Raw genomic sequence first — 56,505 nt, forward strand, 5'->3', positions numbered from 1 at the left:
AAATCGCGCAAGTACACGTCGATGCCGCTGAGCCGATAGTACATGTCAGCAACGATGGCAGCGATGATGACGACGTTGACCGCATGGAGAAGGGGCACGCTTCTCCAGCGGAACAAGAGTCGCTCAACTTGCCCTTTGACCCAAAGCAATGCCGCAATCGAGACGACGCACAAGAGCAGCGACAGCGCCAGTGCGGCCATCGTTTCGCCCCCTTCCCTCTTTTCTCCTGCGCCCGCCGCATGATGCCGCCTGCAAACATTTTCCGTCGATGAACCGCCGCCAGACCGCATACACTAACGACAACGACGGTTCAAGGAGGGAAAACGATGGGCAAAAAACACCGCAACCGCATTAACGGGCAGAAAAAGAACAACCATATTCCAAAAGAAGCATTGATCGCTGAAGATGAGGCGCATGCCAAAGAATATTCCGCCGCCGGCGGCCGGAAAAACGGTCCGGGCCATCACGACAATCCAGAATCGTGACAAACCGCAGAAACCCTTGTGCGATACAAGGGTTTCTATCGCGGTTCCGACGGCTCGGATTCGTCCCAAGCAAGCGTGACGACTTTTGTATATTCCCCGCGTTCAATTTCCTCTTTTGTCGCTCTTTCATTCAGCTCCTCATCGTCGTCGATGCCCGGGGCCACCGTCGGCATGTCGCGCCGCCGTTCGTCATGTTCCATCAAGTCCGCCCCCTTTCCTTTCTTATCCGTTCCCGAAACAAGGGGGCTTTATTCATATTATATCATCTCTAGCTCTTGCTGGCGACTATATTTTTGAATATTCGGTCAACTTTTGGTGATTTGGCGTGTCGATTCCTTCAGCAAACGAGCACTCCTTTTGTCGAAACGATCGCGGTCTTCTGGCAAAAGTCCACAAATGATGCAAAGGAGAGACAACCTGATGCCGACTCGCCCGTTCGCTTGGCTGCGCCATCCGCTTCAGTATGCCTACCGCTCCTTTTTGTACCGCCATCCGGTCCGCTTCGCCGATGACGGCCTGCTTCGCCGGATGGCCGCCCGCACAACTGTCCCGACTGACGGACCGCTCAGCGCGGAAGAAAAGGGCATTGTTGCCGCCATTCGCCGGAAAACAGCGGAATATAACCGCAACAACGTGACGCGCACCGCCGCCTACTTAGCGTTTTTTGAGCGCCATCGGGAAATTCATTGGGCGTTTTTAGCCCATCTCGTCTCGCGCAACGGCGGTTGGAACATGACTGATTTGCGCGGCGGCCTTCTTCCGTTTTTGCTGCCGGAACAAATCATTGCACCCCTTTTTTTTGTTTTTGGAGCGCGCCAATGCCCTCATTTTTCATGATGCCTATCCGCAGCTTCTGCTGTACGAAGAAAGCAAACGGAGGGAGACGCCGCTGTTTCATTTGTTGTCGGCGCTAGCGGTGTCTTCGTTTATGAAGCCGATGTGGGAACATTTTTGGGAAACGGGGAATGCCGCGCTTCTTACGGTTGCTCTGATCATCAACGAGCAGCAGTACATCCAGCTTCGCGTCATCGAACATCCGTTTTTCCGCACCCGCGTGCTGTCAAGCTGGCCGTTTATTGTCGAGCAATGGCTCGGGTTCAACGATGTGCTCATCCCATATGCCAAAGGCCGCCGCGTAGCGCTTGCCGGAACGACCGTGCGCGATTTCGCCGACGTCCACCACCGCATCCATATCGGCAAAACGCTGTACAGTCTGCTGCTGTTTGACGCCCGGCTGTTTCGCGGCGCCTGCCGCTTTGCCCGCTGCGTCCCCCACAGCGGCTCACGCGCCGACTTCTGGCCGCAATCGTTCGCTGAAACGCCTGATGGGCACCGCTTTTACAGCCCCCGCCTTGAGGAAGCTTGGCCGGATCTTGCGCACCCGTTCCACGATCATCGCGATTGGTTCACCGATGAGGCGATCATGCAGGCGCTTGAAACGCTCCCGCTTCCGGCCTCGGGCGACATGACCAGCCGCTACGAGCGGCATTTGGTCATGATGAAAACAGCCGCCATCGCGGCGGCCAAATCAACTTCATCATAAAACGACGAGGACTACTCCCCATCGATGTCAATCTCTTCATCGATGATGCATTTTTCAAGCAAATAGTCAAACGTAATATCCGCGAGCTCCTCAAGCTCCTCTTGCGTTGGCACAAAGCCGCGGCGGATGAGTTCTTGGTAAAAAAACTCAGCGATTTCTTCCGTATCGATAATCACTTCAATTTCCTTCACCGCATCTCGCCCCCTTTGTAATGTTGTATGTCGCCGCCTTCCGTTTTATGTCAAAAATCATGTTGTACTATTTTTCAGTCTCGCCCATACATATGTACCAACAAAACAAAAAACACGGAGGCGGACAAAATGGACAAATTCACTGCGATCGATAAAATGATGGAAACAGTTGTCAATGGATTGGGTGCGATCGTCATTTTCGCCGGCATTCCTTATTTTCTTTTTATTCTTTATCAATTTCTATCTTGGTGATTGGCGATTGTCCGCAAACGTTTTACAACTGTTTCCATCATCCGTTGGTACTGTTCATCGCCGAACCATTCATATAACGCTTTATAATCGTTGTACATGTCAAGGAGCTCGTCGACCGACGGCCCTTTCTCTCCGCTGTCGGCCGGCGGCAATAAAAGCGACGCTTTCACCGGCGCGGCGATGACAATATCTTGCACGAGCGTGACGGACATCTCCTCTCCGTCGGCAAGCGGAATGATGTCTTCCAAATGGACTTCAATCTCCCAACCATCCGTCAGCCGTTTCAATTCGTAAATCGTCTCTTCCCATCCTTCCCCGTAGTAGCGGTAAATTTCTGTCCGCACCCCGACGATTTTGAACAAATGGCCGCCATAATCGCGGACGCGGACAATTTCGCCGAGAAAAAACGGCAACTCAATTTCAATCTCTTCCGCGATCCATAAATCACCCACAAACTCAGACAATAAAATGAGCGCTTGCTCGGCAAACAAGCTATGGCCATGGTTGATTTCGTATAAAAACACACCGTCAATCTGCTGAATATCGGTGATCGTTCCGACCGTTCCGTACAATGTATTGACGACGATGTCGCCGACGGAAAATTTCGGGCGTTTCGGCGCGCTCATTGGCATCTCCACCCTTTGGAACAAATAGTTAGTATAGTATATGCATGCAGAGAAGGGTGGACACCTGCAACCGCGCGGAAAAAAGCTATTTGAAAGCGCTCCCAATTTATGAAATGGGAACGCTCCCTTAGTTACGCTTCATGCAAAAATTGCTCCCATAGCTCATCAAACACAACCATACTTTCCAAATAGTCACCGTTAAGCTCCAAATAGCCGCTCAGTTCTTCATAGTCCGTCGACCCTTTTGGAAAGCTGTGGTCTTCATACGCTCCGTTCGCAAACCGGACGACCGGATCTTCCTGGTGTCCATGGCGGAAGCGCAGCAAGTAACGGTAGAATGACTTTGCCATGTCCCCCATCCTCTTCCTTTCCTTTTGTTGCTATTATAATGAGCTTTTGGCTGTTTGTGAAGCCTTTTTTCGCAGCTTGTATTCCCATCGTACGCGTCGGGTTGGCTTTTCATGCCAAAAAAGCGCGTCGAACGGCGCAATAGGGGTTCAATCCGCTTTTCTCGTCAGAGCATAGGCAGGCCAAGTCCACCGTCTTATCATGCGCTCCGCTTCTCGCCAAGGCTTGCGATGCGCCATCGTGGCGTCCCATCTGAAACCGCATGGCGCCTCCCATGCCTCCCGCTTCGCTAGGTCTTGTCCTCGGTGAGCGCACATACAAAAAGCCGCCATCTTCCGGCGGCATCGTTCATGATACGACTCCGGCTTGCGGAACCGGGGCAAATTCGATTTCAAACCCAAGATCCTCAAGCATTTGATAATCGGCTGACTTTTCTTGCCCGGCGGTCGTCAAATAGTCGCCGACAAAAATCGAGTTGGCGGCATACAGGCCAAGCGGCTGAAGTGAGCGCAAATTCACTTCTCGCCCGCCGGCGATGCGGATTTCTTTGGTTGGATTCATATAGCGAAAAAGGGCCAGCACCTTCAAACAGTAACGCGGGTTTAATTCGTTCGTGCCAGCCAGCGGCGTGCCGTCGATCGCATGCAAAAAGTTGACTGGAATGGAATCGGCGTCAAGCGCCCGCAAACTGCGCGCCATATCGACGACATCCCGCTTCGTTTCTTTCATGCCGATGATGACGCCGGAACAAGGCGAAAGACCAGCTTCTTTCACCGTTTCCACCGTCCGTACCCGATCGTCGTATGTATGGGACGTCGTAATGTTCGGATGGTGCTGCTTCGATGTGTTGATGTTATGATTGTAGCGATCCACCCCCGCCTCTTTCAGCCGCGCCGCCTGCTCCGGCTTTAAGATCCCAAGGCAGGCGCACACTTTCAGCCCGAACCGCTCTTTAATTTCCTTGACCGCGGACACAACGGTGTCGATCTCTTTATCGCTCGGCCCCCGGCCGCTGGCGACGATGCAGTACGTCCCAATGCGCAAACGGTGTGCTTCTTCCGCGCCGCGCAACAACGTCTCTTTGTCGACCATTTTATACGTTTTCACCGGCGCTGTCGATACGGCGGACTGCGAACAGTAGCCGCAGTTTTCCGGACAGAGGCCGGATTTGGCGTTGATGATCATGTTCAGCTTCACTTTGTTTCCATAATAGGCGGAGCGAATCCGGTACGCCCCTTGCAGCAAAAGGAGCAACTCCTCATCCGGACAATCCAATATCGCCAATGCTTCCTCATCGGTCAGCTCGTGGCCTCCCAACACTTGCTCGGCCAACACCAGCCAGTTTGCCATCTCTCCTCTCCCCTTTCCATATCATTACATTTATCGTAACGGACCAGCCGCATATTTGTCAACTATATTTTCATTTTAGTTTACTTTTTAATCCGTCCCCAGGCAGACAGCAAAAAAACAGGCCCCCGTTTGAAGGGGCCTGCCCTCGGTTCCTCACCTAATGCGTCAATTTCTCGACGATGTCGCGGGCGATCCAGACGCCGCAGGCGCTCGCCTGCGCAAGGCCGCGCGTAACGCCGGCGCCGTCGCCGCCGACATACAGCCCGGCGATTTCGGTTTCAAAGCGGTCGTTCAGTTTCGGACGCGCCGAATAAAACTTCGCTTCCACCCCGTAAAAGAGCGTATGCTCAGAGGCAAGCCCCGGAGTGACGTGGTTGAGCGCCTCCGTCATTTCGATCAAGCTTTTCATCGTGTTGTACGGCAAAACGAGGCCTAAATCGCCCGGCACCGCTTCTTTTAGCGTCGGTTCGATGAACCCTTCTTTGATCCGCTTTTCCGTCGATCGCCGTCCTTTTAAAATGTCGCCGTATTTTTGCACGATGATGCCGCCGTTGGACAAGGCGTTCGCCAGCCGAGAAATTTCATGGGCGTATTCGTTCGGCTTGTCAAACGGATCGGAAAACTTATGTGAAACAAGAAGGGCAAAGTTCGTGTTGTTGCTGCCGAGCTTTGGATCTTTGTACGCATGGCCGTTGGCGAGCATGATGCCGGAATGGTTTTCGACGACGACATGTCCGGACGGGTTGCTGCAAAACGTGCGCACTTGCGTCCCAACCGACGTGTTGAAAATGAATTTCCCTTCATACAGATGTTCGTTAATTTCTTGCATGACGATGTTCGATGTTTCCACGCGCACTCCGATGTCAACCTGATTGTTGATCATCCGCAAACGGCGCTTGCGCAAGATTTTGCTCAGCCAAACCGAGCCATCGCGCCCCGGAGCGATGACGACTTTTTCCGCTGTCAACGTTTCTCCGTTTTTCAGCACAACGCCTTTCACTCGAGGGCCGCTCTCCGTCCGCTCGGTCACGATATCATCCACTTCCGTTGTAAAGCGCATCGCAATCCGCTCGCGCAAATATTCAAAAATGCTTTTCAAAATTTCCAAATTTTGCTCTGTACCCAAATGGCGGACGTACGCGCGCAATAGCTTCAGCCCGGCCGCATAGGCGCGCCGCTCGATCTCTTTCACTTTATCCGTCATCGGGTCGGTGATCGATGTCGTCGCTCCGTGCTTCAAGTTGATCTCATCGACATAGCGGATGAGCTCAAGTACGGTCGAAGCCGGCAAATAGTCGGTCATCCAGCCGCCGAATTCGCTCGTGATATTGAATTTGCCGTCCGAATACGCCCCCGCTCCGCCGAATCCATTCGTGATCGAACAGGACGGCACGCAGCCGGCATAGTCTTTTTTGCCGGCCGGCGGCGGACACTTTTCAATTTTTCTTTGCAAAATCGGACAATTGCGTTTATAGATATCGTGCCCTTTATCGATTAAGAGCACGTTCGCTCCAGGGAGTTTGAGCGTCAGTTCGTAGCAAGTGAAAATGCCGGCCGGCCCGGCGCCGACCACGATCACATCGTAATGATTGTTCATGATCCATCCCCCATTTCCCATGTTCCATTCGAAAGTATACGGAACATTTGGCAGTTCGTCAAGGAAAAACACGAACTTTCTTACCGAATACAACAGAAAATGTTCGATATAATAGAGAGTTGTATAAAACCAAAAAAATTGGTATGGTGGTAGAGAATGAATAGCGGGGAGGGAAAGGGATGCGTTTTTTTGTGAAACATTTTCTAAACGGCATGCTGACGATCGTGCCAATTTTACTCGCCGTCTATGTGTGCTACAAAGTGCTCACCGTTTTGGATGGGCTGCTTGGCCAATACGTCCGTCCGTATTTGGATGGCCGCTACATTCCCGGCCTAGGCCTATTGGCGACTGTCGCGCTGATTACCGTCTGCGGTTGGCTATCGACGCAATACGTAAGCGGTCGCCTCATTCGACTGATCGACCGGTTGCTTGAAAGCATTCCCTTGATGAAAACGGTTTATTCCGTCGCCAAAGATACAATCGCTTCCTTCGTCGGGGAAAAACGATCGTTTTCGCAAGTTGTGCTCGTTACAATGCCAGAAAGCGGCTGGAAATGCCTCGGCTTCATGACAATGGATGATGTCGGCGCTTGGCACGATCCTCTCGCCGACTACGTCGCCGTCTATATCCCGCAGGCGTTTCAAGTCGCCGGGCTCACCCTGCTCGTCCCGAAAAAGCAAGTGGAAGTCGTCGACATCTCGCCGGAAGAGGCGATGAAATTCATCCTCTCCGGCGGTGTGGCCGTCCGAAAGCAAAAGCGGCTGCCCCAATGACAGGGCAGCCGTTCGCATGGCCATCCAAAACGCGCCTGGCCGTCAAAAGTATCGCTTTTTCCAAAAGATGTACGCCGTCGCCGCTGACAGTGAACCGGCGAGCGCCATCGCGATCAAAAAGGCGTACGGAGAGTGTTGGTACGGAATCGGTACATTCATGCCGTAGAAACTCGCCACCATCGTCGGCAGCGAAATGACGATCGTAATGGCCGTCAAAAACTTCATCACAATGTTTAAGTTGTTTGAGATGACCGAAGCGAACGCGTCCATCATGCCGCTTAAAATGCTGCTGTATACTTCGGCCATTTCAATCGCCTGCTTGTTTTCAATAATGACGTCCTGCAGCAAATCCTGGTCATCTTCGTACATGCGCAAATAATTGAGGCGCATGAGCCGCTCCATGACGATGTTGTTCGCCTTCAGCGACGTCATAAAATACACTAAGCTTTTTTCCATGCTGAGAAGCGAAAACAGCTCCTTGTTTTTCATCGATTGGTGCAATTCTTTTTCGATTTCGCTCGTCCGCCGATTGATTTGCTTCAAATAGCGCAAATAATACGTTGAAATCATGTACAGCATTTGCAACGCAAACCGCGTCTTCATAAACGTGTAAAAGTTTTTGATTTTGTTTTTGGAGAATTCTTCGAAAATCGGATTCTCCTGCAAACAAACCGTAATAAAACACGTGTTCGTAATGATCATGCCGATCGGAATCGTCTCGTAAATCGGGCCGTCCACTTCATCATGGGCGACAATCGGAATGTCGACGATAATGAGCACATGGTTGTCTTCCTTTTCGACGCGCGACCGCTCCTCGTCATCCAACGCGTCTTTGATCGAATCGATCGGAATGTCTAAATGGTGGGCGATGTAGCGAATTTCGTCTTCCGTCGGGGCAACGAGATTGATCCAGCAGCCATTTTCAATATGATCGATTTCGCGCATTTTGCCGTTGGCATCGGACAAATACATTTTCATCATCTGGCATCCTTCCTCCTTTTCACGCGAGGAAGGCGGCGCCTCTTCCTTTCCGTCCGGAGCCCGTTTTCGTATGATGAGCAGCCGACAAGAAAAGGAACAGGCCGCGTTCCCCGCTATATTCCGGTTCCGGTTCGTTCGGGCTTGAACTACTCATATACGAAAACGCCACTCCTTTCGAAAAAGATGTCCCTCAAGTAATGATAGCGCGGACCGGCCCGTTTGTATAGTAGGTGCCATAAAAAAAGCAGCCTACTGGCTACTTTATTCACAAAACAGCGCGATGTTCAACCATCGCCCGCTCGATTCGGCTTTTTTATTCGCTCGATGGCGTCGTGTTGAAAAAATCAGGCGCTTGTTTGTCAATTTGCCGACGGTTGGAACGGCGCGGGCGTTGCTCTTTCTTTTCGCCCATCACCCCATCCGATTCATAGCTTGGCGCAAACGGCCGCTTCTTGCTCACCGTCTTCACCCCCCCTCGCTTTTACTGTTCGCCGTCGGCCGGCATTTTACTCGAGCCAGTCAGGGCTAGTTTAATCCATTTTCCGGAAATTTTTTCGCCCTCAAATTGTCAGCCAATGTTCACACAATCGTTTTACCGGCGCCGTCCATTCACTTATAATAAACAAGTGAGGAGGGGAAGCCATGAACATCATGATTACAAAAAAAGCGTTTGATTGGTACAAGCGGGAGCTCGGGCTGAAGCCGGGCGATGCGATCCGCTTTTTTGCCCGCTACGGCGGGTGCAGCACCGTGCAAAAAGGGTTTTCGCTTGGCATGGCCAAAGACGAACTGGTCGACAAGCCGGCGGCGCAGACGACGGTTGATGGCATCACCTTTTTTATTGAAGAGAGCGACCAATGGTATTTCGATGGACGTGATTTGACTGTGGATTTGGACGAAAAAAGCAATGAGCCGGTTTTTCTCGTCCATTGAATGTCCCGCGGCGATTGAAAAAGCTAGCCTTGGCGCTCGCTTTTTCGAATAATGGCGATCGTGCAGCGGGAGATGCAGACGAGCTCCCCTTGTTCGTCCGTAATGCGCACATCCCACACCATCGTCGTCCGACCGCGGTGCAACACCGTCCCTGTCGCCGTCACCGTCCCGCGGCGAACGGCGCGGACGTGATTGGCGTTGATTTCCAATCCAACGACGTTTTCCGTGTTGGGGTCCACAAGCGCGTACGCGCCGATGCTGGCGACCGTCTCCGCTAAGGCGACTGAGGCGCCGCCATGCAGCAGCCCAGCCGGCTGGCGCGTGCGCCAGTCGACCGGCATCGTCGCGACGACGCGGCCTTCGCCAACCTCAACAATTTCGATGCCGAGCGTATCGATCAACGTATGTTTCGACATTTCCTTCACAACGGCCAAATCGATCATCATTCCTTCTTCCCCCGTTTCGTGAATCGTTCCAGTTCAAACAGCCGTCCTTCCTGCTGCAAAATGCGCGTTTGCGTCTCACCGAGCAAATCGAAATGCGGAAACTCACCGCGCCGATCGATCCACTCTTCCTTCAGCCCGTACTGCCGCCCCCAAGCGGCGAGTTTTTCGACATCGGCGCAGCCGACTTTCGTCACTGTCGTGCAATGCGGAAACCGTTCGTCGTACCAATAGTGGGTCAAAAAGGCGATTTCACCGCGCTTCACTTTCTCTTTCCATGCCGCGAGCTCATGTCGGCGGATGCCAAACGCCATCGCACCGCTCCCCTTTACCGCTTCGCCCGCTCATATGCTTCATGCCAGTCAGGAAAATATTTGCGGATCACGATCGGCCGAAACGTATCGCGCTTGACGCAAACATGCTGCGACTTTCCGGTCACCGCCACCTCGCCGTCCGGGGCGAGAATCTCGTAGCCGTATGTCACGCGGATGCCGTCATAGGCGTCAATCCATGTGCGGACAGTCGCCGTTTCCCCGTAGTGAAGCGGCTTTTTGTACGACACTTGCAAATCGACAACAGGCGAAATGATGCCTTCTTTCTCCATGTCAGCATAATGAAAGCCAAGCTGTTTGATCAATTCCGTGCGCCCGACTTCCATCCAAACTAAATAGTTCGCGTGGTAGACGACGCCCATTTGGTCTGTTTCCGCATAACGCACTTCAATTTGTTTTTCTGCCACTTTCACGTTCGTTCTCCCTCCATTTTTTACCGGGCCTTCTCTTCTATGTTACCATTCGCCCGTCGGCTCGCTCAAGCGGTAGACAAAAAAACGAAGCCGCCCCCGCATGAGGGCTGCTTCGTTTACTGGCAGCCGTGTTCCCGTGCAGCTGCTTCGTCTCGGATTTCCGCGCGCATCGCAGCGATCGCTTCTTCGCGGCGGCGGTTTTTCGCACGGATCTTCTCCTGCTCCTCCGGCGACGCAAACTGCATCGTTTCTTCGGCTTTTTCTATGTTCTCAATGGTGTTTTGCACCATTTCTTGCAGCTTTTCCACATTGTCGCTGCGGTCATCCGGTTTCGGACGCGGCATGAATGCTTCCTCCTTTGCGCGAGTTTCCGGCTATTCGCCCTTCGTTTGGATGACTTGGGCGTGCTGGCCGGACTGGTCTTGCATTTGTTTGCCCTTGTTTCCTCCTGCGGCGCGAGGCTGTGTGCCGATATGGTTCGGCACGAAATGTTTGCGGCTTCCTTTCGGATTGCTCATTGTCTTCGCCTCCTCGCCATCTAGTCTGTCCGCCCGGAGAACCGCTATGCATGGGTCATTCTGCTTTTTTGAGCATCCGCTCTTCCAGCTTTTTCTCGATTTTTTCGAGCGCTTCCCGATCGTTCAACAATTGCCGTTTGTTCTCGCTGATCAGTTCTTGGAGAGTCATTTTGCGGGATCGTCTCATCGCTTCAACCTCCCCTCACTTTTATTGTAATCTTATTCATGCCCAAAAAAGATAAAAATTATGACAACTTTTTGAAAAATAACGAACCACGAAGAAAGCGCCTTTCGCTGCAGCCATCTGCTCAACGAAAAAGCGCTGTTTCCTGCTCGAGCCGCTTCGCCGTCACCGGGCCGACAATTTTTCGCCGAATGACGCCGTTTGGATCGATAATATACGTCGTTGGAATCGTTTGGATTCGATATTGACGAAGCGCTTCGCCGCGCACATCGAGGCCGACTGGAAACACGAGCCTGTTCGCTTTCGCAAACCGCTCAGCGTTGTCCAACGTATCTTGCGTCGTCAAATGAACGGCAAGGAGCGCAACTTCGCGGCCATGCCGCTCGTAAAACTTGGCAAGCTCCGGCATTTCCTTTTTGCATGGCGGGCACCACGACGTCCAAAAGTTGAGGACGACCGCTTTGCCGCGCAGCGCCGACAACTTAACCGACTGGCCCCCAAGCGCCGGCAAGGTCAAGTCGGGAGCCGTCTGACCCACTTCCGGACCGGCTCCGTTTGCTTCATTCGGTTTGTCAGCCGCCATCACATTCCAAAGGCCATAGCCGGCGACAGCCAAGAACAAAAGAACGACTAGCCATTTCCGCACGTTGTCCCCTCCCTACCGGCGCCTCCCGCCGCTCTGTCCACGATTATAGCACATACGTTTGCCATTTGCCAACCATCGTGCTTAAAACGAAAAAACGAGGGGCGCGCCCTCATCATGATCGGATGTTTTTATGATCGTTTTTCATTTTCTCCGCTTCGACTTCTGCGTACGAAGCGAATTCGCTCCTCCATTCGTTAAAGCCGTTTTTCTTCTTCGCGTTGTTGTTTCGTTGGGCATTGGCATTGCCAAGTTTTGTCCGGCCCATGCGTCTCCTCCTCTGCTTCCGTCGGTTCACCTATAGTATCCGCCGGCGGCCAAAAAACTATGCATACAGCGGCTTCAACCGGCGGCCGAAACAATGGAAGAAAAGCGAAACAAACACTAGGTGAAAATCGTTGAAAATCAACAACGCTTCGACCTCATGCGGACCGAAAAAAGAAAACGAAAAGAAAACAACGGTTCCATCCAACAACACCGAGGCGTCGAATGATGTTTCAGCCCGAATCGGAGAAAACTAAGCATCGGATGACGGGTCACCCGTTTCAATCGGGTGGTCCGGATAGGAAATCCAGTCGCTGAAACTGCCGACGTACAGCCGAACGTTGTGATAACCAGCTTCGTGGAGCGCCAACACGTTCGGGCAGGCGGTGACGCCGGAACCACAGTAAACGATCAACGGCTGCCCACGGTCAAAATCGGCAAACCGAGCCGCCTGCTCGACAGCGCTTTTCCAGTAGCCTCCTTCCGTCACCCCGTCTTTCCAAAATCGGTGCACCGCCCCGGGAATGCGGCCGGCCCGTCGGTCGATCGGCTCCTCCAACCCGGCATACCGCTTCCACTCGCGGGAATCAATGAGCATCGCTGCACGGTCGCGAACGGCGGCTCGTACATCCTCGACCGTTGCGAGCCATGATCGGTCCGGACGCGGCTGAAACCGCCGCGGCGGCACAGCTGAAATGGCGCGCGTCACCGGATTTCCTTTTCGTTTCCATTCGCTGTAGTTGCCATCCAACACGTATGCGCGCGCATGGCCGAAATACCGGAGCAGCCACCAACAGCGCGCGGCCATGGCCCCGTTTTGGTCATCGTAGGCGATGACCGTCGTCGTGTCGTCAATGCCGGCCCGGCTAAACACATCCGCCGCTTGGGCGGCTGATGGAAGCGGATGGCGGCCTCCGTGCTCTCCGACCGGGCCCGACAAGTCGCGCTCTAAGTCCATATACACCGCTCCGGGAATATGGTCTTCCCGGTAAAGAGACGCCCCTTTAGCCGGATCGCCAAGCCAAAACCGGCAATCAACAATGCGGATGGTTTCATCGGACAAATGCGCCAACAGCCATTCGTGGGAAACGAGAGACGCCATTGTTTCTCCCCCCTCTTTCGTTTTCATCAGCCCGGCCTGCTTACAGGCCGGCAGCCGGGCAGCCAATGCCAACGCTTTGGCTGTGTGCGTTACTTCTCTTCAAGCCGGCGCACGTAGTCGCGCACCATCTCTGGCGTTACATAGCGGCGCGCCGGCACGAGGCCGCCGGCGGCCAGCTCGTTCATTTGTTTCGTCACTTCATTGATCGCCTCGACCGTAAACGGCTCACCGCGGCGGCACCGCTCGACCGCTTCGTCGATGAGCCGCTCGCGCTCGGCTTCGAGCATAGCAAATTGCTTCAAGATGGTATGCTGTTTTTGCACATGGGCAGTGATCGCGTGATGCACTTCGCTCAATTAGTCCTCGTCCTTTCCTGCTTCTTTTTCCATCAAACGCCGGACGTTCGGTTTCGGCGTCCAACAGTTGAACCGATAGTTCGGTTTCGTCGCATAGCCGAGCCGGCGGCAATACGTGTACAGACCGTCGGCTCGCTTTTCTATACGGTAGTCGATGCATGTAGCGCAAGCGTGAAACCGGTTCATCAACGCGCCTCCCCGACGCGGCCCGAAAGAAGGCCGCGAAGCGCCGCTTCGATGCGGGCGAGCGCCTCATGATCCGCCGCTTCGGCGAGCGCGGCAAGCAAGCCCTCCATATAGCTGTCGACTTGTTCCGCGAGAGCGGCCGAAAGTGCGGCGACGGCAGCCTTGTATTGTTCTGCGTACGTCGCCACAAGCCGCTCTTTTTGCTCAGCCAAATAGGCGTCGATCGGCTCGACAAGCGCCGCCTCAATTTCCTCTTTCATCCGCCGCTTTTCGTCGCGCTCAAAAAACGATTTGGCGTTTTTATACAGCGAAAGCGCCTTGGTAAACCGCACCCGGTCTACATCCCCAAGGGCGTTGGCAAACTCCGGCGCCGAAAAGGCAAACGGCTCAGGCGGCGTGAGCGCGAGCGCATCATCGAAACGACGAAGCTCATGGAATAGGCGCGAGAACTGCTCGGCCAGCTGCTTGTGCAAAAACGACTCAACACGCAAGCTCGTCGCCCGCAACTCTTGGGCCAAATCAAAGCCAACCGATGCGAGCAACTCGTCGAGGCAACGCTCAAGCGCCCGACGCGCCGGGCCTTGGTCGTCGCGGAGCACCGCCGGGTTGAACGCCTCCTTAAACACATCGTTGAGGCGGAAAAAGACGCGCTGCTTGACGTAATAGAGCAATTCGTCGACTTCCTGGCGAAGCGCCTGCCGGCCGTAGGCATCATCAATGCCAGCAAGCACGGCGTGCATCTTCGTTTTCACCGCCTCAAGCGCCTGCCGTTTCTCCGCTTTTTCCGCTTCGCTTTGCCCAGCGGCGCGCGCGAATTCCTCTGCCGCCCGCCGCGCCCGCTCAAGCTCGGCATATGCGCTCTCGACGGCGACTTCCGCCAGTTCTTCCGTTAAGAAGCGGAAGAAGTCGGTTTCAAAGGCAGACAAGCCGGAGTCCGCCAAGACGCCGCGCGGACCGGGCTCGGCCCCCGTTTTTTCCGCCAGCGCCAAGCGGCTTGAGAGCGCATAAAGGCGCGGGAAGCGGATGCCGAAGCGGGCGAGCTCTCCGTTCATATAGGAAATGACGGCCTCAAGCTCCTCTTTCGACTGGGCCAAATCAGCCGCATTGATGACGAAAAACATTTTATCAAGCGCAAACGTGTCTTTCACGCGCCCAAGCTGAAGCAAAAACTCGCGGTCTGCTTTCGAGAACGCATGGTTGTAATACGTCACAAACAACAACGCATCAGCATGCTTCATGTAATGAAACGCCACTCCCGTATGGCGGGCGTTAAGTGAATCCACCCCCGGGGTATCGACAAGCGTCACCCCTTGGCAGGTGAGCGGACAGTCGGCGTACAACACGACCTCATCTAAGAAACATGACACCGCTTCGTCAGCGACATACGTCTCGAGTTCTTCCCAACCGATGGAGACGATCTCCCCGAATCGACCGTTCATCCGCTCATAGCCGGCCGCGGCAGCTGCCAAAAAAGCCACATGCGGCTTTTGCGCCGGATGTTCGGCTCCCGATTCGGCCAGGCGGGCGCAAAGGCGGAGCGCTTCATCCCATGTATCCGCCTCATGGCCGCACTGCCGAAGCGACGATTGCACATCCGCCCAAATTTGCAGTTCGCTTTTTACCTTGACCACCGCCGTGCCGTGCGGGTGCTTGTGATCGGGCGGGGCGATTTTGCTGATGGCGGCGGTTGTCGGGTTGGGCGACGATGGCAGAAGCGGGGCGCCGAGCAAGGCGTTCGCCAGCGACGATTTGCCGGCGCTGAAGGCGCCAAACAAGGCGACGGTAAACGATCGCTCGCGAAGCCGACGCGCCTTGTCGCGCAATGGTCCAGCGAAGCGGCCAAGCAGTTCGGACCGTTCAAGCCAAGCCGCCGCCTCCTCAAGCCGCTCGGCCGCCTCTTCGCTCCGCTGTTTTCTGCCGCTTGAAAGCATCCGAGCTTCGTCCGCTCTTTCGCTCACTCCGAGGCCGGCCGCTTCCTGACCGAGCGCTTGCTCTTTGACGGAAAGATGGCTTGTTTCCGCTGGCTTGGATGCTGCTTGCGGTTTTGCCGTCTCGGCATGACGCGCTTTCCGGAAGACCGGCGGCGCCGTCAACGCGGCGAGACGGTTTTCATCAAGCGATGCAGACTCGCATGGAGCAGCGATCAGCTGCTCGAACGCACGCCGGCGCTCGTCCCGCTCGGCTCTGAGGCGGGCGAGGCGGGCGGCGAGCTCCACTTTTTCGCGCGCCGCCGAAAGCTGTCCGTTCAATGTTTCTGTTTGGGCGGCCGCCCGTTTGGCGATTTGTTCCTTCAGTTCGGCAAACAAGGCGAGCGCCGAGTCACGGTAGCGTTTTTTCAGCGCCGCCGCCACCTCATCCGTATAATTTAATAGCGCGGCGCCGCTTGATTCCGCCCCTTGTTTAACGAGGCCGGCAAGCATCGTCTCATCCCACTCCGCCGTCCATTGCTGGCACTCGCTGAACCAATCGTCATCAGCATGCCATTCTTTCCCAAACTGAACAAGGAGCTGGCGGACGTGCCATTCGATCTGCGCCGCCGCTTGCGCTTTGACGCTTTCATAAAACGCCTCAAGCCGCCGCTTGCGCTCTTGCTCCGTTTTTGTCTTCGCGAACAACAAGCCCACTTTGAAATTCGGCTGCATCGCCTGCAAGTACGCCTCAGCCCGCTCCCTCGTCTCAAACGGCATCACGTACGCGTTTTGCAGCACGCGCTCAAGCTCCGAACGGAACGCCTCCTCCGCCCGCGACGGCGCTGTTTGCCAATTGGCAAGCTCCGCCTCAAGGCGATCGAGCTCCGCGATGGCCGCCGCCTCGTCATCGGCGCCGCCAAGCGCCTCGAGGCGCGTCTCAATCGTTTGCTCAAGCGGCTCGTGCCGCGCGCGGAGATGCTCAAGATGGCCGTCCGCGATCCGTTTTAACGCCGACTCGGCGCCGCGGACGAGCCATTCCTCCTTGTCGGCAAACAACCGGCGCAAACAAGCGACAAGCTCATGCCATTCGTTGTGCGGATGTGACGGGTCTTTCAGCGACAAGAAAAACAAACGGGCCGCCTCAACTCCCCAACGCCGGAACGCCTCGGCGGCCGAGGCGCGAAATTCAGCGAACGGCAGCTCGTCGTCGCGATGTTTATCGATTTGGTTGATGATCAAATAAACGGTCTTTCCTTCATCTGTTAATTGTTTTGTAAATTGGAAGTTTAATTCCGCCTGCACATGGTTATAATCCATGACGTAAAAGACGACATCCGCCAAATGAAGCGCTGACTCCGTCGCCAGCCGGTGGGCGTCATCGGTCGAATCGATGCCCGGCGTATCGAGGATCGCGACCCCCGGCGGGATGGCGTCCGTCGTTCGGCTGATTTCAATCCATTCGATCGTCTCCCCGTCCCGGCATTGGGCGCGAATCAAGTCCGGGTCGTACGGCGGTTCATACTCGACCGGCTCATCGCGGTGGAAAAAGATGCGCACATAGTCCGGACCGGCTTTCACTTTGACGAGATTGGCGCTCGTCGGAATCGGGCTGGACGGCAGCATCGGCTCGCCGAGCAACGCGTTGATCAAACTCGATTTGCCGGCGGAAAAATGACCGCAAAACGCGACAATGAGCTCACCGGATGCCGCTTTTTCGATGAGCTGCTTCACTTTGTCCGCATGCTCCTGGTCATCCGCGGACTGAAGCTGATCGTGCATGTCGATCATTTTCGAAAGCCACAGCCGCAATGACGGCCGCTCAATCGCAATATGCCCCATGACCAAAACCCCTTTGTCTCCCTCAATGTCATTTACATTCATTTTACTGCATTTCGCCCCGTTTCCCAATAGAAAAAAAGAAAAATCCTGCCGTAACCCGACAGGATGACATAGAGAAAGAGGCAACGCCCTGCCGCCGCCCGCAGGCGAACGGCGAACAGATGCCATTATAGACGGCTCAAGGGCTGTTTTTTATTTGTCCGCTGCTTTCAGCTTGCCGCATCTTGCGGATGGCAGCCTCCCCCCTTAACCGGGGCAAAAAACGCGGCCGCTCCCGAAACGCCTCCCGGTAGTCGGTGAGCGCCGCCAGCGCTCTTTCCTCAACCGCGATGCGAATCGACAGCAAAAATGCGTTCAAAAGCGAAAAGACAAGCGCGGTGATCGGCGCTTGAAACAAAAGCGGCAACAGCGCAATCTCTAAGGCGACAACCACATAGTTCGGGTGGCGAAGCCATCGGTACGGCCCTTTTTTCACTACTTGGCCGTTTGGTACGATCAAAATTTTCGTATTCCAAAAACGGCCGAGCGACCCAATTGTCCATACGCGCAGCCCTTGCACGACAAGAAAAAGCGGAAACAAAAGCGGCCAGCGGCGCGACGGGCGCGCGCCTTTTCGAAGCGCCTCAACAGCCAACGACAAAAAGAAACCGACATGCATCAATACGATCAACGGGTAATGGCGAGCGCCGAACTCCCGCGCCCCGAGCGCTTTCACATACTGTTCGTTCCGTTTTGCAAGCCGAAGCTCAATGACGCGCATGCCGGCAACCGCCAAAAACACGAACCAAAACCGCACGATCATCCCCCCCATTGAAGCAGCACCATTTCCGCACTAAAGCCCGGGCCGAGAGCGATAAGCAGGCCGTGCCCGGACGAAAGCGGCTGCCGCATCATCTGTTCGAGCACAAAATACACGGTGGCCGACGACATGTTGCCGTAGCGGGCGAGCACGTCTCTAGCGGCTTTTGTCTGTTCCGGACCGAATCCGAACGCCTCCTCGTACGCTTCAATGACTTTCCTCCCGCCCGGGTGGGCGATGAAATAATGAATATCCCCAAGCCCTAACCCATGTTCCTGCAAAAACGACTCGACTTGCGGGCGCAGCCAAGAGCGAACGATCGCCGGAATGTCTTTTGAAAAGATGACAAACAAACCTTCGTCGCGAACATCCCAGCCCATCACGTCTTCCGAGCCGGGCATGAGCACCGAGCGGGCGGCGATGACACGCGGCGCGCCAGCTGTCGGCGCCGCTCCGTCGCCAGCCACAAGCAAGCACGCCACGCCGTCGGAAAAAAGCGACGTACCGATCACATTGCTTTTGGACCAATCATTGAGTTGAAACGTCAAACTGCAAAACTCAACGGCGATCACAAGCGCCTTGGCATTCGGAAACGCCCGGCAATAGTCGGCTGCCCGGGCGAGCCCAGCCGCCCCTCCCGCACAACCGAGCCCCCAAATCGGCACTCTTACGGCATGAGGGGAGAACGGCAATACGTTCATCAGCCGCACCTCGATGCTCGGCGTCGACAGCCCTGTCGTTGAGATGTAAAACAGCGCATCGATCTCCTCATGCAAAACAGGGCCGGACGAAGCCTTGCGCAAACAGTCATTGACCGCCTCTCGGCTGTAGCGGACGGCACGGTCGATGTACACCCCATTTTTTTCACCGAAACCGCGCGGCGCGCTGTACCAGGCAAGCGGTTGGACAAACGTGCGCGTATGAATGCCGCTGTTGTCAAACGCCTGCAGCAGCCGCTCCGCACGCGCCATTCGACCGGCGAACAGCCCGGCGACATGCTGCTTCACCTCGTCTTGGGCGGCCGTATACGGCATCCTTGCTGTGCCGACAGATAAAAGAACCGGCATACAAACACCTCGGTCTGTTCCTCTTTATTCTATTAGGATGCGCAACAAGCCAAACTATATGCAATGGAAAATATGTTTGTACACCCGTTTTTTCAGGAACAGCGAATGGATTTCTAGTTTTCGCAGCCAAAAAAAGTTATGAAAAGTTGCTGCAATCAAAAAACAGGCGCGGACAAAACCGGCCTGTTTTGGAAGGAACATGATCATCAGCGAGGATGTACAATAGGAGAGGTTCGTTATTTATCTCGCTTTTAGCGCGCGGATTTCACTTTCATGCTCGAGCAAGTGCAAAGCGAGGGATTGAAGTACGAGCTCTTGCCGCGCTTGTCCGGCAATGACTTCATTGACTTTTTGTTGCATTTCTGTGAGGGTTTGTTTCATCGCCGAAATTTCATGGAGCGTTTCTAACGTTTCCACGACAGCTTGCCGAATAAACGGCAATTCGGCAACGTCCTCTTTCGTCGCCATCGTTTGTTCCATGCGCCCAATCCGGCTGTCGAGCGCCGCAATGTCGTCTCTGTTAGCCGCCACGGTCTCTTCGAGTTGCCCGATGCGCTCATCCAGCGCTGCGACATCCTCTTTCGTTGCCATCGTCCGCTCGATAGTCCCGATGCGCCCATCCAGCGCTGCGACATCCTCTTTCGTTGCCATCGTCCGCTCGATGGTCCCGATGCGCCCATCCAGCGTTGCGACATCCTCTTTCGTTGCCATCGTCCGTTCGATGGTCCCGATGCGCTCATCCAGCGTTGCGACATCCTCTTTCGTTGCCATCGTCCGTTCGATGGTCCCGATGCGCTCATCCAGCGCTGCGACGTCTTCTCTCGTCGCTGCCACGGTCTGCTCAAGCCGCCCGATGCGATCATTCATCCGGACAACGTCTTCTCTCGTCGCTGCCACGGTCTCTTCGAGTTGCCCGACGCGTCCATTTAACCGCGCAACATCCTCTTTCGTCGCGCTCACCGTTTGTTCAAGCCGATCGATGCGATCATTCACCCGCACAACATCCTGTTTGGTCGCCATCTGATTCCGTATTTGCCGCAGCTCATCGAAAAGGCGCTCCACCCATTCATCCATTGTTTCACCCCCTTTCCTATTCGCTTTCCATTATACCATCATCCCTCCACCAGTTTCTATCATTTTCTCTGCCAATCGACACGCCAATAAAAAAGCCACCCCCATTTCCCGAGCAGTGGCCGGAAAACGAAGATGGCTATAAAAGCGATCAACACCATTATGAAATTTTTTGTTCCTGCAGCGGCAGTGCAGCCGATTTTCTTGCCTTACCGAAATGGAAGACGGCGTTTAAGATGATGGCGGTCATGCTGCCGGCGACGATGCCGCTATCGGTTAAAATGCGCAAGCCGGTCGGCAGCTCGGCAAACAAGTTCGGCACCGCCGTCACCCCAAGCCCCACGCCGACCGAGCAGGCGATGATCAGCAAGTTCTCTTGCACAGTTAGGTCAACTTGGCCTAACATTTTCACACCGTAGGCAATGACCATGCCGAACATCGCGAGCATCGCCCCGCCGACGATGAGCGGAACGACGATCGCCCCGGCGTACATGGCCAATACATGTTGGATGCCGAGCGATCCGACTTGCCACCATTTCATCTTCATCGACTCATCACCTCGTCAGCAAATTGAATGGCGCCGCCATCAAGCGATGCGATGCGGGCGAGCGACACAACGCGGAAGCCGCGCGAACGAAGCAGCCGGCCGCCGTCTTGAAACGCTTTTTCAATGACAATGCCGATGCCGACCATATCAGCCCCCGCTTGCTCGATGATCTCCACTATTCCGAGCGCCGCTTGGCCGTTGGCTAAAAAATCATCAATGATCGATAGGCTTAATCTCTTTGCTGCATCGCATTGCCTGTTCAATCGCCGGCGCTTTACATGCCAGCAAAAAGAACATTGGCGGGCTCTGCTGCCGCGAGAGAAAATGACGTCTTCATCATTTTTTCACAAACGTCACCATTTGTTCACACTTCCAGCATCGTTTTTGTGAGAAAAGTCACTGTCGCCCCAGTTTTGTACAGTTATGATAGTGTCAAAGCAGGGAAATTGGCCGTTTGGCGCACCTGCCGAATTGCTGTTATGGGGGATGAATCCAACAAAGAGGAGGGATACGGCATGGCAAAACTGATCACAGCGGCCCGGCAAACGAAAAAGGAAAAAGAGCCGGCGCTCAAAGGCACGCTGGCCTCTGTGTTTCTGCTCGGCTTTTTCATCATTTTTTCTTGGGTCAGCGTCTACTTTTTATTTTTGCACCGCCTGTAAGCGGCAAAGGAGGGAATCGGTATGCACATCCATAAGTATGAAAAAATTTGGCTTGCGTTTGGCATCGGCTGTTTGATCGTTTTTTTGACGGTCGTCGGCGTAAGTGCATTCGCCGCCGGACAGCAGCCACCGAGCCGCCTGACGACGATCGATCCAGAAAAAGTCGATTCGACCCCGCCGTTTGATCATCCGGGGCTCGTCAAAAAAGGAGACAAGGAATACGAGTTGAACATCGTCGTCGCCGCGTTTTCTTTTACACCGAATGCGATCGAAATTCCAAAAGGAGCGAAAGTGACGATCAACGTCACTTCGAAAGACGTCATCCACGGATTTGAAATCCCGGGAACGAACGTGAACATGATGGTCACACCCGGTTATGTGAACAGCTTAACAACCACGTTTGACAAACCGGGCGAATATACGATTCTTTGCAACGAGTATTGCGGCGCCGGCCACCATATGATGACGGCGCGCATAAAGGTGGTGGAGTAACATGGCACAACCGTTGGAAAAAGTCGATCGCCGCGATGCGAAACTGGCGCTTGCCCATTTGTTCGTCGCCTTTACCGCCCTCGCGCTCGGGGGGTTCGCCGGCCTATTGCAAACATTAGTCCGTTCCGGCAAGTTTGAGCTCCCGGCTGGGATCAGCTATTACACGATTTTGACGACGCATGGCGTCTTGCTTGGACTCGTGCTGACGACGTTTTTCATTATCGGCTTTCAGTTCGCCGCGGTCAGCCGTACAACCGGGGCGCTCTCAGACGGTTCGCGCCGGACCGGTTGGATCGGTTTTTGGCTGATGACAATCGGAACAGCCATGAGTGCGTTTTTCATCTTAACCGGCAAGGCATCTGTCTTATATACGTTTTACGCGCCGCTGCAAGCGCACGCCGGCTTTTACATCGGCTTGGCGCTTGTCGTCGTCGGCAGCTGGGTGAGCGGCTTTGCGATGTTCGCTCATTATGCCCGCTGGCGGAAAACGCACCGCGGTCAAGTGAGCCCGCTGCTGGCGTTCATGTCAGTGACGAATATGGTGCTATGGCTCGTCTGTTCGCTTGGCGTCGCCGCCACCGTCGTCTTCCAGCTCATTCCGTGGTCGCTTGGGCTCACGGATCGGGTGAACGTGCTCTTGAGCCGGACGCTGTTTTGGTATTTTGGGCATCCGCTCGTCTACTTCTGGCTATTGCCGGCGTATATGGTTTGGTACGCCGTCATTCCGAAAGTGATCGGCGGCAAAATGTTCTCCGATTCACTCGCACGGCTGGCGTTTATCTTGTTTTTGCTGTTTTCGATTCCGGTCGGCTTCCATCACCAATTGCTTGAGCCGGGAATTTCGCCGTTTTGGAAATACGTGCAAGTCGTCTTGACGTTCATGGTCATCATTCCGTCGCTCATGACCGCGTTCGCCATGTTTGCGACGTTTGAATCGTACGGCCGCTCGCAGGGAGCGACCGGCTTGTTCGGCTGGCTGCGGAAACTCCCGTGGAGCGACGCCCGCTTTTTCGCCCCGTTTGTCGGAATGCTGTTTTTTATTCCGGCCGGCACCGGCGGGATTATTAACGCCTCGCACCAACTCAACCAAGTCGTCCATAATACGATTTGGGTGACCGGCCACTTCCATTTAACGGTGGCAACGACTGTCGTCCTAACATTTTTTGGTGCGTCATACTGGCTCATTCCGCATTTGACCGGCCGGGTGATGACGAAGGCGATGAACCGCCTCGCCATCATTCAAACGATCGTTTGGGCCGTTGGGATGACGTTCATGTCCGGCTCGATGCATTTTGCCGGTCTGCTCGGCGCACCGCGACGCTCGGCGTTCTCAACGTACGGCAATTCGCCGCAAGCGCTTGAATGGATTCCGTACCAAATCGCGCAAGCGGTCGGCGGCACCATCTTGTTCATCGGCATTATTTTGATTCTCGTCATCGTGATCAACTTGGCCTTTTTCGCCCCGAAAGGCGAAACGGAGTTTCCGGTCGCCGAGGCAGCTGCTCCGTATGAACGGGCTGCGCTGGCGCTTGAAAACTGGAAGCTTTGGATCGGCCTCGTCGTTGCGCTCATTTTGATCGCCTATACGGTGCCGATCATCGACATCATTCAAAACGCTCCGCCGGGGTCGAAAGGATACAAATTATGGTGAAACAAGAAGGTGTCCCCAAGCGATCGGGACACCTTCCTCTTTATGTGCATAAAACCGAGACACAATAGGACTTTGTCGACAGAAAAACTAAACGAACAGCGTAAGAACGATGTTTGCACTGACGCGCCTGTTTCTATAATCGATAAAGCGCCTTATATTTTTCTTCTAAATATTGAATAAGATAATCGGCTTTCAGCGTTTCGCCCGTCGCATCGCGCACAAGTTCGAGCGGCTTTTTCATTTTTCCAAACTGGTGGATATGAACGGTCAGCCATTCACGGATCGGTGCGATGTTCCCCTCTTCAAGCAGCCCAGCTACATCCAACTCTTTTTCCATCGCTTGCTTGAATTGCGCCGCATACATATAGCCGAGCGCATACGATGGGAAATAGCCGAAGCTGCCGCCGGACCAATGGACGTCCTGCAACACGCCGACCGCATCGTTGTGCGGGCGGATGCCAAGGTATTGTTCATATTTCTCATTCCATACATCCGGCAAGTCGATCGCTTCCAGCTCCCCAGCAAACAGCTGCTTTTCGATTTCATAGCGGATGATAATATGGAGCGGATACGTCAGTTCGTCCGCTTCAATACGAATGAGCGACGGCTTCGCTTCATTGATCGCCCGGTAAAACGCATCAAGCGAAACGTCGGCGAACTGCGTGGGCGCGTATTGCTGCAGGCGCGGGTAATGCCGCTTCCAAAACGCATAGTGGCGTCCGATCATATTTTCAAAAAAGAGCGACTGCGATTCATGAATGCCCATCGACGCCCCGCTTGCAAGCGGAGTGCCGACAAGCGCCTCGGAAATGTGTTGTTCATACAGCGCATGGCCGCATTCATGGATCGTGCCAAACACCGCGGTGCGGAAGTCGCGCTCGTCGTAGCGCGTCGTAATGCGCACATCGTTCGGGTTGAGCTCGATCGCAAATGGATGGACCGTCTCATCAAGTCTCCCCTTGCCAAAATCATAGCCGAGCTCTTTAAGCAACTCAAGCAGAAAAGCGCGCTGCTTTCCTTTTGGAAACGGCGCGAACAAAAAGGACACATCCGGCTTGTCGGACGCGGCGGAAATGGCGTGCACAAGCGGGACGATGCGTTCGCGCAGGCGGCTGAACAGTTCGTCAAGCAAATCGACGGTCATGCCCGGCTCGTATTGATCGAGCAGCGTATTGTACGGGTGTCCTTCATACCCCCAATAACGGATAAAGCGGCGCTGAAACTCGATGATTTGCTCCAAATACGGGCGAAACCGGGCGAAATCAGCAGCCGCTTTCGCTTCTTCCCAAACGCTTTCCGCTTTGGAACAAAGCACGACAAACTCTTTGTATTCATCCGCTGGAATTTTTTTATTGCGCTCGTATTCTTTTTTGCATTCATCAAGCGTTTTCTTTGTCACATCATCCAGCTCTTCGTAGACGGCTTTGGGCGACAGCTTGGCGATAAAGGCTGCCATCTCCTCGGATGTCGACATGCGAAACACTTCTTCTGACAGCATGCCGATCACTTCTGATCGCTGCTCGACCCCTTTTTTCGGGGCGCCAGTCCGCAAATCCCAATACATGAGGCCAATCGCTTCGCGGTAGCCCGTCATTTTTTTCACGTATTGCAAAAACTGCGCTTCGATTGGTTTCACTATACTCAGTCCCCCTATGTATTTCATGGCCGTATCATCATTTCCATAACAAGGTGCCATTTTCCTGCTTGCCAGCGAGAAAATGCTATTTTTGTGGAAAATGAAAAAGGGAAGAATATCATTCTTCCCTCACCGCTGTCGGCAACACGTCTTTGATCGCCGCAATGACCCGTTCATCTTCCCTGTCGGTGACGAAAATGGAAACGATGCCGCGGTCATCGCGCGTGCGGATGAGCCGTCCGACTCCTTGGCGAAGGCGAAGAAGCATATACGGCACATCGACGTCCCAAAACGGGTTGCTATACGCTTTTCGCTTCGCCTGAAACACCGGATCATTCGGCGGATACGGCAGCGACCAAATAATGACGTTCGAAAGCGACGGCCCCGGGATGTCAAGTCCTTCCCATAAATGTTCGGAACAAAGCACCGTTTCCTCGTTACGCTGAAACTCGGCGACCAAATCGCTGATTTCACGGTCGCCTTCAAACAAAAACGAAAATGGTTCGCCGGCTGCCGCCTCTTTAAACTGAAGAAGCTCCTCGCGCGTCGGGAACAAGATGAGCGCCCGGCCTCCGGTTTCGCGCAATTTTTCAAGCGCATATGCGTATTTTTTGGCAAACAGCGTCTCATCCGTGCGGAACGTCGGCATAAAAATCGTCATCTGTTCGTCGTAATCAAACGGCGACGGCACACTGAACGATAAATAGTCATCAATGCCTAAGCTTTGGGCGATATAGGCAAACGATTTTCCGCTCGATAGCGTCGCTGACGAAAAGATAAACGGCATTCGTTTGCTGAACACTTTTTCGCGCAACACTTCTTGAACGGTGCGCGGCATGACGACAAACGTCGCCTCTTGACGCGACGACTCAAGCCACGTAATGGCGTCGGCGTTTTTCAAAAACAAATCGAGTGAATACTGGATTTGGTCCAAATATTCATCCACAATGTTCAGCTGGTAATGATCGATCGTATACGTCTCGCTTTCAAACACAAGCTCGTTGCCGATTTCGACCATTTGGCCGCGGAGCCGCTTCGCCCATTGTTCAAGACGCGGCGACGGCAAAATTTCTTTCCGGTTCGAACCCGGAACGTCTTTCGCGCACGCTTTCAGCTCATCAAAAAAGCGCGTGCTCGTCTCCAGCGTCTCCTCAATTAAATAGGCGAGCTCTTCACGGATGTCGTTTTCAAGAAGACGTGTCAGCAACGTCTCAAGCGTCGTCTCTTTCATTCGATATGTCAACGCCTTTTGCGCAGCGAACTCCAATAAATGCCCTTCGTCAAACACGACACAGCTCGCTTCCGGCAACAGCGGCAGCTGTCCTTCCCGCTTGCGCGCTTCATACGTCCAAACATGTTCCATATAAAAATCGTGCGAGCAGATGATCAAATCCGCCGCCTTCCGGTAATAGTCGCGCCAAAGCGTCTGTCCGCAGCGATGCCGCTTTTCGCACGTGAAACAGTCTTGAAACGGATCCCAGGCGATTTTTTTCCACTGCTCATCAGTCAGGTGGGCGTATTCTTTTCGGTCGCCGTAGCGGTAGAACGACTGCAGCGGTTTGTTGTCATGGACGAAGGCCGGAAGTTCATCGTAAATTTGCTCATACAGCTCGATGTCGTCATCGTCATACGTCGTTACTTCTTCCAGTTTATTCAAACATAAATATTGATCTGGCGATTTCGCCAGCCGGACGTCGATTTCCAGCCCGAGCACGTTGGATAGCTTCGCAATATCGCCTTCCTTTTTGACGAGCTGCTCAATGAGCGTCTCATCGGCGCAGGCGATAATGGCCGGCTTGCCGGTATAGCGGGCGTAGCAGACTGCATACAGCAAATACACGATCGTTTTCCCTGTGCCAACTCCCGCTTCGGCGAAGATCACCTTTTTTTCTCGAAACGCCCGCTCGAGCTGAAACGCCATATAAATTTGCTCGTCGCGCAGCTCAAAGCCGGCTTCCGGCAAAATGTCATAAAAAACATCGCCGATCCACTGGCTCAACTTATCAAAAAAGTTTTCATTTTTTTCTACAACAAACGGATAACGTTCATGGCCCATCGTCGCCACCCCTCCAATTGGCATAAACTCCCCCGGCATATCATGCATAAGCGCGCAACAAGTTTGTTGCGCGCTCGATCCCTAGTAACAAAACAATATTATGATCGATGGCCGCCGAGAAGTCAACTTCGAGCTTCGCGCGGCGGCCGCGGCCCCCAGTACTGGTAGTAATGGGTTTCAATAAAGCCGTTAAACAGTTTGCGCCGCTTCGTCGCCGGGCGGCCGTAATGCGTTTCAAAACCGCGGTGGGCGGTTAAAATGTACACCGACCACGTATCCAAGGCGGCGAAGGCGCGGCCGATGGCGCGATAGAGCGCTTCGACCTCCCGTTGTTCGCCAAGCCGTTCGCCGTATGGCGGGTTGCCGACGATCACCCCGTATTGTGCATCGGTCCGAAACTGCTCGGCGCGGCCCTCCCGAAAAGAAATGAGATCGGAAAGCCCCGCTTCGGCTGCATTCATCTTGGCGATCTCGACCATGTGCGGGTCAAGGTCAATCCCGCAAATATCAAGCGGTTGGTCGTAACGCGCCATCTGTTCCGCCTCTTGGCGCGCCTCTTCCCATACCGATTCCCCGATCCACGGCCATTGCTCCGAGACGAAATCCCGGTTAAACCCTGGGGCGATGTTTTGGCCGATCAGCGCCGCCTCAATGGCAATCGTGCCCGACCCGCAAAACGGATCGACGAACGGGCGCTCGGGCGTCCAATTGGTGAGCAACACTAAGGCGGCCGCGAGCGTCTCTCTTAGCGGCGCCTCCCCTTGGCGAGCACGGTAGCCGCGTTTATGCAGCCCGGCGCCGCTTGTATCGATCGTCAACGTAGCGATATCTTTGTGAAGCGCCACCTCGATCCGATACAACGGCCCGGTTTCCGGGAACCACGACAAATGATAGCGCGCTTTTAAGCTTTCGACGACTGCCTTTTTCACAATGGCTTGGCAGTCGGAAACGCTGAACAGCGTTGATTTGACCGACTTCCCGATCACCGGAAACTCGGCATCTTTCGGCAAGTAATCGGCCCATGGCAACGCCTTCGTTTGTTCAAACAACTCCTCAAACGTCGTCGCTCGAAACTCACCGACTTTCAGCTTCACGCGGTCAGCGGTGCGCAGCCAAAGGTTGGCCCGGCAAATGGCGAGCGCATCGCCTTCAAACGTCACTTTGCCGTTCTCCACTTGGCACTCATAACCAAGCCGGCGCACTTCTTCCGCGACGACTGATTCGAGCCCCATCGCGGCCGTGGCAATCAGCGAAAACGAAGTCATCCTGTTCCCCCTATCTGATAGGCGTATGTATCCTCATTCATGGTCTATACTTCCATTATAGTCATATGGAAGGAAAACACACAAAAGAGAAAGCCCTCCTTCCTGCAGGAGGGCTTTCCCACGATTCCAATCACCGCGTTAATCATGTTCTGTAAGCCATGTTCTGTACCTTCGTACTGCAAGCGGCTTTCGCCTCGTACTCCGGCGGTAATCATCTATCTACAGGCAGCGTACGCCGCCTGTCCTTCCCTCCGTTCATTTCCTTCGGGAAGGTGCCCCTACCATCATTTGGGTTTCTCGCTCGTGGGGTTTACCGCGTTCCACCTCTAAGGTTTCCCTTAGAGCTGCGTCACTGTGGCACTTTCAGGGTAATCGAACCATATCCGCATGCGGACGTAGGTTCTTTCCCCGCCGTCAGCCCAGCCGAAGCCAGACTGCCCTAGCTTATGGATTCGCTAGGCACGAACACTACGGGCATCTCAGCACCGTGCGAGCATGGACTTTCCTCTACGGCCGAAACCGGCCGCAGCGATTACCCGAACATGATTAACGCTGCGAGCATCTTACAGTATAGCTGATCTTGGTGTGAGAATCAAGAAGAAAAAATTAGAAATCCCTGCATCAACTTCGCCCTGCCGGCTGGTTATTCATACAGTTTCCGGCCAAACACATGCTTTTCTAAGTTGGAAAGGCGCTGCAAAATGTCGTAGTTCGTCGTTCCCGCCGACATCGCCGGCCGTTTTTGAAGCTCCTCGACTTGCCGCTTCAGCCGGGCGTTTTCCTGGCGCAACTCGTCAATTTCTTGCTGAAATGCTTCATAATCTTTAATAATGAGATCCAAAAATTGATCCACTTCGTCTTGGTTGTACCCCCGTATGCTTACCTTAAATTCCTTTTCTAAAATGTCTTTCGGCGTCAGTTTCACTTGATGGGCTGACATGGCTTTTCACCTCAATCCGCATTCAACGATCATCTTCTCTTTATTTTTTCAGAAATTCAGCCGGTTGTCAATTGACGGTTGGCTTGCCGCATCGATCGGGAAGCCGCATGGCGCCCACGCAGACTTCCCGGCGGCGCCGAAACGCCGTCCTCCCGCCCAAACGCCGCCGGCTGCCGGCGTTTTCCATCCGTAAAAAAACAGAAGCCGACAAAGCGGCTTCTGTTTTTGGCCCTTACTATCGCAGCGGAAACGGCGGAAATGGCATCGGTCCCGGACCCGGGCAGTACAGATGGCGATTGGCAGCCTGAGCCACCGCCGATTCCGTATGCGGGAAATAATGTTGATGTTCATACAGGTGATGATAAACATGCATCGTATGCGATGGATGGATATGCGGCACAATCGTTGCTTCGAAATGATGCAAAACGTTGCAACGAGGCGGATGAACGATCGGCGCCGTTACATTCGGCAGGCAATGCATCATATTCCTCTCCTTTCATCAATTTAGGCTGTTGCTTGACAATACTAGCCTATGATGAACGGAGTGGACTCGTACTAGTATAAACACCCATTTTGAAGAGCCATTCGCGCCAACAATCTACCGGCTCTCTCGCTCCGGTGCTTCGGACGTTTTGGCATAGTCATTCGTCTTTTTGAATCCGTTATGCGGCGCCGGCCTCTCTGACGTTCATTAATAGATATAATTGAACACGACAAACGTCAAACCGACGACAATAAAAAAGAGATACAAAATTTTTTTGTACATGCTCCGCATCGTCTTCTTCTCCCTGCCATCGTTTTCGTTCATTCCGATGCCATTGTACACGTTTTTTCTTTTTTCTACAAGATTCACAACAAAAAGACGAAACATTTTCGTTTTCTGTCATATTTTGCGCTTGCCAGGGAAATGGACGAGTTCTCACCCGTTTTTCTTGCGTTCAAGCCGCGCGAGCCGCCTGCGCCATTCCGCTTCTTCTTTCTCGCTATGTTGTCGGCTCATCCTAGCGAGCGACCGCCACGCTTCATATGCCATAACGGCATAACGGTGCGCTTCGGCCGCATCCCGGAAATAATGTTCATACACCTTCGCCAGTTCAAGCCCGGCCTTCGCCTTCCAATAGCCATTTCCGTGGATAAACAAGTCGCGCCAAAGGAGAGCAGCCTCTTCATATCGTTTTTCTTTTCGGTATAAAAGCGAAAGCTGCCATTTCGCCGTCTGCGCTTCCTTCGCCCCTTTGCCGCTCGCCTCCTCGTACACCCCCCTTGCCGCCGCTGTTTCCCCGACCGCTTCGAACCAACGGGCGGCGGCCAACTGCTCCTTGGGGTCAGCGAGCCGGTCCGCTTCAAGCAGCTGAACGGATAGGTGAATGTAGAGAGCAATGAGCGACAACACGTCGCGCTCGTTATGGCGCAATACTGGCATGAGCCGGTCTGGATGGGGCGTTTGCAAAAACTCCTTGTACATCATCGGCGCCAAAAAGCCCGGCACATCATCGCCCCGCTCGACATAGAGAATGTGCCGCTCCACTTCCGAAAGGCGCAGCGAATCCAATTTGTCTTTCCATAAGCGGCGGGCGGCGTGATACAAATCAAAATGACCGAACGCTGGCAGTTTTGGCACCATGTTGCGGACAAGCGCATGGCGCGTTTTCAGGCGCGGCCAGTCGAACGCTTTTCCATTATAGGTAACAAGCGTCGTATAATCGACGTCAGACAAAAAACTTTGATAGAGCGCCACTTCCGCCCCTGGGTATGGCAGAAGGTGCTGGCGGATGGTGACGAAATCGCCAAGAATGCGGGCGTGGCCAAGCAAGAACATGATGTTTCCCGCCCCGCTTGAAAGTCCCATCGTCTCCGTGTCAAAAAAGAATAAGTCGCTAACGGCAAAGCCGCGGCAGGAGAGCGGATGGGAAAACGGCGCTTCCTGCCATCTTTCGTGCACTTCATACAGCGCTCCGAGCCGATAGCGGCCGTGCTGATAGTCAAGCGGATACACCGTTTCCCGAATGAGGCAGTAATCGCCGGCAAACCAATACGGCTTGGCGCCGTACTCCCGCCAAACGTCGGCATACGGCACGTCCGTCACAGGTCGTCCGTCCGGTTTCTCCTCTTCTTTTTCTTCATCGTTCTCCTTTTTATGCCGGGCGGCAAGCAATTCTTTCCATTGCGCCAACTTCGGCTTCATCCGTTCACCCCCTCCTTGCTTGACGTCGGCTTGCTTCTATAAGTTGATTCTCCCACACTCGGCAAAAACACGCATGACGACGCTTAAACGGACGGACCGGCCCAAACGGCAAGTTGTTCGTCCAAAAACTGGACAAGTTCGCGCTTCAACGACGGTCCGTCAGCGCTTGAAATGCCGATGCACGATGGGCAGCCGTCCGCACACGGGCAGCGTTCGACCCATTCTTTCACATGTTTCATGATCTCTTCATACCGTTCAAACACCGCCTCCGACAGGCCGACTCCGCCTGGATAGCGATCATAAAGGAAAATCGTCGGCCGTCCGGAATGCGGCGCCTTAAGCTGCGGCAAGACGTGAAGATCGGAGCGGTCGCACATGACAAACACCGGCACGAGATGACCAAGCACATTGGCGATGCCGACAAGGAGTTGTTCAAACAGCGCCGGGGAAAACCGTGACGGCACCGCCTCCCACTCGATCCACGCCGCCGACGTATGAAGCGTTTCCTCCGGAAGGCGGATCGGCCCTGATCCGATGTTTTCAAACGTCGACAGCTTCAGCTTTTTAAAAATCGTCGCCATCGCTCGGACCGATACATCACCGTAACGCACCGCCATTTGTCCGCGCGTTTCGCTCCGGTCTTCCGACAGCACATCAAGCCGGACAGCCAAATTGGCGTCCGTAAAATATTCAACATCGACTTGGCGGACGTACGCCTTTTTCTCCTCCCAGTCGAGCTTTTCAACTTGGTATTGTGCTCCTTCGTGCAAATAAATCGCTTCATCATGAAGCAGCGTCATCGCGCTGAAGCGGTCCATTTCGCCGATGACGCGATGGTGGGCGGTGTCGGAAATATCGATGATGACGACGTTTTCCTGAGCCGCGGAGCGCAAACTGATATCATGCGCGGGAAACGCGTCGCTCATCCAGTGCCAGCGCCCAGCGCGTTCGTTTAGCACCCCTTGCTCGGCCAAAAAGTCGAGCACCTCTTCGACCTCGACGCCGCCGAACGTCTCGCCGCGCCGGAACGGAAGCTCATAGGCGGCGCATTTGATATGATCGACCAAAATGAGCAGATTGTCCGGGTTGATGCGCGCCGCCTCCGGCGAGCGGGCGAAAAAGTATTCTGGATGGGAGATGATGTACTGATCGAGGGGGCTTGCGCTTGCGATCATCACAACGAGCGAATCGCCCTGGCGCCGGCCGGCGCGCCCGGCTTGCTGCCACGTGCTGGCGATCGTTCCCGGATACCCTGTTAAGATGCACGCTTGCAATTGGCCGATATCAACACCGAGCTCGAGCGCATTCGTGCTCACCACACCGATAATCTCCCCGCTGCGCAACCCTTTTTCAATGGCGCGCCGCTCGCTCGGCAAGTAGCCGCCGCGGTAGCCGCGGATCGTCGTATCGCCGATTCGTTCGTTCACCACCGCCTGCAAATGGCTTAAAATCAACTCGACACGGACGCGGCTGCGGGCGAAAACGATCGTCGGAATGCGGTTGACAAGCAGCTGTCTTGCGAGCTCAACGGCCGTTTTTGTCGCGCTTTGGCGAATGTTCATCGTCCGCTCGACAACCGGCGGATTGTAAAACACGAAATATTTCCGCCCGCGCGGCGCCCCATTGTTGTCAATAAGCGCCACCGGTTCACCGATCAGCCGCTCCGCCAACTCTTTCGGATTGGCGATCGTCGCCGACGTGCAAATAAACGTTGGTCGACTCCCGTAAAAGGCGCAAATGCGCTTTAAGCGGCGGATGACGTTCGCCACATGGCTGCCGAATACGCCGCGGTATGTATGCAGTTCATCGATGACGACGTAGCGCAGCTGTTCAAAAAGAGAAATCCATTTCGTATGGTGCGGCAAAATGGCCGTATGGAGCATATCTGGGTTGGTGATGACAATATGGCCCGCTTGACGGATTTTTTGCCGCAGCGCCGGCGCCGTGTCGCCGTCGTATGTATGGCTGTAAATCGACACCCCCATCTCGGCGATGATCTCGTTTAGTTCATTTTTTTGATCTTGAGCGAGCGCCTTCGTTGGAAAGATATACAGAGCGCGGCTCGATGGCTCTTTGGCAATGGCATCGAGCACCGGCAAATTGTAGCAAAGCGTTTTCCCTGAAGCGGTCGGCGTCACGGCGACAATGTTCCGCCCGCTTTGGACCGCGTCATAAGCGGCCGCCTGGTGCGTATACAACGAAGCGATGCCGCGCGCTTTGAGCGCCGCGCCAAGCCGCGGATCGAGTTCGTCTGGAAACGGAACGAAACTCGCTTCTTTCGGTTCGATTTCATGCCAATGCACGACATTCGGATCTTGGCGAAGCTGTTCGATCCATTCCGACAGCGTCTGTTTTTTCACGTCGCATATCACCTCGTTTCTATTTTACATGCATTCCGTTTGTTTGCACTACAAAAAACGCCCACCAAGAGGCAGTCCTCTCTCGTTTCAAACTGGCAGACAACCGATATATCGGAGCCGGCCGAACGACAGAACGTTCGATTGTATCTGAACGGTTTTGGAAAAAGGACGCCTTCCTCTCATCTTCCCCGCCAAGGCGGCATCCACATAGGTCATTCTTCTTGGCACAAAAAAACGTCCAGCCGCTACAGCTGGACGGAATGGGCTCCACGATAGCCGAGCCTTGCCGACAGTTCTTTGCCGATCTGCCGCATGCGCACAGTGAGCGATGTGATGCGGTCGTCCGTCATGCGGATCGTCGGGCCGGAAACGCTGATCGCCGCGACGACGCCGCCAGTATAGTCAAAAATCGGAACGGCAACACATCGGATACCGTACTCGTTTTCTTCCAAGTCAAGCGCATACCCGTTTTGCCGGACGGTCTCAAGTTCGCGGAAAAATGCCTCGCGGTCGGTGATCGTCCAATCGGTATGCTTCGGCAGTCCTTTCCGATCGATGATCTCTGCAGCCACCGCGGGCGGCAAATGGGCTAAAATGGCCTTGCCGACCGCCGTGCAATGCATCGGAGCCCGCTTGCCGACTTTGGAGTGCATGCGCAGCGTCTCCGTTCCTTCCAATTTTTCAATATAAATGACTTCCCCTTGATCATAGACGACGAGGTGGATGACCTCGTTCGTTTCTTTTTCGAGCTCGCGCAAATATGGCTTCGCCTCTTGGCGCAAATCGATCGAATCAAGCAGCTTTGAGCTGAGCTCTAAAAACTTGTAGCCGAGCTTATACCGCTCCGTTTCCGGATGTTGTTCGATATAGCCGTATTGGGCAAGCGTCGTTAAAATGCGGTACACCGAACTTTTGTTGATGTCCATTTGTTTGGCGATTTCCGTCACGCCCAGCCCGTCCTTTTTCGTGCTGACGATTTCGATAATTTGCAGCGCCCGGCGGACCGATTTGACCGTGTTTTCTCGTTCCATCGCATTCACCTCGATTTGTTCTCTCCGCTCGCCATTATACACGAACAGCCGGGCTTTTGCAGGCGGGAGAGCAGCGCAGGCGCGCATGGCAGCGAGCGCCGCCTTAACGGACGGAACGTATTCACCGTCAGGACGCGCCTGATGCCTTGTTTGGCCCAGAGATGCCGCAGGTTCGTTATGAACGTTGGATGGAAACGGCTGGCGCTTTGGCGGCGACGAACGTATTGCGGAGCGTGCCGATGCCGTCCACATCGCATTCAATGACCGTCCCCGGGCCGACAAGCTCGGCGCCGACCGGGCTTCCCGTCAAAATGACGTCGCCCGGTTGCAGCGTCATGACATGAGACAAATACGAAATCATTTTGCTGATGGAAATGATCATCAGCTTGGTCGAGCTGTTCTGCTTTTCTTCACCATTGACCCGCACTTTCACCGATACAGCCCGAGGATCGAGCTCTGTTTCAATGACCGGGCCGAGCGGTGTAAACGTATCGAACGATTTTCCGATCGTCCAATGGCCGTCCGGGTGGAAAAACTGCGGCGCGGTGACATCGTTGGCGACCGTATAGCCGAAAATATACGACCACACGTCTTCTTCGCTCACCTGTTTTGCCTCTTTGCCAATCACAACCGCCAGCTCGGATTCAAATTTCACTTCACCAACCCCACTCGGAATGACCACCTCCGCTTCCGGCCCGACGACCGACGAGGATGGTTTAAAGAAAAAGACAGGAATATCTGGCAGTTCCACCGGCAGCTGTTCACTGGAGGCCACATAGTTGGCGCCAATGCCGATCACATGGCGCGGCGCAAGCGGCGCCACGAGCGAAACGCGATCATAGCGAAATACGTTTCCCGTATAATCCCAAGCGGTGAACATATTTCCTTCGATTTCGCGGATCACTTCACCGTTCACCACACCGGCGCGAATCGCGCCATCAGCGAGAAAACGGGCAAATTTCATCGATGGCTACCCCTCTCTGACACGATTTTGTTCCTCAACTTTTTCCTTGACTCGAGCCACCCCGGTCTCCATGGCGGCACGGGCGACGGCGGAAGCGACGGCCTCGACGACGCGCCGGTCAAACGGGTTCGGGATGACATACTCTTCCGTCAGCTCTTCCGGCTGGATGAGCCCGGCGATGGCTTCGGCAGCGGCAATTTTCATCGCCTCATTAATTTGCGTCGCCCGCACATCGAGCGCGCCGCGGAAAATGCCAGGGAACGCCAACACGTTGTTCACTTGGTTCGGCAAATCCGACCGGCCGGTCGCGACCACGGCGGCGCCGGCGGCTTTTGCCTCATCCGGCATGATCTCAGGCACCGGATTGGCCAAGGCGAATACGACCGCCCCGCGGTTCATCGTCCGAACCATCGCCGGCGTCAACGCCCCAGCAACCGAGACACCGATAAACACATCCGCGCCTTGAATGACGTCCGCAAGCGTCCCGGAGATACGGCGGTGATTCGTTTGCCGGGCGATTTCTTCCTTGATAGCGTTCATCCCATGCGAGCGCCCTTCATAAATCGCTCCTTTTGTGTCGCAAACGATCAGTTCGCCGACTCCGATCGACAGCAGCAATTTGGCGATCGCCACCCCGGCAGCGCCGGCGCCGTTGATGACAACCCGGCAATCGGCAAGCTGTTTGCCAACCACTTTCAAGGCGTTCGTCAGCCCAGCGGCCACGACAATCGCCGTGCCATGCTGATCATCATGAAACACCGGGATCGCCATCTCTTGGCGAAGACGCTCTTCAATGACAAAGCAGGCGGGGGCGGCGATATCTTCCAAATTGATGCCCCCAAACGCCGGTTCCAGCAACTTGACCGTTTGAATGATTTGTTCCGGATCTTCAGTATCGAGGCAAAGCGGCACGGCATCGATCCCGGCGAACGCTTTGAACAAGGCGGCTTTCCCTTCCATGACCGGAAGCGCCGCCCGCGCGCCAATGTTGCCAAGCCCAAGCACCGCCGTGCCATTCGAGACGACGGCGACAAAATTGCCCTTCACTGTATAGTTGTACATTTCGTCTTGGTCGACGTAAATTTCTTTGCACGGTTCAGCCACTCCCGGCGAATAAATGAGACTTAAATCATTGGCATTCACGACCGGCACTTTCACTTCAACTGACAGCTTTCCTCTTGCCTGCCGATGGACAAGCAACGCTCGTTCTCGCAAATGTTCCATCACTGATCCCTAGCTACTAGCCTTCCCCATCCCCTTGTACCGCCTTTTGTGCTGCTTTGCGTTTGACAACCGGCCAGTAGTAACTAGGAGCTGCCTCCTTTCTCCATTTATTTTCTTAATTTTCTGATCATAATAGATAGGAAGGAACAAGGTCATCCATCCCTTGTTCCTTATACAACTTTTGGCGTTTATTGCTGAATGGCGGCAAATTTCGCTTTTGCTTCTTGACGGCGGCGGTGCAAAATCGGCTCGGTATAGCCGTTTGGCTGTTCATAGCCGCGGAAAATGAGATCGCACGCCGCTTGGAACGCCACCGAATCATCGTAATTCGGCGCCATCGGACGATAGTTCGGATCGCCGGCGTTTTGTTCGTCGACGACTTTCGCCATCCGCTTGAGCGTCTCAAGCACTTGCTCTTTCGTGCAAATGCCATGATGGAGCCAGTTGGCGAGAATTTGGCTCGAGATGCGAAGCGTCGCCCGGTCTTCCATCAGTCCGACGTTGTGAATGTCCGGCACTTTCGAGCAGCCGATCCCTTGGTCGATCCAGCGGACGACATAGCCTAAAATGCTTTGGCAGTTGTTGTCGAGCTCTTCTTGAATCTCTTCCGCTGTCCATTGCGGATGGTCAACGACCGGGATTTGCAACATGTCGTCGCGATAATCGTTCCGATCGTTCGCCAGTTCGCTTTGCACAGCGGAGACGTTCACTTGATGGTAATGAAGCGCATGGAGCGTGGCCGCTGTCGGCGACGGCACCCATGCCGTATTGGCGCCTGCTTTGAGCTGCGCTCCTTTTTGCTTCAGCATTTCTGCCATCAAATCCGGCATCGCCCACATTCCTTTGCCGATTTGCGCCCGGCCGCGGAAGCCGGCGGCAAGCCCAACGGCGACGTTCGATTTTTCATACGCCTGCAGCCAAGTCGATGATTTCATCTCGTTTTTGCGCAGCATCGGCCCCGCTTCCATCGACGTATGAATTTCGTCTCCGGTCCGGTCGAGGAAGCCGGTGTTGATAAAAATGATGCGGTCGCGCACTTGGTAGATGCAGTTTTTCAAGTTGAGCGACGTGCGGCGCTCCTCGTCCATCACGCCGATTTTAATCGTATTCCGCTCAAGGCCGAGCATATCTTCGACACGGTCAAACAGCTCGTTGGCAAACGCCACTTCCGCCGATCCGTGCATTTTCGGCTTGACGATGTAGATGGAACCTTTGCGCGAATTCAAGTAGCGTGTATTGCCGATGAGCGAATGTTTCATAATCAAGCTTGTAATGACGGCGTCCATGATCCCTTCATGCACTTCCTCGCCATTCGCATGCAAGATCGCGTTGTTCGTCATTAAGTGCCCGACGTTGCGCACGAACATGAGCGAACGGCCCGGCAGCACGAGCTCCCCGCCATCCGGCGTTTTGTATACGCGATCCGGGTTCAGGGAGCGCGTCATGATTTTGCCGTTTTTCTCAAATGTCGCTGTCAAATCGCCTTTAACGAGACCAAACAAGTTGCGGTAAACGAGCACTTTGTCTTCGGCGTCAACGGCCGCCACCGAATCTTCACCGTCCATGATCGTTGTCACGGCCGCTTCTAGGACAATGTCTTTGACCCCGGCTTGATCCGTTTTTCCGACCGCATGCTCGCGGTCGATTTGAATTTCAATGTGAAGGCCATTGTTCTTCAGCAACACCGCTGTCGGATGTTGCGGGTCGCCTTGGAAGCCGACGAGTTTTTCCGGCTCTTTCAGCCCCGTCGTCGCCCCGCCTTCTGTCGTCACGACAAGCTGGCCATCAACAATGGCGTACTGGACAGCGTCTTTATGGGAATATTGCGCCAGCGGCACCGCTTCATCTAAAAACTGCCGCCCGTAGGCGATGACTTTCGCCCCGCGCACCGGGTTGTACGACGAACCGCGCTCGGCGCCGTCTTCTTCGCTGATGGCATCGGTGCCGTACAGCGCGTCGTACAGGCTGCCCCAACGGGCGTTGGCAGCGTTTAATGCATAGCGGGCGTTCGTCAACGGAACGACGAGCTGCGGCCCGGCTTGCACGGCAATTTCATCATCGACATTGTCGGTCGTAATCTCAAAGTCCTCGACTTCCGGCTCCAAATAGCCGATGTCTGTCAAAAATGCTTTATATTCGTTAAAATCAAAGCGGCCGCGATGCGCTTTATGCCACTCATTCAATTTTTCTTGAATTTCGTCGCGGCGGGTGAGCAATTCTTTGTTGCGCGGCGTCAAGTCGGAAATGAGCGCGCCGAAATCGCTCCAAAACTTGTCTTGATCCAACCCGCTGTTCGGCAGAAGCTCCTCGTTGACAAAGTCGTACAACACTTTGGCGACTTGGATGTTCCCTTTTTGTACGTATTCGCCCATTATTCTCTTCCCCTCTCTTGTTTCTTATTACGAAACATCGTTTTTCAATTTCTCTAAAAAGATGATACCATGAAACGAAATGACTGGCAATTGTTTTCAAAAAATTTTCATTTCACTGTCGACGGCGTCTTTGTCTCTACACAACGCCCCGGCGTCGGGAACAGCTTGCCGGCGTTGAGCAAGTTTTTCGGGTTAAACACGTCGCGGATTGCCGTTTGCGCCAAAATTTCCTCATCAGTGAAAATGAAGCGCATCTCTTCTTTTTTCTCAATGCCAACGCCATGTTCCCCTGTAATTGATCCGCCGACCGCCGCGCACGCCTTGAGGCATTCGCTTCCGGCGGCAAGCGCCCGCTCCGTCTCCCCAGGCTTGCTCGCATCAAACAGCACAAGCGGGTGCAAATTGCCGTCGCCGGCGTGGAAAATGTTTGCGATTCTCAGTCCATACTTGCGGCTGATATCGGCGATTTCCCGCAGCACTTCCGGCAGACGGCTGCGCGGAATGACGCCATCTTGCACTAAATAGTCAGGCGAAATCGCCCCCATGGCGCCAAAGCCGGTTTTCCGGTTCGCCCACCAGCGGGCCCGTTCTTCCTCTGACTGGGCGACTTTCACTTCGCGCACATGATGGCGGCGGCAAATCGTTAAAATATCGTTGATTTGTTCGTCGATCCCGGCGGAAATGCCATCCACTTCAATGAGCAACAGCGCGGCGATGTCTTTCGGATGCCCGACCGGAAACGCGGCCGCTTCGACCGCCTCGATGGCCGTTTGGTCCATCATCTCGAGCGCCGCCGGCACGATTCCAGCGGAAATGATGTCGGAAACGGTCTGGCTCGCATCTTCCACTTCGTCAAAATAGGCGAGCACCGTCTGTTTGGCCTCGGGATTTTTCAACAAACGGACGGTGATTTTTGTCACGATGCCAAGCGTCCCTTCCGACCCGGTCAGCAGCCCGAGCAAATCGTAGCCCGGCGGATCGGGAACGCCGTTTCCGCCGATTTCAATCACTTCGCCGTTCGGCAAGACGACTTCAAGCCCTAAAATATGGTTCGTCGTCACTCCGTATTTTAAGCAGTGGGCGCCGCCAGCGTTTTCAGCGACGTTGCCGCCGATCGTGCAGCAATATTGGCTTGACGGGTCGGGCGCATAGTAATAGCCGCGGTGGGCGACCGAGTTCGTCAACTTCAAGTTGACAAACCCCGGCTCGACGACGGCGCGCCGGTTTTCGAGATCGACGTGCAACAGCCGCTTCATCCGCGTTAGGCTGATGACGACTTCGCCGTTTAGCGGAATCGCCCCGCCGCTTAACCCCGTGCCGGCGCCGCGGGCGAGAAACGGAAGATCATGCTCATGGCAGTATTTGACGACCGCCGCCACTTGCTCCGTGCTGTTTGGAAATACAACCGCCCTTGGCAAATGGCGGTGGACGGTGAAGCCGTCGCAGTCATACGCCATTAAATCTTCTTTCCGGTATAAAATCGCCTGTTCCCCAACGATGCGGGCGAGCGCTTGGATGTGCGGGTCGTTCGTTGCAATCGGCCGTTTTCTCATATGCGCACGTCCTTCCCTTCTTCTTTTTGGTACGCCCAATCGAGCAGCTGCACCGTATGGACGATTTTTTGGTTTCGTCCATGTTTCATGACGCCAAGCGCCATTTGCAGCATGCAACCTGGATTGCCCATCGAGATCAGCTCCACCTCTTGCGGCACGTGTTGCATTTTGCTCTCAAGCACCGCTTGTGCCATCTCCGGATGGGTGAGGTTGTAAATGCCGGCGCTGCCGCAGCAACGATCGGCGTTTGGCATGGCGACCATTTCCACCCCCGGAATGCTTTCAATCAAAGCGCGCGGCTCTTGGCGGATGCCCTGGCCATGGGCCAAATGGCACGCATCATGGTAGGTGAGGCGCACGTTCAATTCCGCTTTCGGTGGTTTGAAGCCCGTGTCATGCAAAAATTTGGACACATCCTCAACTTTGGCGGCAAATTGCTCCGCCTTTTCATGCCATTCCGGGTCATGGCGGAACAGTTCCGGATATTCTTTCAACATGCAGCCGCAGCCGGCGGCGTTAACGATGACATGGTCGACATGTTGAAACGCCTCAATATTTTGCTTGGCGAGCTTCCGGCCGGTTTCGCGGTCGCCGGCGTGAACGTGAAGCGCCCCGCAGCACGTCTGGTTCGGGACGATGACGACATCGTTGCCGTTATGGGTCAATACACGGATCGTCGCTTCGTTAATATCACTAAACATAACATCCATGACGCATCCGGTCAAAATCGCGACGGTTCGCTTTGTTTCCCCCTTCGCCTTAATGAGCGGCTGATGTTTATACTTTCTCCGAACCGGCGTACCGACCGCTGGCAAAATCGCCTCCATCTCAGCCAAGTGATCGGGCATGACACGCAGCAGTCCGGTTTTGCGCGCCACCGTCTGCAAGCCGCTTTTTTGGTACCATTTCAGCAGGCGGCCGAGCCAATCGAGGCGCGACGGATGCGGAAAAATGCCTTTTAAGAAAACGTCGCTGACAAGCGCCTTCCAACCGGTGAGCGGAACCGCCTGGCGGAGCTGGCCGCGCACTTGTTCAATGAGCCCACCGACATCGACATCGGCCGGGCAAGCCGTCGTGCATGCACGGCAATCCAAGCACGTAAAAATCGGATCGAGCAAATCAGGCGTCAACTCAAGCTTCCCTTCGCCGACCGACTTCATCAAATGAACGCGGCCGCGCGGAGAGTACTGTTCTTCACCCGTCTGTTCGTACGTCGGGCATGATTCTAAACACATGCCGCAATGAACGCAATCAGCCCACTTGCTCGGGTCCGGCAAATCGTGAAAACGATAGTTGCCAAGACTCGCGGTCGCACACGCCGGGCTGTCCGCCCGTTCATTGGTCATCGTGCTCATCATTAAATCCCCCAATAAAGCGTTGATCGTTGACCGTTTTGTTCGGATCGATTTTCCGCTTAATGCCTTCGAGCAAGAAAAAGTACGACGGCTTTCCGCCCCAGACGTCGACGCGCTGGCGCAGCGAAAGCGGCAAATGTTTCACAATCGCGTAGCCGCCAAGGCGAACCGCCGTTTGGCGCAGCTCCTCGATTGCGGTCAACACTCCCTCTTCGCCGCCGTGCATATACGCCTGACAAAGCCCGTGGCCCAATCCGCCGTGCGCCTCGATGCGGACATGGCAACGGTCAGCGATTAAAACGCTTTCACGCAAGATGGAGAGTACATCCAAGTTGACAACCCCGATTTTCACTGCCGCTTCAACACCGTTTTCCGCCTGCTCCAGACGCCCGTTCGGTGCCATCGTGTAAAACGTCCGCCAAAACGCCGCCGTCTCTTCGCCGGCTAAAATGGACATTTCCACCGCTTTCGGCCGCAGTCGTTCAACCCAATGCTCTTGGTAATGGACGGCGTTTTCCACATCTTCAAACCCGATCACAAGCGTATAAACCGGCCGTCCCGTCAGCCGCTCGGAAAGCGCCGGGTTGAGCAGTTCAAAACAAATCGGCTCCATCATTGTATCAAGGAACGAAACGGCAAACGAGCGAATGTCATGAAGATCGCCGCTTGGGAACGACAGCAACACAACGCTTTCATATTTCGCGAGCGGTCGAAGCTTGAGCGTAATCTCGCTCAGCACCCCGAGCGTCCCCATCGCCCCAATGAACAACTTATTCATATCGTAGCCGGCGACATTTTTTACCACTTTGCCTCCGGAACGAATGACGGTCCCGTTCGGATAGACGACGCGCAGCCCGATGACCGAATCGCGCGCTGCCCCATAGCCGAGCCGCTTCGGACCGCTATCGTTCGCGGCAATGACCCCTCCGATCGTCGCTTCCTCCGGCCAAAACGGGTCCAAGGCGACCTTTTGCCGATGCGGAGCGAGCGCGCGCTGCAAATCACCAAACACCGTTCCGGCTTTGACAGTGACCGTCATATCGGCGGCCGCATGTTCGACAATGCCGGCATAGTGTTCCAACGACAGCAAGATGTCCGCCTGTTCCCGCTGCCCGCCAAACCCCCGTTTTGTGCCGCGTCCAGCGATGACGACTTTTTTGCCATGGCGGTCGGCATAGCGGAGCACCGCAGCGATTTCTTCCTCTGTTCGCGGATAGACGGTCACCGCCCCATCATTGCCGAGGGGGTGGAACGATTCATTCCGTTTGATCTGTTCTGGATGCAAAAACGCCTGCAGCTCCTCAATCCATGTCAATGAAAGCATGAGCGCCCTCCTCCGTTTCTTAATAAGAAACATCGTTTCTTTTTATCAGTAAAAAAAAGCGAGCCGCTCGAACCGTTTTCTTTATCAGGCGGAGGGTGTCCCAAAAGAATCGGGACACCTTTTCCGATCACCGTCATATATACAAGTGATTTAGCCCAAAATAACCTTTGGTGCCAGCCCTCCTGCTACTTCTATTAAACCATCGCTCATCCATTTTTTCAATGAATTTTTTGAATTTAGGGATCATTTTGTTCATTCCGTCTCTTCCACCACCACTCCGACCCGCTGCTCGAGCGGCTGAATGACCGCGGCCATATCCAAGTCGGCAAGGCCTGCGGCGATCGCTGCGGCAAACGCTTCTTCTGCTTGAATGCCGAGTCGGCGGCCAAGGCCGATTTCATCCATCAACTCGTTCGCCAAGCGCACATCTTTATGTACATACTTGACCGCCCCGCCAGGAGTGAATCGACGCGGCAACACGAACTGCTCCATATGGCGGCGCAACATCCGGCTGTCTCCATAGCTTTCTTTTAACAGCCGATACAGCTTCCCGGCATGAAGCCCATAAGCGACGCCAGCGACCATCGCTTCCGCCGCGGCGACCGAATGGACGGCGACCAAGTACTGGTTGATCGCTTTTGCCGCGCTGCCGGCGCCGCTTTCTCCTAAATATTCAACCGTTTTTCCTAACACCCGAAGCAACGGACGCACCCGCTCCCATGCTTCTTTCGCCCCGCCGACCATGATCGTCAGCGCCCCTTGCTCCGCCCCTTCCGGCCCGCCGCTTACCGGCGCGTCCAAATAGGCGACGCCGTGCTCATCGGCGCGCCGAGCGACAAACCGGCTTGTTTTCGGACCGACGGTTGTAAAATCAAGGCAAATCGTCCCCGGATGGGCCGCGCTAAGGACACCGCCTTCACCTGTATACACCTCGATGACATCATCCGGCATCGATAAGCACGTGCAAATGATATCCGCCTCGCCAGCCAGCTCTGCCACTGTCGCCGCCTGTCGGGCGTCAAGGTTGACAAGCGGAACCGCTTTTTCTGTCGTACGGTTGTACACCGTGACATTGAATCCCGCTTCAAGCAGCCGTCTAGCCATGCGCGAGCCCATCACGCCCAATCCGATAAAGCCGACGCGTGTCATCGTCCGCCTCCCCCTTTCATTCCGCGGTATTCATCATACCAGACAAAACTTTCGCTGCTTTTCCCTGATGGAATGTACTCAAGTCCAATCGCTCCATTGTAGCCGTGCTCTTGCAAAAATGCGAAAATCTCGCGATACGGAAGCTCTCCCGTCCCCGGCTCATGCCGCCCGGGGGCATCAGCGAATTGCACATGCGCGATGAGCGGTGCGTAGTCGGCAAACGTCGCTGTCACATTGCGTCCGAGCCGAGCCATATGATAGACGTCATATTGCAATTTCACATTCGTCCGGCCGAGATCGCGGATGATCGCCGCCGCTTCCTCAATATCGGTTAAAAAGTAGCCGGGCATATCGAACGGATTGATCGGTTCAATCGTCAGCGTCAAACCATGAACAACAAGCGTTGCAGCCGCTTCGTCAATGCGGCGCATATACGTCTCCTTCGCCCGCTCGCGCGGCAAGTCCCTTGGCAACACTCCGGCCATGCAATGAAGATTCGGTACACCGAGCGCGAGCGCATAACGCACTCCTTCCTCCAGTGCACGCCGGAATTCATCATGACGGTCAGAAAAAATGGCGAGCCCGCGCTCCCCCTTTTCCCAATCGCCAGCGGGCAAATTCAGCAAAACAAGCGACAGCTCAAGCTGCACGAGTTCATCAGTAATCGCCTCAGGAGCCACCGAGTACGGAAACTGGCATTCAACGTGCGAAAACCCATGCTGCTTCGCCTTGGCAAACCGGGCGAGAAACGGCGCTTCCGTGAAAATCGTCGATACATTGACGGCAAACTTCATCATGAGGCTCCTTTCTTCTCCATTTCTTTCTCTATATTCGCCCCACCGTTTGCCGATTCCTGCCTCACCGCGTTTCCCCTTTAATGCCGTAAAAAAACAGCCGCACCATTTCGACTTGCCGCTTTGATCAATGCCACAGTCATGGAAAAAAGGCTGCCCCAAAGGAGCAGCCCTTTTTGGCGCTCAATCCTCATCGCTGGCGAAAAAACGCAAAATGTAGACAAACAAGTTGATGAAATCAAGGTAAATATTGACCACAATCATCGGGATGTCCGCTTCCGTAAAGCCATAGCGGGCCAAACGGTTGATGTCGTAAATCGTAAAGCCAAGGAAAATCAGAATCCCCAAAGCGGCGATGCCCATTTGCCCTACGCTTGAGAATGGGATGAACCATTGGATGATCAGCAAGCCAAGGAGCGCAAACGCGCCCAGCATCAAAAACCCGCCGAGGAACGAAAAATCTTCTTTCGTTCTCGCTGCGTAAATGGCAACGCCGGAAAACGATACAACGGCCAGCGCAAACGCTTTGAACACCGCCGCCGCGCCGATGATGGAAATGTAATAGCCGATGAGCGGATAGAGCGTCGCGCCCGAGACGAGCATAAACGCAAACATAAGCGGATAGCCGACCGCTTTTTTGCGGCGGGCGAAAATCATCACCAAAAGCAAAATCAGTTCAAGCGCATAAAGCGGTAAATAAAGGCCGGCCGGCACCCATTGCCCGGCGTACAGACCTGCAGTCGCAACGGTCAAAGCCGCGAGAAATGAAACCGCCAGCTTGGCGACCGGGCTGTGCGGGCGGTAAACGGGTGATTGATTCATCACGATTCCCCTCCTTTTTCTTTCTAGTTTAGCATATGTTTGTCACTTATCACAGCCCCCACTTTTTCCGCCGCTATAGCCATCGTAGCCATCCTTATCCGCCGTGCCGCATTGGCCAACGTTCGATTCGTTGAAACCAGCGGGTAGCGAACAGTTTTTTCAGCACTGGCGGGACGACGAACAGGATGAAAAAAATGCGAAACATTTGGTAACTCGTCACGATCGCAAGGCTCGCGCGCGCTTCCTGCGCCAAAATCCCCATCTGATCCATGCCGCCCGGCGCCAAAGCGATAAAGGCGGTCAAATAAGGGACGCCGTGCAAGCTTGTTAGCACAAACGCGGCAGCCATAGAAAACAAAATGAGGGAAAAACCCGTGGCAGCCGCCGCAAGCATCATTTTCCGTTTCTCCTTGATGTCAGCCGGCTTAAGCGTTAAACCGAGATAAGCCCCCATCGTAATTTGCGCGATGTCCAATATCGGCGCTGGCAAATCCGGTGCAGGCACCCCAGCGATCACCAGCGCTGCCGTCCCGATGATCGGGCCAAGCAAATAAGCGGTCGGCAGTTTCATGCGCTTGCCAACGAGTGCGCTAGCCACGGTAACGACGAAATACAATAAAGCAAGACCAACCGTCCAATCCGGCCCTCGCTCAGTTCCAGCATCCATGGCCGCTCCGGAGCTACCGGAAAAGATCGGGCTCAAAGCGATGAGCGGGACAAGAAAGACAACACCCATGAGGCGCGTCACTTGAAAAAGCGTAACGACCGTCACGTCGACTCCTTTTAGCTCCTCGCCGAGAATGAGCATTTGCGACAACCCGCCGGGAATGCTGCCGGTGACGATGGAGCGGAGCGAAATGCCAGTCATGTGCGCCGCCATGCAAGAAAACAGAAAGCTAAACAACAAAATCAACACTGTCGCCAACAGCATCGACGGCAGCTGCCGGCCCATCTCGGCGAGCGTCGCCGCCGTCATCGACGTGCCGAGCGTATAGCCGATCGGGATGAGCCCGGCATTGCGAATTGCCATCGGCCAATACAGCTTTCCTTTCAAAAAACGTTCCGCTATAAGCAGCACGGCCGCCGGGCCAAGCACCCAGTGAAGCGGAACGCGCAAAAGAGCAAATCCGATGCCGCCTGACGCTGCGATAACAAACGTCAAGGCGATGCGCATGAGGTTGTTCGCCCCTTGTTGTCCTTCCGGAGCCAAATGGAACACTTCCCTCCGCCTTTAGTGAGCGACCGTTACCGAACGATCCCTTCTGCTTTTTGAGGGCGACGCTTGGGCAAAAAGGGACAGCAACAGCCGCTTTACGATCGGTAAACTAAAACGGCAAACAAAAACATTCCTCTCCTGTTTAGCAGAGAGGAATGCTTCTCTTCCCATGAAAGGCAAGGAGCAGTGAAGCCAACGGCCCTCGCTTTTTCGCCGATGCGCCGTCCGCTTAATCAGCGAATAAATCGGATGACAAATACCGCTCGCCGGAATCGGGCGCCATGCAAAGGACGCGGGCGCCTTTGGGGAGCTGTTTCGCCACTTTGATGGCGTAATAGGCACTGGCAGCGGCCGAAGCGCCGACCAAAATGCCTTCCTTCGCCGCCAGTTCGCGCGCCATCTGTTGGGCATCCTCATCTTTGATCAAAAAAATGTCATCATAAATCGAGCGATTTAAAATTTTCGGGATAAACCCCGGACCCGTGCCGGGAATTTTGTGCGGCCCCGGCTTGCCGCCCGACAACACAGGCGAACCGTACGGTTCAACGACGTAAATGCGCAAATTCGGGATGCGTTTTTTCAGCTCCTCCCCTGTTCCGGTCACCGTCCCGCCGGTGCCGGCGGTTAACACGAACGCATCGAGCCGTCCATCAAACGCTTCATAAATTTCCACCGCTGTTGTATGCCGGTGTGCATCCGGATTGGCCGGATTTTCAAACTGCATCGGAATAAAGCTGTCAGGGATTTCGCCAGCAAGCCGGTTTGCCTCATCGATCGCCCCTTGCATCCGCTTCTCCGCCGGCGTCAAATAGACTTCGGCTCCGTACGCCTTTAAAATTTTCACCCGTTCGACCGTCGCATTGTCGGGCATCGTAATGATGCAACGGTAACCTCTGGCGGCGCACACCATGGCCAGGCCGATGCCGGTGTTGCCGGACGTCGGTTCAATGATCGTGCTTTTTCCCGGTGCAATTTTCCCTTCCGCCTCGGCGCGGCGGATCATTTCCCAAGCGGGCCGGTCTTTGACGCTGCCGCCCGGATTGAACGATTCAAGCTTCATATACACATCCGCGCCGTCCGGGTCAGGAAGACGCTGCAACTTTACAATCGGCGTGCCGCCAATCAAATCTAAAATCGAGTCATACAATTTCACGATCGTCCCCAACCTTTAGCAAAATATTTGTTTGCCTCATTCATTATAAATGATTTTTCTTTTTTCGTTCAAACAGTCTGTCCCGCCCGCAGCACCAGGCGTTTTTGGATCGTTTTTCGCAAAAGGACGTTCGTTTGGCCGGACCGATTGCGATTTTTCCCCTGTTCTAGTCCGATATTCCCCCTTATAATAAAAAATAACTGTAGATGAGCATTTTTCATTACAATAATTTCCATGGTTAGAGAGACAAACAGGGTACCCCTTACGCGATACGGAGCTGTTTTTTGATCACATCAATGGGAATATCTTGCTTTGCAGCGTCATAAATGAACTCGACGACGCTGTGGTCTTTCCGCGACCGAAGAAGCTCCAGCCCGGTGGAGAGGTTTTGTCGGGATTCGGCGATGCTGTACACGCAGGCCAACAGCACCACCGCCCAATACCGTTTCACCGCCCGAATGTGGCGAACGCGGTATCCATCCAGCTTCAGTTGATCTTTCGCCTGCCGGAAAAAGCACTCGATCGTCCAGCGCTGGGCGTAGTAACGCAAGATGTCTTCGTCCCCGAGTTCCCGGTCGGTGCTCAAGATGCAATGAAGATGTTCCGGCGCCATCGGCTGATCCGCCTTCCAAGCCAGCAGCACCACCGCGTCATCGAGGCCATGGATGGCCCCCTCATAGCGATACACGCGATAACGCTCCTGCCCCACCGTGACGAGGCGGGTGTCTTTGGACTCGATATAGCGGGCAAACTGCTTGGCTTGGATGGCGATGCCTTTCGGGTAGAGAATCCGGTTCGTCTTGAGCATCGCGATGACATGGAATCCCTGTTTCAGACAGGCTTCGATGAGCTTTTTGGACGGATACCACGAATCCATGAGCACATACACCGGCTGAGCCCGCTTCACCTTGAGCGAGGAAAGCATCTCGATCGCCAGGTCGATCTTGCTTTTTCCCGCTTTCTTGTCATACAGGCGGAACGCAAATGGGAACGCCTGCGTGAAGGTGTGCACCATCAGCCAAACGAGCGAATGCCCCCAGACCGATTGATGATCTTTATGCGAGTAGTGCCAGTCGCACCCTTGAATGGCGTGCACAGCCCGTGACGAAGGCTTTGTTTTTTGGCAAATCGTATCATCAATCGAAACAAAAAGGGGTTGATTCTTCCGTTTGGCCAGTCGTTCGACCTGGGAAAGGATCCACTCTTGAAGCTTCCCAAGCAGCCTTTCCTCGTTCCAAGGGCTTTTCGTGAAAAAGTGACTGAGCGTCGTTCGATGATTCGGATGAAAGCTCCAGTAATGAATATCAGTCAATGTTCCCGAGAATCCCTTGGTGGTCAAGGCATCGACAATATGAATGAGATGCTTGATGACCGGCTTGGAAAGCTGCAGCGTCAACCCCAGCGTGAAGAAAAACTTGTGGATTCCTTGGTGATGTGCTAATCTATTCATGAGACATGAACCTCCTTGTGTGAATGGGTTTTGAACACATCTATTTTACCCAAGGAGTCCGGTTCATGTCTCCTTTTTTGTTTAGTTGTCAATTTATGTCAGTGAATTTGCTCATCTACAGAAAATAAATGATGGAAAGCGAGGTGGCTTTTTTGGCATCTGCGGCACAGCAGCTCGTCACCCATTTAGAAGCCCATTTGCCGAACTTTCTCGCCTATTGGCGGCAACATATGAAAATTGCCGACGATGACAAATACATCGATCATGTCGAACAAAACGGCTTAGCAGTGTTTGAGCTGGTCAAAGAAGCGCTGTTGCGGTCGCTATCTAGCGAGACGGTCGAACGGTTAGCCAACAAAATCGCGAAAGAACGTGCGGAAATGAATGTCGGCATCGGCGTTCTCGTCTACAACGTCAACCTTGGGAGGCGGCTCGTCATCAACCACGCGCTCGCTGCGCCGCTGCCGGTCGACGAGCTGTCCCCGCTCATCGACCATTTGAACGAGCTGTTTGACCAATTTCTGTTTCATGCCATCACAAAATACAATGAGTTAAAGGAAAAAGAACAGCATGAAAAAAACGCGCTCATTGCCAGATCGCATCAAGACCGGCTGACGCTGCTTGGGCAAATGTCATCGAGTTTTGTCCATGAGTTTCGCAATCCGCTTACGGCTATTATTGGTTTTATTCAATTATTGAAGTTTGAGCATCCGCATCTTCCTTATTTAGACATTATCGACCATGAGTTGCAGCAGCTGAAATTTCGCATTTCGCAATTTTTGCATGCCTCACGCAAAGAAATTGTTGAAAGCGAAAAAGAAACGTTTTCGCTGTACCAGTTGTTGGAGGAAATTATCGAGTTTTTATACGCCACGATCGTCGACAGCGATGTCGACCTTTTGGTGGCGATCGATGAATCCATACATATATTTGCCTATAAAGATCAGCTGCGCCAGGTGCTGGTAAACATTTTGCTCAACTCGATCGAAGCGGTGAAAGAGAGGGAAAAACCGCGGCGGATCAACATCGCGGCCCGTTGCCAAGACGGAAGCATCATCATCGAAATCGCCAACAACGGTCCGTCAATTCCAGCCGACATTGTGGAAACGATTTTCGAGCCGTTTTTTACAACGAAAAAACTCGGAACCGGCATCGGCCTGTACATTTGCAAAAAAGTGATCGAAGACCACGGCGGGGATATCTGCTGTTCTTCCGACGACAACATGACGACGTTTTCCATCCGCCTCCCTGCATGACGAACAGCGAAAATGGGCAAGATGGATGAAAAAAGGTGATGCCGATGAAACTCGCACTGACAGTAAAAACATGTTTCGCTCATCGCTTTCCCTCCCTTGCCTATTAGTGTGAGCCGTCTTATAACAGCGTTGCAAGGGAACTATTCCCAGCGGCATGAGCGCAGAACAAACGACCGCACAATGCGGTCAGCGCGAGGTGAGCGACAACAAATAGTCCAATACCGCCTCTTGCTCTTCCTTCGTAAATCCGGCTTGACGGTCGATCCAATACCGGTGCCCGGCGCCGGTCACATGCACCGTCCGCAAGTCGGAGTCCTTGGCGTTGGCGGCGATGACGCGCTCGCGCCACGTCCGGTCGATCAGCGCCCGCAGACTGTTGCGCGCATCAGGGGCGATGCCTTTTTGAACGGTGCCCGAAAGCCCGAGCTCACCGTTCGGCCCAACCGCCACGCCGCCATCATGCAAGTATGGAGCGCTCCAAGCGAGCCCGATCAGGCTCGGCACTTTATACCCTCCCGGTGAATCTCCATGAGCAAAGGAGAGCCGGATTTGTTCTCGGTCTAACTGATCAGTTGGCACTTTCAACACTTTCGCCCCTTTTGGAATCCGCACCGGCGTGTCAGGAGCGTACAACACCGGCTCTCCAAACACTTTTTCTGTTTTCTTCAGCGCTTTCGCCCGCGACGGCTCGGTGCCCACTACATCAGCAGCGATGACTCGGTTGTTCGTCAAATACGCCCCGGCATGGCAGCGGATGCAACCGGCGCGGACAAACACCTCTCTTCCTCTCGCCGCCCGCTCCTCGCTGCATCTGTATGCAATCAGTCGGCCGCTGAAGAAGAAAATGGGATTTCACCATGGCAAAAGGTGAATCCCATTTTTCATGATTTGTCCGTCAATCGCCCATCCTAACAACAAAGGAGGTGAACAGCGTGAAACGCCGATACCGAATATGGGCCGCGGCCAGCGCGGTTGTTGCTCTACTCGTTGCCGCAGCCGTCTTGGGGCGACCGGCTCCAGAAGAAAACGCCCCGGCTCCACCGCGGCTGAAGCCGTTTGACGCCGAGGTCGCACCCACCCATCCAACCGTTGTCGCCTTAGACAGCTTAAGCGCAGGCGAGCAGCTGAAACAGCAGTTGAACAAGCACCCGCGCATTCGGGAAATCCTCCATAATCGCCGCGGTGACCGAAGCCATTATTTCGCCAATGAGATCGTGGTCCACTTTCGGGCATTGCCATCGGAAAGCCGTCTTCAACAAATGGAGGCAGCCATCGCCGGCCAGTTCATCAAGCAGGTCGACCACGTGTTTGTATTCCGCTCGCGCGAGCAAACGTATGAGGAAATGCGCCGCTATTTCCGCTCTCTTCCAACGGTTGATTATTGCGAACCGCACTACATTTACATGCAAAATGAGTGGAACAAGCCGGCGCCGGTGCCGAACGATTCGTTTTACGCCCGCTACCAGTGGAACTTGCCGGCCATTCATACCGAAGACGGCTGGACGCTGTCGCGCGGCAAGCGGAATGTGCCTGTCGCCATCATCGACAGCGGAGTCGATTTGACCCATCCCGATTTAACCCGCCGCCTTCTGCCCGGATATAACGTATTGGCCGACGACCGCTCTCCGAATGACGAAAATGGCCATGGCACCCATGTCGCCGGCATTATCGCCTCACAGCCGAACAACGGCGAAGGAGTCGCCGGCATGACATGGTTCAACCCGATCATGGCCGTCAAAGCATTAAATGCGGACGGCTATGGAACGAGCATTGATGTAGCGAAAGGAATCCGCTGGGCGGTCGACCACGGGGCAAAAGTCATCAACTTAAGCCTTGGCAACTACCAACCGTCCTCGGTGCTTGAGGAAGCGATCCGCTACGCCGACGCTCATGATGTCGTGCTTGTCGCCGCTTCCGGCAACGACAGCACGTCGCAGGCGAGCTTCCCAGCCGCTTATCCAGAAGTGATCAGTGTTGGCGCTGTCAACCCGGATCTTTCCTATGCGCTTTATTCCAACTACGGCGACTATGTGGATGTCGTCGCGCCTGGAACGAACATTGCCAGCACGTTTGCCGGCCACCGGTACGCCGCCCTTTCCGGCACGTCGATGGCCGCGCCGCACGTCACCGCACTCGCCGCTTTGATCCGCTCCGTCAACCCGCGGCTTTCGAACGATGAAGTGCGCGACATTATTCTCGAAAGCGCTGACGATTTGGGAGAGAGAGGAAAAGATCCGTATTACGGCTATGGGCTGATTAACGTCTACCGCGCGCTCGAGCTGGCTAAGCAATAACCGATGCTCCTTCCGCCAATGATTGGGGAACTCGTCGCTGGGAAAGGTCAAACGGACAAAATTCTCATCTCCTGTGCGAACGATGTTAAAACTCCCCCACAGCATAAATCAGCAAACAGCCGGAAACGGCGCCTTCGGTGCCGCATTCCCATAGAGGAGCGCCTATCTGCTGAAACGAAAAACGATGGGGATTCGGGCTATACCCCCATCGTTTTTTCGCGCGTCAACATCGTCGTCACCGCTCCGACGACCGTGACGACGACAAGCGAGTGGACAAACGGCACTGAGTCGATGATCATGCTCCCAGCTGAAATAATGCAGGCGTCAATGACAAAAATGATGATCCCGACGTTCCAGTTCGTCCATCTAGCGATAAACTGGGCGAGCAGGTCGGTCCCGCCCGTGCTCGTCTCCTCGCGCAGCATCAAGCCGATGCCCGCGCCGACCAGCACCCCGCCGATGACCGCGCTCAAAAGCGGATCCAACACCACCACGCCGCGCAAAACGGACAATACGTCAATCATCCATGAGGAAAATAAAAGTCCGTGCAAGCTGTTGTAAAAAAACGGGCGGTAGTAAAACCATGCGGCTGCATAAAGCGGAACGCTTAAGACGATCATCGTCAACCCAGCCTGAACGTGCCACACGTATTTGGCGATCAGCCCGAGCCCGATCATCCCCCCATCAAGCAAATGGTGAGGGACTAAAAAGACGTTGATGCCAACGCCAAGAAGCAGACTGCCGACAATCACCGCCGCCATTTTTTTGATCATCACGAAACCCCTCCGCCACGGCTTATCCCAACGAGCCAACATGCCTCCATATATATGTATATGGCGCCCCTTGACAGAGCTTGTCTCTTTTTTGCCGCATCGCGGAGGAAATGGCTGGTCACGGACGAAATGCAAAAATAAGAGGCCAGGCCTCTATGCCCAACCTCTTATTTTTGCGCTTTTGTCGTCTCGTCATCGTCGATGATGCCTTTTGTCGCATTCTTAAATTCGCGCAGCGTTTTCCCGGCCGCTTGTCCTAACTCCGGCAGCTTTTTCGGCCCGAAAATGAGCAAAGCGAAAAAGACGATGAGCGCAATTTCTCCAAAGCCGATGTTCATGTTTGTCACTCCAATGTTCAAGCGTCGTTTCTTGAGTCATTATACCATAGAAGAACAGACAGTGTCATCGTCTTTCCCTTGACAAAACGGCGACAATTTGCACATCTCTCATTGTTCCTCAAGCAGTCGCACCGGTACGTCTTGTTCGTGTTCCGGCTCATCGGTGAAATAAACGCGAGCCATTTCGCGCTCATCATCGACGTGCTGAATCACCACTTGTTTCCCTTTATACATCACCGGAACGATCTCCCCGGCTTCAGCCATTCGCTTCGCCCGCAACAGTTCCATTTACTCCCCTCCTTTCGCACTGTCTTCCGCCTGTGCCCGCAAGCTTTTCCAAAACAACTCGTCGTTGCAGACAATCTCATGAAGCTCGCCTTCGTCTCCTTTGGCGTTGATGATTTCAAGCAACTGCGTCATATCGCCTATTTCGCGCCGATCGTTTTTCACCGAATCATCACCTTTCTTTGGCAAACTGATGACAGCGGACATCCCATCGCTTCGTTTCCTGCGTTGACTCCCTCAAAAAGAAGGAGTATGATTCGAATTGGTGTGTACAGAAAGGAGGAAACACTGTCAACTACCCCCACTTAGCTAACGCTTGAAGTGGGGGCTTGCAACTCCCCAGAAGTGCAAACGGACTTCGTCCTCCTTCCTTGACTTGGGGTTGCATCAGGGGGCAGGTTGACGACTACCCAACGACGCAGGTCATGCCTGCATCGTTACCGATTCTCTCGGTGTGTCTGTTGGCAGTACTTGGCTTCCACACACAACAGACGGACCTACGCTCGATGTTTTACGGTTACAACGTTTCCTGTAACCAACTCCATACATCGAGTAGCCGTGATTGGAGTGCCTTTATTGAACGGTTTTCTCCACGCCTTTATTATATCATACACAAAAGAAAGGGGGGAACGCGCATTCCTCTCCCACTTACTCCCTTTGGTCGTTGAAGTGGGAGTCTCCTGCGCGAAATAGGATGAAGGAGCGGGACTATTATTTTGACAACGCAAAATGCGCGCTCATGCTCCTCGTCGTGTTTGGCCACTTTCTGCGCCCGTACATTGATGACGTCTTATGGGTGCACAGCTTGTATGTGTGGATTTTCTTTTTCCACATGCCGGCGTTCGTTTTCATTTCCGGCTATTTCGCAAAAAAATTCCACGAGCACGGCTACTTGCAAAAGATCACGAAAAAATTGCTCATCCCGTACGTTCTGTTCCAGCTGGTGTATTCGATCTACTATTTCTTCCTGTATGACAAACAGTCGCTGGAACTTGACTTATTGACCCCGCATTGGAGTTTATGGTTTTTGCTCAGCCTGTTTAGCTGGAACGTGCTGCTGTTATGGTTCGGCCGGCTGCCAAAGCGGATCGCATTGCCGATGGCGCTTCTTTTCGGCCTTGCCGGCGGGATGATGGAAGTGGAAAAATGGCT

59 protein-coding genes, 1 other RNA gene and 4 pseudogenes (2 of these 64 running past the window's edge) are annotated in these 56,505 nt (G+C 54.3%); 12 read left to right on the forward strand and 52 right to left on the reverse strand.

Annotation, left to right across the window (positions count from 1 at the left end):
• Positions 1-200 carry the beginning of a hypothetical protein gene (locus CD000_RS07395; protein ID WP_011231073.1) on the reverse strand. The gene continues 208 nt to the left of window position 1, outside the view, so 200 of the gene's 408 nt are visible here — the first part of the coding sequence; its start codon is at positions 198-200; its stop codon lies off the left edge, out of view.
• Between the two features lie 126 nt (positions 201-326).
• Here CD000_RS07395 and CD000_RS18745 point away from each other — a divergent pair, with 126 nt between their 5' ends.
• On the forward strand, positions 327-485 hold the full coding sequence (locus tag CD000_RS18745) for a hypothetical protein (RefSeq protein WP_008879283.1): 159 nt from the start codon (positions 327-329) through the stop codon (positions 483-485).
• A gap of 35 nt (positions 486-520) precedes the next feature.
• Here CD000_RS18745 and CD000_RS18750 read toward each other — a convergent pair whose 3' ends face one another.
• Entirely contained in the window at positions 521-685 is a 165-nt protein-coding gene (locus CD000_RS18750; protein WP_011231072.1) for a hypothetical protein, read from the reverse strand.
• Between the two features lie 220 nt (positions 686-905).
• On the opposite strand from CD000_RS18750, the pseudogene CD000_RS07400 reads away from it, so the two are divergent.
• Positions 906-2,028: pseudogene (locus CD000_RS07400) on the forward strand (DUF2515 domain-containing protein).
• Between the two features lie 11 nt (positions 2,029-2,039).
• Here CD000_RS07400 and CD000_RS07405 read toward each other — a convergent pair.
• On the reverse strand, positions 2,040-2,219 hold the full coding sequence (locus tag CD000_RS07405) for a YozD family protein (RefSeq protein WP_011231069.1): 180 nt from the start codon (positions 2,217-2,219) through the stop codon (positions 2,040-2,042).
• Positions 2,220-2,348: 129 nt separating this feature from the next.
• Between CD000_RS07405 and CD000_RS19370 the strand changes: the two genes are divergently transcribed.
• Positions 2,349-2,471, forward strand: a complete 123-nt coding sequence (locus CD000_RS19370) for a hypothetical protein (RefSeq protein WP_013145441.1) — start codon at positions 2,349-2,351, stop codon at positions 2,469-2,471.
• Here CD000_RS19370 and CD000_RS07410 read toward each other — a convergent pair.
• The 4 genes from CD000_RS07410 to CD000_RS07425 form a co-directional block, all read right to left on the reverse strand.
• On the reverse strand, positions 2,453-3,097 hold the full coding sequence (locus tag CD000_RS07410; protein ID WP_096225349.1) for a hypothetical protein: 645 nt from the start codon (positions 3,095-3,097) through the stop codon (positions 2,453-2,455). The genes CD000_RS19370 and CD000_RS07410 overlap by 19 nt on opposite strands.
• A 131-nt stretch (positions 3,098-3,228) precedes the next feature.
• Entirely contained in the window at positions 3,229-3,447 is a 219-nt protein-coding gene (locus tag CD000_RS07415; protein ID WP_011231067.1) for a YozE family protein, read from the reverse strand.
• 346 nt (positions 3,448-3,793) lie between these two features.
• On the reverse strand, positions 3,794-4,795 hold the full coding sequence (gene bioB / locus CD000_RS07420) for a biotin synthase BioB (protein WP_023634524.1): 1,002 nt from the start codon (positions 4,793-4,795) through the stop codon (positions 3,794-3,796).
• Positions 4,796-4,952: 157 nt separating this feature from the next.
• Positions 4,953-6,392, reverse strand: a complete 1,440-nt coding sequence (locus CD000_RS07425) for an NAD(P)/FAD-dependent oxidoreductase (RefSeq protein ID WP_096225350.1) — start codon at positions 6,390-6,392, stop codon at positions 4,953-4,955.
• Positions 6,393-6,571: 179 nt separating this feature from the next.
• On the opposite strand from CD000_RS07425, the gene CD000_RS07430 reads away from it, so the two are divergent.
• A complete protein-coding gene (locus CD000_RS07430; RefSeq protein ID WP_096225351.1) occupies positions 6,572-7,165 on the forward strand; it encodes a DUF502 domain-containing protein in 594 nt (197 codons plus the stop codon).
• A 42-nt stretch (positions 7,166-7,207) separates the two neighbouring features.
• Here CD000_RS07430 and CD000_RS07435 read toward each other — a convergent pair whose 3' ends face one another.
• Both CD000_RS07435 and CD000_RS18755 read right to left on the reverse strand, forming a co-directional pair.
• A complete protein-coding gene (locus tag CD000_RS07435; protein WP_014195699.1) occupies positions 7,208-8,146 on the reverse strand; it encodes a magnesium transporter CorA family protein in 939 nt (312 codons plus the stop codon).
• Between the two features lie 313 nt (positions 8,147-8,459).
• Positions 8,460-8,606 carry a hypothetical protein gene (locus CD000_RS18755; protein WP_011231062.1) on the reverse strand — a complete coding sequence of 49 codons (147 nt, stop codon included), beginning with the start codon at positions 8,604-8,606 and terminating at the stop codon, positions 8,460-8,462.
• Positions 8,607-8,788: 182 nt separating this feature from the next.
• Here CD000_RS18755 and CD000_RS07440 point away from each other — a divergent pair, with 182 nt between their 5' ends.
• Entirely contained in the window at positions 8,789-9,079 is a 291-nt protein-coding gene (locus CD000_RS07440) for a HesB/YadR/YfhF family protein (RefSeq protein ID WP_011231061.1), read from the forward strand.
• 23 nt (positions 9,080-9,102) lie between these two features.
• Here CD000_RS07440 and CD000_RS07445 read toward each other — a convergent pair whose 3' ends face one another.
• The 17 genes and pseudogenes from CD000_RS07445 to CD000_RS07520 form a co-directional block, all read right to left on the reverse strand.
• A complete protein-coding gene (locus CD000_RS07445) occupies positions 9,103-9,522 on the reverse strand; it encodes a PaaI family thioesterase (RefSeq protein WP_096226254.1) in 420 nt (139 codons plus the stop codon).
• The gene (locus tag CD000_RS07450; protein WP_011231059.1) at positions 9,522-9,836 is read right to left on the reverse strand and encodes a hypothetical protein; all 315 of its coding nucleotides are present in this window, start codon (positions 9,834-9,836) and stop codon (positions 9,522-9,524) included. The genes CD000_RS07445 and CD000_RS07450 overlap by 1 nt, the downstream gene beginning before the upstream one ends.
• Before the next feature lie 14 nt (positions 9,837-9,850).
• Positions 9,851-10,267, reverse strand: coding sequence for an acyl-CoA thioesterase (locus CD000_RS07455; protein ID WP_011231058.1), 417 nt, complete (start codon positions 10,265-10,267; stop codon positions 9,851-9,853).
• Positions 10,268-10,383: 116 nt separating this feature from the next.
• Positions 10,384-10,611 (reverse strand): small acid-soluble spore protein Tlp, encoded by a 228-nt coding sequence (tlp, locus tag CD000_RS07460; RefSeq protein ID WP_014195696.1) that lies wholly within the window; start codon positions 10,609-10,611, stop codon positions 10,384-10,386.
• Positions 10,612-10,641: 30 nt separating this feature from the next.
• On the reverse strand, positions 10,642-10,785 hold the full coding sequence (locus CD000_RS07465; RefSeq protein ID WP_011231056.1) for an acid-soluble spore protein N: 144 nt from the start codon (positions 10,783-10,785) through the stop codon (positions 10,642-10,644).
• 55 nt (positions 10,786-10,840) lie between these two features.
• The gene (locus CD000_RS07470; RefSeq protein WP_011231055.1) at positions 10,841-10,972 is read right to left on the reverse strand and encodes an FbpB family small basic protein; all 132 of its coding nucleotides are present in this window, start codon (positions 10,970-10,972) and stop codon (positions 10,841-10,843) included.
• A gap of 121 nt (positions 10,973-11,093) precedes the next feature.
• The gene (locus tag CD000_RS07475; protein ID WP_033025271.1) at positions 11,094-11,615 is read right to left on the reverse strand and encodes a TlpA family protein disulfide reductase; all 522 of its coding nucleotides are present in this window, start codon (positions 11,613-11,615) and stop codon (positions 11,094-11,096) included.
• Positions 11,616-11,727: 112 nt separating this feature from the next.
• A complete protein-coding gene (locus tag CD000_RS18760; protein WP_011231053.1) occupies positions 11,728-11,880 on the reverse strand; it encodes a hypothetical protein in 153 nt (50 codons plus the stop codon).
• 249 nt (positions 11,881-12,129) lie between these two features.
• A complete protein-coding gene (locus CD000_RS07480) occupies positions 12,130-12,978 on the reverse strand; it encodes a sulfurtransferase (RefSeq protein WP_096225352.1) in 849 nt (282 codons plus the stop codon).
• 89 nt (positions 12,979-13,067) lie between these two features.
• The gene (locus CD000_RS07485; RefSeq protein ID WP_096225353.1) at positions 13,068-13,334 is read right to left on the reverse strand and encodes a YpbS family protein; all 267 of its coding nucleotides are present in this window, start codon (positions 13,332-13,334) and stop codon (positions 13,068-13,070) included.
• Positions 13,335-13,520 carry a hypothetical protein gene (locus CD000_RS07490; protein WP_096225354.1) on the reverse strand — a complete coding sequence of 62 codons (186 nt, stop codon included), beginning with the start codon at positions 13,518-13,520 and terminating at the stop codon, positions 13,335-13,337. It lies immediately after the preceding gene.
• Positions 13,520-17,269, reverse strand: a complete 3,750-nt coding sequence (locus tag CD000_RS07495; protein WP_096225355.1) for a dynamin family protein — start codon at positions 17,267-17,269, stop codon at positions 13,520-13,522. The genes CD000_RS07490 and CD000_RS07495 overlap by 1 nt, the downstream gene beginning before the upstream one ends.
• Positions 17,270-17,447: 178 nt before the next feature.
• Positions 17,448-18,071 carry an isoprenylcysteine carboxyl methyltransferase family protein gene (locus CD000_RS07500; protein ID WP_025039382.1) on the reverse strand — a complete coding sequence of 208 codons (624 nt, stop codon included), beginning with the start codon at positions 18,069-18,071 and terminating at the stop codon, positions 17,448-17,450.
• Positions 18,068-19,135: a type III polyketide synthase gene (locus CD000_RS07505; protein WP_096225356.1), complete on the reverse strand. Its 1,068-nt coding sequence runs from the start codon at positions 19,133-19,135 to the stop codon at positions 18,068-18,070. Before CD000_RS07505 ends, CD000_RS07500 begins: the two co-directional genes overlap by 4 nt.
• 240 nt (positions 19,136-19,375) lie before the next feature.
• Positions 19,376-20,209, reverse strand: coding sequence for a hypothetical protein (locus tag CD000_RS07510; protein ID WP_096225357.1), 834 nt, complete (start codon positions 20,207-20,209; stop codon positions 19,376-19,378).
• Positions 20,210-20,366: 157 nt separating this feature from the next.
• A pseudogene (locus CD000_RS07515) lies at positions 20,367-20,669 on the reverse strand (solute carrier family 23 protein); the annotation flags it as partial.
• An 80-nt stretch (positions 20,670-20,749) separates the two neighbouring features.
• Positions 20,750-20,974 (reverse strand): annotated as a pseudogene (locus tag CD000_RS07520) (type I phosphoribosyltransferase); the annotation flags it as partial.
• A gap of 294 nt (positions 20,975-21,268) precedes the next feature.
• Between CD000_RS07520 and CD000_RS07525 the strand changes: the two are divergent.
• The 3 genes from CD000_RS07525 to CD000_RS07535 are packed head-to-tail and all read left to right on the forward strand — an operon-like array spanning position 21,269 to position 23,558.
• Complete coding sequence (locus CD000_RS07525) at positions 21,269-21,415, forward strand: cytochrome c oxidase subunit 2A (protein WP_011231044.1); 147 nt, start codon at positions 21,269-21,271, stop codon at positions 21,413-21,415.
• A gap of 21 nt (positions 21,416-21,436) precedes the next feature.
• Positions 21,437-21,907 carry a cytochrome c oxidase subunit II gene (locus CD000_RS07530; RefSeq protein WP_096225359.1) on the forward strand — a complete coding sequence of 157 codons (471 nt, stop codon included), beginning with the start codon at positions 21,437-21,439 and terminating at the stop codon, positions 21,905-21,907.
• Between the two features lies 1 nt (position 21,908).
• Complete coding sequence (locus CD000_RS07535) at positions 21,909-23,558, forward strand: b(o/a)3-type cytochrome-c oxidase subunit 1 (protein ID WP_013145461.1); 1,650 nt, start codon at positions 21,909-21,911, stop codon at positions 23,556-23,558.
• 133 nt (positions 23,559-23,691) lie between these two features.
• Here CD000_RS07535 and CD000_RS07540 read toward each other — a convergent pair whose 3' ends face one another.
• From CD000_RS07540 to gpsB, 5 genes are all read right to left on the reverse strand, one after another.
• Positions 23,692-25,194 (reverse strand): carboxypeptidase M32, encoded by a 1,503-nt coding sequence (locus CD000_RS07540; RefSeq protein ID WP_304441552.1) that lies wholly within the window; start codon positions 25,192-25,194, stop codon positions 23,692-23,694.
• A gap of 118 nt (positions 25,195-25,312) precedes the next feature.
• A complete protein-coding gene (locus CD000_RS07545; protein WP_096225360.1) occupies positions 25,313-27,250 on the reverse strand; it encodes an ATP-dependent DNA helicase in 1,938 nt (645 codons plus the stop codon).
• Between the two features lie 122 nt (positions 27,251-27,372).
• The gene (locus CD000_RS07550; protein ID WP_014195686.1) at positions 27,373-28,515 is read right to left on the reverse strand and encodes a THUMP domain-containing class I SAM-dependent RNA methyltransferase; all 1,143 of its coding nucleotides are present in this window, start codon (positions 28,513-28,515) and stop codon (positions 27,373-27,375) included.
• A gap of 147 nt (positions 28,516-28,662) precedes the next feature.
• Positions 28,663-29,059, reverse strand: an RNA gene (gene rnpB / locus CD000_RS07555) — RNase P RNA component class B.
• 99 nt (positions 29,060-29,158) lie between these two features.
• Positions 29,159-29,455: a cell division regulator GpsB gene (gene gpsB / locus CD000_RS07560; protein ID WP_011231037.1), complete on the reverse strand. Its 297-nt coding sequence runs from the start codon at positions 29,453-29,455 to the stop codon at positions 29,159-29,161.
• Here gpsB and CD000_RS07565 point away from each other — a divergent pair.
• Complete coding sequence (locus tag CD000_RS07565) at positions 29,454-29,648, forward strand: hypothetical protein (protein WP_014195685.1); 195 nt, start codon at positions 29,454-29,456, stop codon at positions 29,646-29,648. The genes gpsB and CD000_RS07565 overlap by 2 nt on opposite strands.
• Before the next feature lie 42 nt (positions 29,649-29,690).
• Here CD000_RS07565 and CD000_RS07570 read toward each other — a convergent pair whose 3' ends face one another.
• The 16 genes from CD000_RS07570 to CD000_RS07655 form a co-directional block, all read right to left on the reverse strand.
• Positions 29,691-29,936, reverse strand: a complete 246-nt coding sequence (locus CD000_RS07570; protein ID WP_014195684.1) for a CotD family spore coat protein — start codon at positions 29,934-29,936, stop codon at positions 29,691-29,693.
• Positions 29,937-30,374: 438 nt separating this feature from the next.
• Positions 30,375-31,640, reverse strand: coding sequence for a ribonuclease H-like domain-containing protein (locus CD000_RS07580; RefSeq protein WP_011231034.1), 1,266 nt, complete (start codon positions 31,638-31,640; stop codon positions 30,375-30,377).
• 83 nt (positions 31,641-31,723) lie between these two features.
• The gene (locus tag CD000_RS07585) at positions 31,724-34,000 is read right to left on the reverse strand and encodes a DEAD/DEAH box helicase (protein WP_096225361.1); all 2,277 of its coding nucleotides are present in this window, start codon (positions 33,998-34,000) and stop codon (positions 31,724-31,726) included.
• A 245-nt stretch (positions 34,001-34,245) separates the two neighbouring features.
• Complete coding sequence (locus CD000_RS07590) at positions 34,246-35,031, reverse strand: IclR family transcriptional regulator (RefSeq protein ID WP_031213154.1); 786 nt, start codon at positions 35,029-35,031, stop codon at positions 34,246-34,248.
• Between the two features lie 175 nt (positions 35,032-35,206).
• Complete coding sequence (locus tag CD000_RS07595) at positions 35,207-35,995, reverse strand: fumarylacetoacetate hydrolase family protein (RefSeq protein ID WP_096225362.1); 789 nt, start codon at positions 35,993-35,995, stop codon at positions 35,207-35,209.
• 6 nt (positions 35,996-36,001) lie between these two features.
• Entirely contained in the window at positions 36,002-37,219 is a 1,218-nt protein-coding gene (locus CD000_RS07600; RefSeq protein ID WP_011231030.1) for an NAD(P)-dependent malic enzyme, read from the reverse strand.
• 188 nt (positions 37,220-37,407) lie between these two features.
• The gene (locus CD000_RS07605; protein ID WP_096225363.1) at positions 37,408-39,591 is read right to left on the reverse strand and encodes a malate synthase G; all 2,184 of its coding nucleotides are present in this window, start codon (positions 39,589-39,591) and stop codon (positions 37,408-37,410) included.
• A gap of 107 nt (positions 39,592-39,698) precedes the next feature.
• Positions 39,699-41,144, reverse strand: a complete 1,446-nt coding sequence (locus tag CD000_RS07610) for an FAD-linked oxidase C-terminal domain-containing protein (protein WP_013145472.1) — start codon at positions 41,142-41,144, stop codon at positions 39,699-39,701.
• The gene (locus tag CD000_RS07615; RefSeq protein ID WP_096225364.1) at positions 41,141-42,502 is read right to left on the reverse strand and encodes a (Fe-S)-binding protein; all 1,362 of its coding nucleotides are present in this window, start codon (positions 42,500-42,502) and stop codon (positions 41,141-41,143) included. The genes CD000_RS07610 and CD000_RS07615 overlap by 4 nt, the downstream gene beginning before the upstream one ends.
• A complete protein-coding gene (locus tag CD000_RS07620; protein WP_096225365.1) occupies positions 42,480-43,823 on the reverse strand; it encodes an FAD-binding oxidoreductase in 1,344 nt (447 codons plus the stop codon). The genes CD000_RS07615 and CD000_RS07620 overlap by 23 nt, the downstream gene beginning before the upstream one ends.
• A gap of 252 nt (positions 43,824-44,075) precedes the next feature.
• Positions 44,076-44,972, reverse strand: a complete 897-nt coding sequence (locus CD000_RS07625; RefSeq protein ID WP_096225366.1) for an NAD(P)-dependent oxidoreductase — start codon at positions 44,970-44,972, stop codon at positions 44,076-44,078.
• A complete protein-coding gene (gene hyi / locus CD000_RS07630; RefSeq protein ID WP_096226256.1) occupies positions 44,969-45,766 on the reverse strand; it encodes a hydroxypyruvate isomerase in 798 nt (265 codons plus the stop codon). The genes CD000_RS07625 and hyi overlap by 4 nt, the downstream gene beginning before the upstream one ends.
• 183 nt (positions 45,767-45,949) lie before the next feature.
• A complete protein-coding gene (locus tag CD000_RS07635; RefSeq protein ID WP_096225367.1) occupies positions 45,950-46,588 on the reverse strand; it encodes a Bax inhibitor-1/YccA family protein in 639 nt (212 codons plus the stop codon).
• A 94-nt stretch (positions 46,589-46,682) separates the two neighbouring features.
• Positions 46,683-47,762, reverse strand: coding sequence for an AbrB family transcriptional regulator (locus CD000_RS07640; protein WP_096226257.1), 1,080 nt, complete (start codon positions 47,760-47,762; stop codon positions 46,683-46,685).
• 271 nt (positions 47,763-48,033) lie between these two features.
• Positions 48,034-48,957: a cysteine synthase A gene (gene cysK, locus CD000_RS07645; RefSeq protein WP_011231021.1), complete on the reverse strand. Its 924-nt coding sequence runs from the start codon at positions 48,955-48,957 to the stop codon at positions 48,034-48,036.
• 262 nt (positions 48,958-49,219) lie between these two features.
• Complete coding sequence (locus CD000_RS07655; RefSeq protein WP_012748853.1) at positions 49,220-50,407, reverse strand: IS701 family transposase; 1,188 nt, start codon at positions 50,405-50,407, stop codon at positions 49,220-49,222.
• A gap of 152 nt (positions 50,408-50,559) precedes the next feature.
• On the opposite strand from CD000_RS07655, the gene CD000_RS07660 reads away from it, so the two are divergent.
• Positions 50,560-51,663 carry a sensor histidine kinase gene (locus tag CD000_RS07660; RefSeq protein ID WP_096226258.1) on the forward strand — a complete coding sequence of 368 codons (1,104 nt, stop codon included), beginning with the start codon at positions 50,560-50,562 and terminating at the stop codon, positions 51,661-51,663.
• Between the two features lie 186 nt (positions 51,664-51,849).
• Here CD000_RS07660 and CD000_RS07665 read toward each other — a convergent pair.
• Positions 51,850-52,476 (reverse strand): annotated as a pseudogene (locus CD000_RS07665) (electron transport protein); the annotation flags it as partial.
• A gap of 119 nt (positions 52,477-52,595) precedes the next feature.
• Between CD000_RS07665 and CD000_RS07670 the strand changes: the two are divergent.
• Positions 52,596-53,957, forward strand: a complete 1,362-nt coding sequence (locus tag CD000_RS07670; protein ID WP_096225368.1) for a S8 family peptidase — start codon at positions 52,596-52,598, stop codon at positions 53,955-53,957.
• 197 nt (positions 53,958-54,154) lie between these two features.
• Here the strand turns inward: CD000_RS07670 and CD000_RS07675 are convergent, their stop codons facing one another.
• The 4 genes from CD000_RS07675 to CD000_RS07690 all read right to left on the reverse strand — a co-directional run bounded on the left by CD000_RS07675 (position 54,155) and on the right by CD000_RS07690 (position 55,518).
• Positions 54,155-54,730: a YitT family protein gene (locus CD000_RS07675; protein WP_013145490.1), complete on the reverse strand. Its 576-nt coding sequence runs from the start codon at positions 54,728-54,730 to the stop codon at positions 54,155-54,157.
• 167 nt (positions 54,731-54,897) lie between these two features.
• Positions 54,898-55,068: a twin-arginine translocase TatA/TatE family subunit gene (locus CD000_RS07680; RefSeq protein WP_011231011.1), complete on the reverse strand. Its 171-nt coding sequence runs from the start codon at positions 55,066-55,068 to the stop codon at positions 54,898-54,900.
• Positions 55,069-55,176: 108 nt separating this feature from the next.
• Complete coding sequence (locus CD000_RS07685; RefSeq protein ID WP_011231010.1) at positions 55,177-55,356, reverse strand: H-type small acid-soluble spore protein; 180 nt, start codon at positions 55,354-55,356, stop codon at positions 55,177-55,179.
• Positions 55,357-55,518: a hypothetical protein gene (locus CD000_RS07690; protein WP_011231009.1), complete on the reverse strand. Its 162-nt coding sequence runs from the start codon at positions 55,516-55,518 to the stop codon at positions 55,357-55,359.
• Positions 55,519-56,047: 529 nt separating this feature from the next.
• Between CD000_RS07690 and CD000_RS07700 the strand changes: the two genes are divergently transcribed.
• On the forward strand, positions 56,048-56,505 hold the 5' end (the start) of the coding sequence (locus tag CD000_RS07700; RefSeq protein ID WP_096225369.1) for an acyltransferase family protein. Its footprint extends 538 nt past the window's final position; only the first 458 of its 996 coding nucleotides appear in the window; its start codon is at positions 56,048-56,050; the stop codon falls past the right edge of the window.

The organism is Geobacillus sp. FJAT-46040, assembly GCF_002335725.1.
Lineage (GTDB): Bacteria > Bacillota > Bacilli > Bacillales > Anoxybacillaceae > Geobacillus > Geobacillus thermoleovorans.

Coding starts and splice junctions, on each gene's coding strand:
- CD000_RS07640 (WP_096226257.1), bottom strand. CDS start 47,762: ATGCGCATCGCCTTGACGTTTGTTATCGCAGCGTCAGGCGGCATCGGA.
- gpsB (WP_011231037.1), bottom strand. CDS start 29,455: ATGTCAGCCCATCAAGTGAAACTGACGCCGAAAGACATTTTAGAAAAG.
- CD000_RS07415 (WP_011231067.1), bottom strand. CDS start 3,447: ATGGCAAAGTCATTCTACCGTTACTTGCTGCGCTTCCGCCATGGACAC.
- CD000_RS07445 (WP_096226254.1), bottom strand. CDS start 9,522: ATGATCGATTTGGCCGTTGTGAAGGAAATGTCGAAACATACGTTGATC.
- CD000_RS18760 (WP_011231053.1), bottom strand. CDS start 11,880: ATGGGCCGGACAAAACTTGGCAATGCCAATGCCCAACGAAACAACAAC.
- CD000_RS07545 (WP_096225360.1), bottom strand. CDS start 27,250: ATGGGCCATGAACGTTATCCGTTTGTTGTAGAAAAAAATGAAAACTTT.
- CD000_RS07465 (WP_011231056.1), bottom strand. CDS start 10,785: ATGAGCAATCCGAAAGGAAGCCGCAAACATTTCGTGCCGAACCATATC.
- CD000_RS07570 (WP_014195684.1), bottom strand. CDS start 29,936: ATGCATTGCCTGCCGAATGTAACGGCGCCGATCGTTCATCCGCCTCGT.
- CD000_RS07565 (WP_014195685.1), top strand. CDS start 29,454: ATGGCTTTTCACCTCAATCCGCATTCAACGATCATCTTCTCTTTATTT.
- CD000_RS07410 (WP_096225349.1), bottom strand. CDS start 3,097: ATGAGCGCGCCGAAACGCCCGAAATTTTCCGTCGGCGACATCGTCGTC.
- CD000_RS07525 (WP_011231044.1), top strand. CDS start 21,269: ATGGCAAAACTGATCACAGCGGCCCGGCAAACGAAAAAGGAAAAAGAG.
- CD000_RS07610 (WP_013145472.1), bottom strand. CDS start 41,144: ATGAGAAAACGGCCGATTGCAACGAACGACCCGCACATCCAAGCGCTC.
- CD000_RS07655 (WP_012748853.1), bottom strand. CDS start 50,407: ATGAATAGATTAGCACATCACCAAGGAATCCACAAGTTTTTCTTCACG.
- CD000_RS07595 (WP_096225362.1), bottom strand. CDS start 35,995: ATGAAATTTGCCCGTTTTCTCGCTGATGGCGCGATTCGCGCCGGTGTG.
- CD000_RS07480 (WP_096225352.1), bottom strand. CDS start 12,978: ATGGCGTCTCTCGTTTCCCACGAATGGCTGTTGGCGCATTTGTCCGAT.
- CD000_RS07620 (WP_096225365.1), bottom strand. CDS start 43,823: ATGCTTTCATTGACATGGATTGAGGAGCTGCAGGCGTTTTTGCATCCA.
- CD000_RS07600 (WP_011231030.1), bottom strand. CDS start 37,219: ATGGAACATTTGCGAGAACGAGCGTTGCTTGTCCATCGGCAGGCAAGA.
- CD000_RS07590 (WP_031213154.1), bottom strand. CDS start 35,031: ATGGAACGAGAAAACACGGTCAAATCGGTCCGCCGGGCGCTGCAAATT.
- hyi (WP_096226256.1), bottom strand. CDS start 45,766: ATGAAGTTTGCCGTCAATGTATCGACGATTTTCACGGAAGCGCCGTTT.
- CD000_RS07550 (WP_014195686.1), bottom strand. CDS start 28,515: ATGACTTCGTTTTCGCTGATTGCCACGGCCGCGATGGGGCTCGAATCA.
- CD000_RS07440 (WP_011231061.1), top strand. CDS start 8,789: ATGAACATCATGATTACAAAAAAAGCGTTTGATTGGTACAAGCGGGAG.
- CD000_RS07605 (WP_096225363.1), bottom strand. CDS start 39,591: ATGGGCGAATACGTACAAAAAGGGAACATCCAAGTCGCCAAAGTGTTG.
- CD000_RS18750 (WP_011231072.1), bottom strand. CDS start 685: ATGGAACATGACGAACGGCGGCGCGACATGCCGACGGTGGCCCCGGGC.
- CD000_RS07680 (WP_011231011.1), bottom strand. CDS start 55,068: ATGAACATCGGCTTTGGAGAAATTGCGCTCATCGTCTTTTTCGCTTTG.
- CD000_RS07510 (WP_096225357.1), bottom strand. CDS start 20,209: ATGGATGAATGGGTGGAGCGCCTTTTCGATGAGCTGCGGCAAATACGG.
- CD000_RS07495 (WP_096225355.1), bottom strand. CDS start 17,269: ATGGGGCATATTGCGATTGAGCGGCCGTCATTGCGGCTGTGGCTTTCG.
- bioB (WP_023634524.1), bottom strand. CDS start 4,795: ATGGCAAACTGGCTGGTGTTGGCCGAGCAAGTGTTGGGAGGCCACGAG.
- CD000_RS07625 (WP_096225366.1), bottom strand. CDS start 44,972: ATGACACGCGTCGGCTTTATCGGATTGGGCGTGATGGGCTCGCGCATG.
- CD000_RS07535 (WP_013145461.1), top strand. CDS start 21,909: ATGGCACAACCGTTGGAAAAAGTCGATCGCCGCGATGCGAAACTGGCG.
- CD000_RS07615 (WP_096225364.1), bottom strand. CDS start 42,502: ATGATGAGCACGATGACCAATGAACGGGCGGACAGCCCGGCGTGTGCG.
- CD000_RS07435 (WP_014195699.1), bottom strand. CDS start 8,146: ATGATGAAAATGTATTTGTCCGATGCCAACGGCAAAATGCGCGAAATC.
- CD000_RS07685 (WP_011231010.1), bottom strand. CDS start 55,356: ATGGAACTGTTGCGGGCGAAGCGAATGGCTGAAGCCGGGGAGATCGTT.
- CD000_RS07425 (WP_096225350.1), bottom strand. CDS start 6,392: ATGAACAATCATTACGATGTGATCGTGGTCGGCGCCGGGCCGGCCGGC.
- CD000_RS07580 (WP_011231034.1), bottom strand. CDS start 31,640: ATGAAGCCGAAGTTGGCGCAATGGAAAGAATTGCTTGCCGCCCGGCAT.
- CD000_RS07500 (WP_025039382.1), bottom strand. CDS start 18,071: ATGATCGTGCGGTTTTGGTTCGTGTTTTTGGCGGTTGCCGGCATGCGC.
- CD000_RS07675 (WP_013145490.1), bottom strand. CDS start 54,730: ATGATCAAAAAAATGGCGGCGGTGATTGTCGGCAGTCTGCTTCTTGGC.
- CD000_RS19370 (WP_013145441.1), top strand. CDS start 2,349: ATGGACAAATTCACTGCGATCGATAAAATGATGGAAACAGTTGTCAAT.
- CD000_RS18745 (WP_008879283.1), top strand. CDS start 327: ATGGGCAAAAAACACCGCAACCGCATTAACGGGCAGAAAAAGAACAAC.
- CD000_RS07490 (WP_096225354.1), bottom strand. CDS start 13,520: ATGAACCGGTTTCACGCTTGCGCTACATGCATCGACTACCGTATAGAA.
- CD000_RS07470 (WP_011231055.1), bottom strand. CDS start 10,972: ATGAGACGATCCCGCAAAATGACTCTCCAAGAACTGATCAGCGAGAAC.
- CD000_RS07505 (WP_096225356.1), bottom strand. CDS start 19,135: ATGCCGGTTCTTTTATCTGTCGGCACAGCAAGGATGCCGTATACGGCC.
- tlp (WP_014195696.1), bottom strand. CDS start 10,611: ATGCCGCGTCCGAAACCGGATGACCGCAGCGACAATGTGGAAAAGCTG.
- CD000_RS07450 (WP_011231059.1), bottom strand. CDS start 9,836: ATGGCGTTTGGCATCCGCCGACATGAGCTCGCGGCATGGAAAGAGAAA.
- CD000_RS07430 (WP_096225351.1), top strand. CDS start 6,572: ATGCGTTTTTTTGTGAAACATTTTCTAAACGGCATGCTGACGATCGTG.
- CD000_RS07530 (WP_096225359.1), top strand. CDS start 21,437: ATGCACATCCATAAGTATGAAAAAATTTGGCTTGCGTTTGGCATCGGC.
- CD000_RS07635 (WP_096225367.1), bottom strand. CDS start 46,588: ATGAATCAATCACCCGTTTACCGCCCGCACAGCCCGGTCGCCAAGCTG.